At 72.1% G+C, this 56,052-nt stretch carries 53 protein-coding genes, 1 tRNA gene, 1 pseudogene and 1 riboswitch (1 of these 56 only partly in view); of the genes and pseudogenes, 28 read left to right on the top strand and 27 right to left on the bottom strand.

The window, feature by feature from the left end:
- Together QIS99_RS26200 and QIS99_RS26205 are read right to left on the bottom strand one after the other, a co-directional pair.
- Positions 1-304 (bottom strand): annotated as a pseudogene (locus tag QIS99_RS26200) (hypothetical protein); the annotation flags it as partial.
- 33 nt (positions 305-337) lie between these two features.
- Positions 338-988, bottom strand: coding sequence for a class I SAM-dependent methyltransferase (locus QIS99_RS26205; RefSeq protein WP_282516194.1), 651 nt, complete (start codon positions 986-988; stop codon positions 338-340).
- Positions 989-1,281: 293 nt separating this feature from the next.
- On the opposite strand from QIS99_RS26205, the gene QIS99_RS26210 reads away from it, so the two are divergent.
- Both QIS99_RS26210 and QIS99_RS26215 read left to right on the top strand, forming a co-directional pair.
- Positions 1,282-2,091, top strand: a complete 810-nt coding sequence (locus QIS99_RS26210; RefSeq protein WP_282516123.1) for a hypothetical protein — start codon at positions 1,282-1,284, stop codon at positions 2,089-2,091.
- A 137-nt stretch (positions 2,092-2,228) separates the two neighbouring features.
- Positions 2,229-3,239: an LLM class F420-dependent oxidoreductase gene (locus QIS99_RS26215; RefSeq protein WP_282516124.1), complete on the top strand. Its 1,011-nt coding sequence runs from the start codon at positions 2,229-2,231 to the stop codon at positions 3,237-3,239.
- Positions 3,240-3,407: 168 nt separating this feature from the next.
- On the opposite strand, the gene QIS99_RS26220 is transcribed toward QIS99_RS26215, so the two are convergent.
- The 3 genes from QIS99_RS26220 to QIS99_RS26230 all read right to left on the bottom strand — a co-directional run bounded on the left by QIS99_RS26220 (position 3,408) and on the right by QIS99_RS26230 (position 6,725).
- Positions 3,408-4,493, bottom strand: coding sequence for a prenyltransferase/squalene oxidase repeat-containing protein (locus QIS99_RS26220; RefSeq protein WP_282516125.1), 1,086 nt, complete (start codon positions 4,491-4,493; stop codon positions 3,408-3,410).
- Entirely contained in the window at positions 4,490-5,251 is a 762-nt protein-coding gene (locus QIS99_RS26225; protein WP_282516126.1) for a class I SAM-dependent methyltransferase, read from the bottom strand. The genes QIS99_RS26220 and QIS99_RS26225 overlap by 4 nt, the downstream gene beginning before the upstream one ends.
- 118 nt (positions 5,252-5,369) lie before the next feature.
- A complete protein-coding gene (locus tag QIS99_RS26230; protein WP_408909637.1) occupies positions 5,370-6,725 on the bottom strand; it encodes a glycosyltransferase family 4 protein in 1,356 nt (451 codons plus the stop codon).
- 262 nt (positions 6,726-6,987) lie between these two features.
- Between QIS99_RS26230 and QIS99_RS26235 the strand changes: the two genes are divergently transcribed.
- Positions 6,988-7,647: a TetR family transcriptional regulator gene (locus tag QIS99_RS26235; protein ID WP_282516127.1), complete on the top strand. Its 660-nt coding sequence runs from the start codon at positions 6,988-6,990 to the stop codon at positions 7,645-7,647.
- A gap of 77 nt (positions 7,648-7,724) precedes the next feature.
- Here the strand turns inward: QIS99_RS26235 and QIS99_RS26240 are convergent, their stop codons facing one another.
- Entirely contained in the window at positions 7,725-7,958 is a 234-nt protein-coding gene (locus QIS99_RS26240; protein WP_282516128.1) for a ferredoxin, read from the bottom strand.
- 12 nt (positions 7,959-7,970) lie between these two features.
- Complete coding sequence (locus QIS99_RS26245; protein ID WP_282516129.1) at positions 7,971-9,452, bottom strand: aldehyde dehydrogenase; 1,482 nt, start codon at positions 9,450-9,452, stop codon at positions 7,971-7,973.
- Positions 9,453-9,683: 231 nt separating this feature from the next.
- On the opposite strand from QIS99_RS26245, the gene QIS99_RS26250 reads away from it, so the two are divergent.
- From QIS99_RS26250 to QIS99_RS26285, 8 genes are all read left to right on the top strand, one after another.
- A complete protein-coding gene (locus tag QIS99_RS26250; protein WP_282516131.1) occupies positions 9,684-10,727 on the top strand; it encodes an MBL fold metallo-hydrolase in 1,044 nt (347 codons plus the stop codon).
- A 141-nt stretch (positions 10,728-10,868) separates the two neighbouring features.
- Positions 10,869-11,417 carry a DUF4232 domain-containing protein gene (locus QIS99_RS26255; RefSeq protein ID WP_282516132.1) on the top strand — a complete coding sequence of 183 codons (549 nt, stop codon included), beginning with the start codon at positions 10,869-10,871 and terminating at the stop codon, positions 11,415-11,417.
- A 110-nt stretch (positions 11,418-11,527) separates the two neighbouring features.
- Positions 11,528-11,603, top strand: a riboswitch (cobalamin riboswitch).
- 118 nt (positions 11,604-11,721) lie between these two features.
- Positions 11,722-12,939 (top strand): prenyltransferase/squalene oxidase repeat-containing protein, encoded by a 1,218-nt coding sequence (locus QIS99_RS26260; RefSeq protein ID WP_282516133.1) that lies wholly within the window; start codon positions 11,722-11,724, stop codon positions 12,937-12,939.
- Positions 12,936-13,595: an SCO2322 family protein gene (locus tag QIS99_RS26265; RefSeq protein WP_282516134.1), complete on the top strand. Its 660-nt coding sequence runs from the start codon at positions 12,936-12,938 to the stop codon at positions 13,593-13,595. The genes QIS99_RS26260 and QIS99_RS26265 overlap by 4 nt, the downstream gene beginning before the upstream one ends.
- An 8-nt stretch (positions 13,596-13,603) precedes the next feature.
- On the top strand, positions 13,604-14,767 hold the full coding sequence (locus QIS99_RS26270; RefSeq protein WP_408909638.1) for an energy-coupling factor transporter transmembrane component T: 1,164 nt from the start codon (positions 13,604-13,606) through the stop codon (positions 14,765-14,767).
- Positions 14,764-16,512 (top strand): ABC transporter ATP-binding protein, encoded by a 1,749-nt coding sequence (locus QIS99_RS26275; RefSeq protein WP_282516137.1) that lies wholly within the window; start codon positions 14,764-14,766, stop codon positions 16,510-16,512. Before QIS99_RS26270 ends, QIS99_RS26275 begins: the two co-directional genes overlap by 4 nt.
- Positions 16,509-17,375, top strand: a complete 867-nt coding sequence (locus tag QIS99_RS26280) for an ECF transporter S component (RefSeq protein ID WP_282516138.1) — start codon at positions 16,509-16,511, stop codon at positions 17,373-17,375. The genes QIS99_RS26275 and QIS99_RS26280 overlap by 4 nt, the downstream gene beginning before the upstream one ends.
- Positions 17,376-17,726: 351 nt before the next feature.
- A complete protein-coding gene (locus QIS99_RS26285) occupies positions 17,727-18,185 on the top strand; it encodes an aggregation-promoting factor C-terminal-like domain-containing protein (RefSeq protein ID WP_456316503.1) in 459 nt (152 codons plus the stop codon).
- Positions 18,186-18,247: 62 nt separating this feature from the next.
- Here QIS99_RS26285 and QIS99_RS26290 read toward each other — a convergent pair whose 3' ends face one another.
- Entirely contained in the window at positions 18,248-19,417 is a 1,170-nt protein-coding gene (locus QIS99_RS26290; RefSeq protein ID WP_282516140.1) for a steroid 3-ketoacyl-CoA thiolase, read from the bottom strand.
- 294 nt (positions 19,418-19,711) lie between these two features.
- On the opposite strand from QIS99_RS26290, the gene QIS99_RS26295 reads away from it, so the two are divergent.
- Positions 19,712-20,956: a cytochrome P450 gene (locus QIS99_RS26295; RefSeq protein WP_282516141.1), complete on the top strand. Its 1,245-nt coding sequence runs from the start codon at positions 19,712-19,714 to the stop codon at positions 20,954-20,956.
- Between the two features lie 391 nt (positions 20,957-21,347).
- Positions 21,348-22,751 carry a glycine betaine/L-proline transporter ProP gene (gene proP / locus QIS99_RS26300; RefSeq protein ID WP_282516142.1) on the top strand — a complete coding sequence of 468 codons (1,404 nt, stop codon included), beginning with the start codon at positions 21,348-21,350 and terminating at the stop codon, positions 22,749-22,751.
- Between the two features lie 6 nt (positions 22,752-22,757).
- Here proP and QIS99_RS26305 read toward each other — a convergent pair whose 3' ends face one another.
- Both QIS99_RS26305 and QIS99_RS26310 read right to left on the bottom strand, forming a co-directional pair.
- The gene (locus QIS99_RS26305) at positions 22,758-23,894 is read right to left on the bottom strand and encodes a serpin family protein (protein ID WP_282516143.1); all 1,137 of its coding nucleotides are present in this window, start codon (positions 23,892-23,894) and stop codon (positions 22,758-22,760) included.
- Positions 23,895-24,126: 232 nt separating this feature from the next.
- Positions 24,127-24,519 carry a hypothetical protein gene (locus QIS99_RS26310; RefSeq protein WP_282516144.1) on the bottom strand — a complete coding sequence of 131 codons (393 nt, stop codon included), beginning with the start codon at positions 24,517-24,519 and terminating at the stop codon, positions 24,127-24,129.
- Positions 24,520-24,788: 269 nt separating this feature from the next.
- Here QIS99_RS26310 and QIS99_RS26315 point away from each other — a divergent pair, with 269 nt between their 5' ends.
- Together QIS99_RS26315 and QIS99_RS26320 are read left to right on the top strand one after the other, a co-directional pair.
- The gene (locus QIS99_RS26315) at positions 24,789-25,118 is read left to right on the top strand and encodes an antibiotic biosynthesis monooxygenase family protein (RefSeq protein WP_282516145.1); all 330 of its coding nucleotides are present in this window, start codon (positions 24,789-24,791) and stop codon (positions 25,116-25,118) included.
- A 104-nt stretch (positions 25,119-25,222) separates the two neighbouring features.
- The gene (locus tag QIS99_RS26320) at positions 25,223-25,714 is read left to right on the top strand and encodes a GNAT family N-acetyltransferase (RefSeq protein ID WP_282516146.1); all 492 of its coding nucleotides are present in this window, start codon (positions 25,223-25,225) and stop codon (positions 25,712-25,714) included.
- A 122-nt stretch (positions 25,715-25,836) separates the two neighbouring features.
- On the opposite strand, the gene QIS99_RS26325 is transcribed toward QIS99_RS26320, so the two are convergent.
- Positions 25,837-27,897, bottom strand: a complete 2,061-nt coding sequence (locus QIS99_RS26325) for an MDR family MFS transporter (RefSeq protein WP_282516147.1) — start codon at positions 27,895-27,897, stop codon at positions 25,837-25,839.
- A 500-nt stretch (positions 27,898-28,397) separates the two neighbouring features.
- On the opposite strand from QIS99_RS26325, the gene QIS99_RS26330 reads away from it, so the two are divergent.
- The gene (locus QIS99_RS26330; protein WP_282516148.1) at positions 28,398-29,036 is read left to right on the top strand and encodes a peptidoglycan-binding domain-containing protein; all 639 of its coding nucleotides are present in this window, start codon (positions 28,398-28,400) and stop codon (positions 29,034-29,036) included.
- 201 nt (positions 29,037-29,237) lie between these two features.
- Here QIS99_RS26330 and QIS99_RS26335 read toward each other — a convergent pair whose 3' ends face one another.
- A complete protein-coding gene (locus QIS99_RS26335; protein WP_282516149.1) occupies positions 29,238-29,915 on the bottom strand; it encodes an HAD-IA family hydrolase in 678 nt (225 codons plus the stop codon).
- A gap of 337 nt (positions 29,916-30,252) precedes the next feature.
- Positions 30,253-30,843, bottom strand: coding sequence for a TMEM165/GDT1 family protein (locus tag QIS99_RS26340; RefSeq protein ID WP_282516150.1), 591 nt, complete (start codon positions 30,841-30,843; stop codon positions 30,253-30,255).
- Between the two features lie 347 nt (positions 30,844-31,190).
- Between QIS99_RS26340 and QIS99_RS26345 the strand changes: the two genes are divergently transcribed.
- The 4 genes from QIS99_RS26345 (at position 31,191) to QIS99_RS26360 (ending at position 36,842) form a co-directional block, all read left to right on the top strand.
- Positions 31,191-31,877: an HNH endonuclease family protein gene (locus tag QIS99_RS26345; RefSeq protein WP_282516151.1), complete on the top strand. Its 687-nt coding sequence runs from the start codon at positions 31,191-31,193 to the stop codon at positions 31,875-31,877.
- Between the two features lie 185 nt (positions 31,878-32,062).
- Positions 32,063-33,712 carry an alkaline phosphatase D family protein gene (locus QIS99_RS26350; protein ID WP_282516152.1) on the top strand — a complete coding sequence of 550 codons (1,650 nt, stop codon included), beginning with the start codon at positions 32,063-32,065 and terminating at the stop codon, positions 33,710-33,712.
- 504 nt (positions 33,713-34,216) lie between these two features.
- A complete protein-coding gene (locus tag QIS99_RS26355) occupies positions 34,217-36,340 on the top strand; it encodes an FAD/NAD(P)-binding protein (RefSeq protein WP_282516153.1) in 2,124 nt (707 codons plus the stop codon).
- A gap of 61 nt (positions 36,341-36,401) precedes the next feature.
- Entirely contained in the window at positions 36,402-36,842 is a 441-nt protein-coding gene (locus QIS99_RS26360) for a DoxX family protein (RefSeq protein ID WP_282516154.1), read from the top strand.
- Here the strand turns inward: QIS99_RS26360 and QIS99_RS26365 are convergent.
- Positions 36,829-37,380: a superoxide dismutase family protein gene (locus QIS99_RS26365; protein ID WP_282516155.1), complete on the bottom strand. Its 552-nt coding sequence runs from the start codon at positions 37,378-37,380 to the stop codon at positions 36,829-36,831. The genes QIS99_RS26360 and QIS99_RS26365 overlap by 14 nt on opposite strands.
- Positions 37,381-37,598: 218 nt before the next feature.
- Here QIS99_RS26365 and QIS99_RS26370 point away from each other — a divergent pair, with 218 nt between their 5' ends.
- Complete coding sequence (locus tag QIS99_RS26370; protein ID WP_282516156.1) at positions 37,599-38,222, top strand: DedA family protein; 624 nt, start codon at positions 37,599-37,601, stop codon at positions 38,220-38,222.
- A gap of 95 nt (positions 38,223-38,317) precedes the next feature.
- Here QIS99_RS26370 and QIS99_RS26375 read toward each other — a convergent pair whose 3' ends face one another.
- Entirely contained in the window at positions 38,318-38,542 is a 225-nt protein-coding gene (locus tag QIS99_RS26375) for a DUF2277 domain-containing protein (RefSeq protein WP_282516157.1), read from the bottom strand.
- Between the two features lie 126 nt (positions 38,543-38,668).
- Here QIS99_RS26375 and QIS99_RS26380 point away from each other — a divergent pair, with 126 nt between their 5' ends.
- On the top strand, positions 38,669-39,031 hold the full coding sequence (locus QIS99_RS26380) for a hypothetical protein (protein ID WP_282516158.1): 363 nt from the start codon (positions 38,669-38,671) through the stop codon (positions 39,029-39,031).
- 4 nt (positions 39,032-39,035) lie between these two features.
- On the opposite strand, the gene QIS99_RS26385 is transcribed toward QIS99_RS26380, so the two are convergent.
- The 3 genes from QIS99_RS26385 to QIS99_RS26395 form a co-directional block, all read right to left on the bottom strand.
- Entirely contained in the window at positions 39,036-39,662 is a 627-nt protein-coding gene (locus QIS99_RS26385) for a PadR family transcriptional regulator (protein ID WP_282516159.1), read from the bottom strand.
- A gap of 156 nt (positions 39,663-39,818) precedes the next feature.
- Positions 39,819-41,867 (bottom strand): NADPH-dependent 2,4-dienoyl-CoA reductase, encoded by a 2,049-nt coding sequence (locus tag QIS99_RS26390; RefSeq protein ID WP_282516160.1) that lies wholly within the window; start codon positions 41,865-41,867, stop codon positions 39,819-39,821.
- A 579-nt stretch (positions 41,868-42,446) separates the two neighbouring features.
- Positions 42,447-42,518, bottom strand: a tRNA-Val gene (locus QIS99_RS26395).
- Between the two features lie 201 nt (positions 42,519-42,719).
- On the opposite strand from QIS99_RS26395, the gene QIS99_RS26400 reads away from it, so the two are divergent.
- From QIS99_RS26400 to QIS99_RS26420, 5 genes are all read left to right on the top strand, one after another.
- Positions 42,720-44,135 carry a hypothetical protein gene (locus QIS99_RS26400; protein ID WP_282516161.1) on the top strand — a complete coding sequence of 472 codons (1,416 nt, stop codon included), beginning with the start codon at positions 42,720-42,722 and terminating at the stop codon, positions 44,133-44,135.
- Between the two features lie 179 nt (positions 44,136-44,314).
- Positions 44,315-44,896 (top strand): DUF4383 domain-containing protein, encoded by a 582-nt coding sequence (locus QIS99_RS26405; protein WP_282516162.1) that lies wholly within the window; start codon positions 44,315-44,317, stop codon positions 44,894-44,896.
- Between the two features lie 108 nt (positions 44,897-45,004).
- Complete coding sequence (locus QIS99_RS26410) at positions 45,005-45,157, top strand: hypothetical protein (protein WP_282516163.1); 153 nt, start codon at positions 45,005-45,007, stop codon at positions 45,155-45,157.
- A 9-nt stretch (positions 45,158-45,166) separates the two neighbouring features.
- A complete protein-coding gene (locus tag QIS99_RS26415) occupies positions 45,167-45,397 on the top strand; it encodes an FmdB family zinc ribbon protein (RefSeq protein ID WP_282516164.1) in 231 nt (76 codons plus the stop codon).
- 78 nt (positions 45,398-45,475) lie between these two features.
- Positions 45,476-46,159 carry a DedA family protein gene (locus tag QIS99_RS26420; protein ID WP_282516165.1) on the top strand — a complete coding sequence of 228 codons (684 nt, stop codon included), beginning with the start codon at positions 45,476-45,478 and terminating at the stop codon, positions 46,157-46,159.
- Here the strand turns inward: QIS99_RS26420 and QIS99_RS26425 are convergent.
- From QIS99_RS26425 to QIS99_RS26435, 3 genes are all read right to left on the bottom strand, one after another.
- Positions 46,071-46,892, bottom strand: a complete 822-nt coding sequence (locus QIS99_RS26425) for an HAD family hydrolase (RefSeq protein WP_282516166.1) — start codon at positions 46,890-46,892, stop codon at positions 46,071-46,073. The two genes, QIS99_RS26420 and QIS99_RS26425, sit on opposite strands and share 89 nt — an antisense overlap.
- Positions 46,889-49,411, bottom strand: a complete 2,523-nt coding sequence (locus QIS99_RS26430) for a phosphoribosyltransferase (protein WP_282516167.1) — start codon at positions 49,409-49,411, stop codon at positions 46,889-46,891. The genes QIS99_RS26425 and QIS99_RS26430 overlap by 4 nt, the downstream gene beginning before the upstream one ends.
- A 124-nt stretch (positions 49,412-49,535) precedes the next feature.
- Complete coding sequence (locus QIS99_RS26435) at positions 49,536-50,714, bottom strand: HpcH/HpaI aldolase/citrate lyase family protein (protein WP_282516168.1); 1,179 nt, start codon at positions 50,712-50,714, stop codon at positions 49,536-49,538.
- A 195-nt stretch (positions 50,715-50,909) separates the two neighbouring features.
- On the opposite strand from QIS99_RS26435, the gene QIS99_RS26440 reads away from it, so the two are divergent.
- Positions 50,910-51,797: a TerD family protein gene (locus QIS99_RS26440; protein WP_282516169.1), complete on the top strand. Its 888-nt coding sequence runs from the start codon at positions 50,910-50,912 to the stop codon at positions 51,795-51,797.
- Between the two features lie 41 nt (positions 51,798-51,838).
- On the opposite strand, the gene QIS99_RS26445 is transcribed toward QIS99_RS26440, so the two are convergent.
- The 6 genes from QIS99_RS26445 to QIS99_RS26470 form a co-directional block, all read right to left on the bottom strand.
- Positions 51,839-52,582 carry a TerD family protein gene (locus QIS99_RS26445; protein WP_282516170.1) on the bottom strand — a complete coding sequence of 248 codons (744 nt, stop codon included), beginning with the start codon at positions 52,580-52,582 and terminating at the stop codon, positions 51,839-51,841.
- Positions 52,583-52,687: 105 nt separating this feature from the next.
- A complete protein-coding gene (locus QIS99_RS26450) occupies positions 52,688-53,839 on the bottom strand; it encodes a DUF475 domain-containing protein (RefSeq protein WP_282516171.1) in 1,152 nt (383 codons plus the stop codon).
- Positions 53,840-53,915: 76 nt separating this feature from the next.
- Positions 53,916-54,491 carry a TerD family protein gene (locus QIS99_RS26455; RefSeq protein WP_282516172.1) on the bottom strand — a complete coding sequence of 192 codons (576 nt, stop codon included), beginning with the start codon at positions 54,489-54,491 and terminating at the stop codon, positions 53,916-53,918.
- 103 nt (positions 54,492-54,594) lie between these two features.
- Positions 54,595-55,170: a TerD family protein gene (locus QIS99_RS26460; RefSeq protein ID WP_282516173.1), complete on the bottom strand. Its 576-nt coding sequence runs from the start codon at positions 55,168-55,170 to the stop codon at positions 54,595-54,597.
- 130 nt (positions 55,171-55,300) lie between these two features.
- Entirely contained in the window at positions 55,301-55,768 is a 468-nt protein-coding gene (locus QIS99_RS26465) for a peroxiredoxin (protein WP_282516174.1), read from the bottom strand.
- Between the two features lie 109 nt (positions 55,769-55,877).
- Positions 55,878-56,052 carry the 3' end of a DUF3052 domain-containing protein gene (locus QIS99_RS26470; protein ID WP_282516175.1) on the bottom strand. 266 nt of this gene lie beyond the right edge of the window, so 175 of the gene's 441 nt are visible here — the last part of the coding sequence; its start codon lies off the right edge, out of view; the stop codon is at positions 55,878-55,880.

The following is a 56,052-nucleotide window of genomic DNA, read 5'->3' on the forward strand; positions in this document are numbered from 1 at the left end:
GGCCGGTTGCACCGGTTTCGGTGGTTGCACCGCTTTCACCGGTTCCGGCGGTTTCATCCGACCCGGCGGATCCGTCGCGGTCCGTCGATTCCGTCGGCGACGATGCGGGCGCCGACGGGTCCTGCCTCGCGGGCGCCGGTCCCTTCCCCGTCCCCCCGGACCCGCTCAGGCCCGACCACAGCAGCCACCCCGCAAGCCCCAGCGGGACGAGCGCGGCGACGGCGATCAGGCCGCGGCGGCGCCGGGGACGGTGCGCGGGGGTCGCGAAGGCGGGCGAGGGGTTGTCCGGATCGTCGTACGACACGCCTGCGAGCCTAACCGGGACGCCGGGGCGGAATCAGATCCCGGCCCCCGTCCGCCGCAGCACCCGCAGGGACCCGTGCGCCGAGACCTCCGTGAACGCGCCGGAGGCGAGCGCCCGCAGGTGGACGCGGTACGGGGCCTGGCCCGTGAACTCGTCCACCGGGTCCGGGAAGACGTCGTGGATGAGGAGCAGGCCGCCCTCGGCGAGGTGCGGCGCCCAGCCCTCGTAGTCCGCCGTGGCGTGCTCGTCGGTGTGGCCGCCGTCGATGAAGACGAGGCCCACCTTGCCGCCCCAGACCGACGCCACCTGCGGCGAACGCCCCACGACCGCGACCACGTGGCCCTCAAGACCCGCCCGGCGCAGGGTGCGGCGGAAGGTGGGCAGCGTGTCCATGACGCCGAGCTCGGGGTCGACCACCTCCGGGTCGTGGTACTCCCAGCCCGGCTGCTGCTCCTCGCTGCCGCGGTGATGGTCGACCGTGACAGCTGTCACACCGCACGCGCGCGCCGCGTCCGCGAGCAGCACGGTGGAACGCCCGCAGTACGTGCCGACCTCCAGGAGCGGCAGCCCCAGGGCACCGGCCTGCACGGCGGCCGCGTACAGCGCCAGCCCCTCGTCGACCGGCATGAAACCCTTCGCGGCCTGGAACGCGTCCATGATCCCGGGCTTGGGTTCCGCAGGCACGGAGACAAGGCCGGGGACGAGGTCGGGGGCGGGGTCGGGGACGGGGTCGGGGGCGGGGTCGGGGACGGTCACGGAGGCCTCCTGGGGTGCGTGAAACGGGCGGGTCCGGGTGCGTGAACTGGGCGGATCACAGTCGGGTGGCGGTCTTTATACCGGCCAGACACCCCGGCCCGCCGGGCGATATTGTCATCCGTACGATGGGGGGTCATCCAAACCCCCACGCTTCGCACCCCGCGTACCGGCGACAGCGACGCCTGACGACTCGACGATCGACGATCTACGAAGGACCTGAAGTGAACTTCCGCTCTCTCACTCGAGGCGACGCAGTGGTGATCGGAGCAGCGGTGTTGCTGTTCATCGCCTCCTTCCTCAACACCACCAGCGGCGACTCCGGTCTCTCCATCACCCCGTGGGAGTTCCTGGGCAACGCCATCGGCATGTACATGGTGGGCATCATCGGTGCCGCCCTGATCGTCGTGCACCGGGCGATGCCGCAGCCGCGCAAGATCGCGGGCCTGGAGCTGAACCAGGTCGGCATCGCCTTCACGGTGGCCGTCGCCTGGCAGTTCTTCTGGACGATCCTCGACGCCTCGGGCGCCGGCCCGGCCATCATCCTCGGCCTCATCGCCTCGCTCGCCCTCGCCGGCGGCGCCGTCGCCACCCCGCTCGTCCCGGCCCTGAGCGCCGACCTCATGGGCGCCCCGAAGCCGCAGCCGATGTACGGCGGCCAGCCGCAGCAGGGCGGGTACGGCTACCCGGGCGCCCAGCAGGGCCAGCAGGGCCAGCAGCCCTACCCCGGCCAGCAGCAGCCGTCCTACGGCGGCCAGCCGGTCCCGGGCCAGCAGGCCGCCCCGCAGGACCAGGGCGCGCAGGCGGCCCAGGCGCAGGCCCCGGCCGCCGGCGGCGACTTCGCCCCGTTCTGGTTCGCCGTGCCGGTGCAGCGCCCGCTGTACGCCGAGGACGGCAACCCCACCCCGATCGCCGAGCTGGCGCCGGGCACCTGGTACCTCGCGGTCGAGCAGCGCGGCCCCGGCCTGGTCGCCCAGACCCAGGACGGCCGTCGTGGCGTGCTCCAGGACACCACGGGCATCCAGCGCGGCTGACCCGGTCCGCTGTTCGCGGCCCCCTGTTCCGTACGCGGAGCGGGGGGCCGTTGCCATGTCGCGGCAACGCCCGTACAGTCGGCCCGCACAAGAGAACTGACGTACCGTCAGAAGGCGGTGTTCGGTCGGGAGGGCGCATGCGGCTCGGGCTCGCACTCGGTTACTGGGGGCGCGGCCCCGACGCGGAGCACATCGCCCTGGCGCAGGAGGCCGAGCGGCTCGGCTACTCCTCCGTGTGGACGGCGGAGGCCTGGGGCTCGGACGCGTTCACCGCGCTGACCTGGATCGCCGCGCACACCTCGACCATCGGACTCGGCACGGCCGTCGCGCAGATGGCGGCCCGTACGCCGACCGCCACCGCGATGCACGCCCTCACCCTCGACCACCTCTCCGGCGGCCGCATGGCCCTCGGCCTCGGGCTCTCCGGGCCGCAGGTGGTGGAGGGCTGGTACGGGCGGCCGTTCCCGCGCAGCCCGCTCACCGCGACCCGCGAGTACGTGGACGTGATCCGCCAGGTCCTGCGCCGCGAGGGCCCGGTCGCGCTCGACGGGCGCTTCCACCCGCACCCGTACGACGGCGCCGACGGCACCGGCCTCGGCAAGCCGCTCAAGCCGATCACCCACCCGCTCCGGGCCGGCCTGCCGGTCTTCCTCGGCGCGGAGGGCCCGAAGAACATCGCGCAGACGGTGCGGATCGCCGACGGCTGGCTGCCGCTGTACTGGTCGCCGCTGCGGACGGACGTGTACGAGGCGTCCCTCGACGGCCTCCGGGACGGGTTCCGGATCGCCCCGATGGCGCGGGCCAGGGTCTGCGAGGACGTGGCCGAAGGGCTGCTCCCGGTGAAGGCGATGCTCGGCTTCTACATCGGCGGCATGGGCCACGCGGCGAAGAACTTCCACGCCGACCTGATGGCCCGTATGGGGTACGAGGCCGAGGCCCGGCGGGTCCAGGAGCTGTTCGCCGAGGGGCGCCGGGAGGAGGCCGTGCTCGCCGTGCCGGACGCGTTCGCCGACGAGATCTCGCTGGTCGGGCCGCGCGAACGGATCGCGGAACGGCTTGAGCTGTGGCGCAAGGGCCCGGTGACCGACCTGCTGGTCCTCGCGCCGGACCGGGTGACGCTGCGGGTGCTGGCGGAGCTGAACGGGTAACGGGTCGTCCGCTGCTTGCCGTTGACCGGGGCTCGGTTTCGTCGGGGCTGCCGCCCCGAGCCCCGGGGTCGCCTCTCGTCTGCGGCTTTCGTCGTGGCTGGTCGCGCAGTTCCCCGCGCCCCTGTCGGGGCCCGGCCGGGACGCGAGCCGAGCGAGCCCGCCCCCCCCTCAGCAGCAGTCCGGCTCAAGCCCCGTCGGCAGGCGCCCCGCTCCGAAGACCGCGCACGTCGCCTCGTGTCCGCCGAGCGCCGCCACCGCGAGCAGCACCGCTCCCGCCGTCCAGGCGGTCTGCTCGTCGGGCCAGATCGCCGCGTCCTCGAACACGTACCCCGTCCAGTAGAGCCCCGTACGCTCGTCGCGCAGGTGCCCGATGGACTGGAGGATCTCCAGGGCGCGGTCGGACTCCCCCATCGCCCAGAGGGCGAGCGCGAGTTCGGCGGACTCGCCGCCGGTGACCCACGGGTTGGGCACGACGCAGCGGACGCCGAGGCCGGGGACGACGAAACGGTCCCAGCCCTCCTCGATCCGGGCCTTCGCCTCGACGCCCGTCAGCGTGCCGCCCAGGACCGGGTAGTACCAGTCCATGGAGTAGCGGTCCTTGTCGAGGAAGCGCTCGGGGTGCCGGCGGATCGCGTGGCCGAGTGCGCCGGCCGCCAACTCCCAGTCGGGCTGCGGCTCTTCGCGCGCCTCGGCGATGGCGAGGGCGCAGCGCAGCGCCTGGTGGATGGAGGAGCAGCCGGTGAGCAGCGCGTCGGGGACGACGGTGCCGCCACTGCCGTTCCCGTCGACGGGGTCACGCTTCCAGCCGATCTCGCCGCCGGGCTGCTGGAGCGCGAGCACGCACTCCACCGCCGCGGCGACCGTCGGCCACATCCGGTCCAGGAACGCGTCGTCCCCGGTGGCGAGGTAGTGGTGCCAGACACCTACGGCGACGTACGCGCAGAAGTTGGACTCCACGCTGCGATCGGTGGGCCGCTCGAAGTCCCCGTCGGCGTACGCCGCGTACCAGGAGCCGTCCGGATTCTGGTGCCGGGCCAGCCAGTCGTACGCGCGCGCGGCCGCCTCGTGTTCGCCGGCCGTGTCCAGGGCCATGGCGGCCTCGATGTGGTCCCACGGGTCGAGGTGGTGGCCGCGGAACCACGGTATGGCGCCGTCGTCGCGCTGCCCGGCGAGGATGCCGCGGACCGTGTGCGCGGCCTGTTCGGCGGTGAGGACCCCGGGCAGGACGAGGTGGTCGGTACGGGGCGTCGTCACGAAGCGTCCGCCACGGCCTCGTCGGGGAGCTTCGGCAGGTGCGGCTTGGTCGCGTACGCCACGAAGCTCTTGCCGATCAGCGGGTTGAGGGCCTGCTCGGCGACGCGGGTGGCGAGCGGCTTCTTCATGATGTCCCAGACGAGCAGCTTGTGGTACGCGCGCACCGGCAGCGCTGCGTCCTTACCGTCCCTGCCCACGCCGAAGGCGCACTTGAGCCACCAGTACGGGGAGTGCAGCGCGTGCGCGTGGTGCGTGCCGTACGGCTTGAGCCCGGCCTCCTTCATGCGGCCGAGCAGTTCCTCCGCCCGGTAGATGCGGATGTGGCCGCCCTCGACCTCGTGGTACGCGTCGGAGAGCGTCCAGCAGACCTTCTCCGGGCCGTAGCGCGGCACGGTCACGGCGATGCGGCCGCCGGGCTTCAGCACCCGCACCATCTCGGCGAGCACACCCTTGTCGTCGGGGATGTGCTCCATCACTTCGCTGATGATGACGACGTCGAACGACTCGTCGGGGAAGGGGAGTCGGAGCGCGTCGCCCTCCATGGCGGTGGCGGTCGCGCCCTCGGGGGCCTCCCCTGCCTCCTTCATGGCGGCGAACCACTTGGCGACCTCGCGGATCTCCTCGCCGTTCTGGTCGAGCGCCACGACGTGCGCGCCGCGCCGGTAGCACTCGAAGGCGTGCCGCCCGGCGCCGCACCCCAGATCGAGGACGCGGTCGCCCGCGGCGAGCGGGAAGCGGGTGAAGTCGACGGTCAGCAAAGGGTCCTGCCTCGGGAGTGTCGGGGGTGGTGGGGGTGATGGGGGTACTGCTGGGCTGGTCGGGTGCGGGACGCCCCGTCCGGCAGGACTTTCGGGAAGGGGCGGGTCAGGGGAAACGTCATCGCGTACCCACCACGGCCGACCGCTCCATCGCCGCCCGGTACCGCTCAGCCGTCCCCTCCGCCGCCCGCGCCCAGGTGAACTTCGCGAGCACCCGCTCGCGCCCGGCGGCCCCGAGGCGCAGCCTCAACTCCCGGTCCCCGAGCACCCGGCACAGCGCAGCGCTCAGCGCCCCCGCGTCGCCGGGCGGCACCGCGAGGCACGTACGGCCGTCCGCACCGGCGACTTCGGGGATGGCGCCACCCGTGGTCGCAACCAGCGGCGTCCCCGTCGCCATCGCCTCCGCGGCGGGCAGCGAGAAGCCCTCGTACAGCGACGGCACACAGGAGACCTGCGCGCTGCGTATCAGGTCGACCAGCTCCCGGTCGGAGATGCCCTTCACGAACTCGACGGCGCCTTCGAGGCCGTACCGCTCGATGGCCGCGGCGACCGGCCCGTCCTCGGCGCGCCTGCCGACGACGACGAGATGGGCGTCGGGCTGCTCGGCCCGCACCTTGGCGAGCGCCTCGACGAGATGGACGAGTCCCTTGAGCGGTACGTCGGCGCTGGACGTCGTCACGATCCGCCCCGGCACCTCCGGCACCGCCGGGTGGGGCGAGAAGAGGTCGGTGTCGGCCCCGATGTGCACGACGTGGATGCGGTCGGGGCGGACGCCGAGGTGGTCGACGATCTCCTGACGCGAGGTGCCGGAGACGGTGAGCACGGAGGGCAGCCGGCGGGCGACGCGCTTCTGCATGCGCGTGAAGCCGTACCAGCGGCGCTTGGAGAGGCGGCCCTTCCAGTCGGCGGCGGCGTCGATCTCCAGCTGCCGGTCGACGGTGATGGGGTGGTGGATGGTCGTCACCAGCGGCGCGCCGAGCGCGGCGGGGCCGCCCAACAGCCCGTACCCGAGGGTCTGGTTGTCGTGCACGACGTCGAACTCCCCGCGGCGGGCGGCGAGATGGCGGCGGGCGCGCAGCGAGAACGTGAGCGGTTCGGGGAAGCCGCCGGTGCGCATCGTGGCGAACTCGACCGCGTCCACCCAGTCCCGGAACTCCTCGCGTTTCGGCGTGCGGAACGGGTCGGGGCTGCGGTACAGGTCGAGGCTGGGCAGCTCGGTGAGCGGGACGCCCCCGTCGAGCACGGGGTAGGGCTGCGCGCCGATGACCTCGACGTGATGGCCGAGGCGGGCCAGCTCGCGGGAGAGGTGGCGGACGTACACGCCCTGGCCGCCGCAGAACGGGTTCCCCTTGTAGGTGAGCATCGCGATCCGCAGCGGGCGGTCGCCGCCCCGCGTCGCAATCACGCCGGGGCCCGTGAGGGTCCCCGCCGCACGGCCCGTTCCGGGGCCTGTCTCCATGGCCTCAGCGGTCACGCGCGGCCCCCTTCTCCCTGCGGCTCCCGCGACACTACGTCGGGACGCTAACCTAGAACAAGTTTCAGACTTGATCGCTTGAGGAGCATCGAATTTACCGGCAGGTAACCAGACCGGAAGACCCGGCTCGGGTGATTCGCGCCACGGCGGGGCCCCTGCCATGCTGTGCCCCTCGCGGTCTCGGACCGCCAGGCCGGTACATTCCGGCCACGGCCTGGGCCGGTCCCAGACCCTCCGGAATCGGCATCACGGAACGGGACATATGACTGCGGAAGTGGAAGCGAAGGGCCCCGGCGCGGCATCCCCTCCCCTGACCGAGCGTCAGGAAGCCCGGCGGCGCCGCATCCTGCACGCCAGTGCGCAACTGGCCAGCAGGGGCGGGTTCGACGCGGTGCAGATGCGCGAGGTCGCCGAGGCCGCCGGCGTCGCCCTCGGCACGCTCTACCGCTACTTCCCTTCCAAGGTGCACCTGCTGGTCGCGACGATGCAGGACCAGCTCCAGCACATGCACACGACGCTGCGCAAGCGCCCGCCCGCCGGGGACGACGCGGCCGAGCGGGTCGCCGAGACGCTGATGCGGGCCTTCCGCGCCCTGCAGCGCGAGCCGCACCTGGCCGACGCGATGGTGCGCGCGCTGACCTTCGCGGACCGCTCCGTCTCCCCCGAGGTCGACACCGTCTCGCGGCTCACCACGGCGATCATCCTGGACGCGATGGGCCTGGACGCCGAGCCGACCCCGCAGCAGCTCTCCGCGGTCCGCGTCATCGAGCACACCTGGCACTCGGCGCTCATCACCTGGCTGTCGGGGCGAGCCTCGATCGCCCAGGTGAAGATCGACATCGAGACGGTGTGCAGGCTGATCGACCTGACAGAGTCCAGCCCGTCCGGGGGCACCTCCCGGCCGAAGGCTGGGGGAGCTTGAGGACGAGGCCGCAAGGCCGATGGAGCGGGGTCTGGGGGCGCAGCGCCCAGGTAGCGGGCCCCGGACGGCCTCAGCCCCTACTCCTCCGGCGGAAACACGGGCTCTCCCGTCCCCAGGACCGTGATGGCGATCGCCTCCACCGGGCACCCCTCCGCAGCCGCGAGCACCTCCTCGTCGGCATCCGTCTCCTCAGAGACCGGGTGGGACTGCCGCGCCGCGTCCAGCCTGAACGCCTCAGCGGCAGCGTTCACGCACATCCCGGACCCGATGCACAGGCTCCGGTCCACCTCGACCTGCCAGCGGTCACCCATCGTCGCAGCACCTCATCCCTCACCCGCCGCGTCAGCGGCTGATGTATACGCGGACGGCAGATGGATCATCTTGTGCTCGAAGTACTCCCCGTACCCCTCGGGCCCGAACTCCCGCCCCAGGCCGGAGTTCTTGTAGCCGCCGAAGGGGCCGAGCATGTCGAGGCTGAAGGTGTTGACGCTGTACGTGCCGGTGCGGACCTGCCGGGCGATGTCGATGCCGCGCTCGACATCGGCGGTCCACACGCTGCCGCTCAGCCCGTACTCGGAGTCGTTCGCGATCTTCACGGCCTCGGCCTCGTCGCCGTACGGGATGAGGCAGATGACCGGGCCGAAGATCTCCTCGCGGGCGATCCGCATGGAGTTCCCGACGTCGCCGAAGAGGGTCGGTTCGACGTACCAGCCCTTCTCCAGGCCCGCCGGACGCCCGCCGCCCGCGAGGATCTTGGCGCCCTCCTCCTGGCCGATCCGGATGTAGTCGAGGGAGCGCTGCTGCTGGCGCCGCGCGACGAGCGGGCCGAGTTCGGTGGCCGGGTCGAGCGGGTCGCCGACCTTCAGCCCTGAGGCCGCCGCCGCGAAGGCCTCGGCGAACTCGTCGTAGCGGCTGCGCGGCACGAGGATGCGGGTCTGGGCCACGCAGGCCTGGCCGTTGATCATCCAGGCGAAGGGCGCGATGCCCTGCACGGCGGTCGCGGCGTCCGCGTCCGGGAGTACGACCGCGGCCGACTTTCCGCCCAACTCCAGGGTGACGCGGGTGAGATGGCGCGAGCAGACCTCCATCACACGCTTGCCCGCCGCGACCGACCCGGTGAAGGAGACCTTGTCGACACCGGGGTGCCCGACGAGATATTCGCTGACCTCGCGGTCGGCGGGTATCACGGACAGCACCCCCTCGGGCAGCCCCGCCTCGGCGGCGATCCCGGCGAGCAGATAGCCGTCGAGCGGCGTCTCCGGCGAGACCTTGAGGACCACGGGGCAGCCGGCGAGCAGCGCGGGCGCGAGCTTCGCTGCGGCGGTGAACTGCGGGACGTTCCACGGCACCACGGCCGCGACCACCCCGACGGGCTCGCGCCGCACGAGCAGCTTGCCGAGGACACCATCGCGCTTCTCCTCGTACGGGAAGTCGCGGGCGGTGGCGATCGCGGCGTCCCAGACCATCATCGCGGCGAGCGCCTGCACCATGATGCTCGACGTGTACGGGGTGCCGTTCTGCGCGCTGATGACGCGGGCGATCTCCTCGTGCCGCACGGCGAAGGCGTCCTTGATGCGGGCGACGACCTCGATCCGCTCGTCGAGCGACATCCGCGGCCAGGGACCGTCGTCGAAGGCGCGGCGGGCGGCGGCTACGGCCCGGTCCACATCGGCGGGCGCGGCGTGCGGCACCCGCCCGACGACCTCCTCGGTGTGCGGGGAGACCACCTCGATCACGTCCCGGCCGTGGGGGTCCGCCCACTTCCCGCCGATGAACAGCTTCTGATGCTCCACGAGCTCGGTCATGGCCGGTTTCCTCCCGGGGGATGTACCGTATCTGACGCGCTATCAGAACTGATACCAGTTCTAGTTCCACTAGTCCACGTCCACGGACTCAACAACCTTGCGGACTCAACAAGCCTGCGGGAGAGGCGCATTGGGCAACCATTGGAACTGGTTCTAGTTATAGTGGCCGGACGAGGTGGCCGGACGCGCGAGCGGCGGCCGAGAGCGCCCAAACCGGAGCGGGGGAGTCCGATGACGCAGGTGATCGACCACCGCGGCGGCGTGTGGAGCATCAAGGTGCCCATCCCGGACAACCCGCTCGGCCACACCCTCGTCCACCTCCTCGACACCGACCGCGGGCCCGTCCTCGTCGACGCCGGCTGGGACGACCCGGACGCCTGGGACACGCTCGTCGCCGGGCTCGCCGCGTGCGGGACTGAGGTCAAGGAGCTGCACGGCGTCCTCGTCACGCACCACCACCCCGACCACCACGGCCTCTCCGGGCGCGTGCGCGAGGCCTCCGGCGCGTGGATCGCGATGCACGCCGCCGACGCCCATGTCGTACGCCGCACCCGCGCGCAGGAACCCGCCCGCTGGCTCGACTACCTCGCCGGGAAGCTGGCCGCCGCCGGGGCGCCCGACGCCCACCTCGCGCCGCTGCGCGCAGCCCGCGCCTCCGGCCGGATGCGCACGCTGCCCGGCCTGAACGCCGCCCTACCCGACCGCGAGATCGCCCCCGGCGAACTCCTCGACCTCGCGGGCCGCCGCCTGCGCGCCATCTGGACGCCGGGCCACACCCCCGGCCACGTCTGCCTGCACCTCGACGAGCAGCACCCCGCCGGACTGCCCGGCCGCGGCCGGCTCTTCTCCGGCGACCACCTGCTGCCCGGCATCACCCCGCACATCGGCCTGTACGAGGACCCGGACGACGCGGGCGCCACCGAGATCGACCCGCTCGGCGACTATCTGGACTCCCTGGAGCGGATCGGCCGGCTGGGCGTCGCGGAGGTGCTGCCCGCGCACCAGCACGCGTTCACCGGCTCCCGGGCCCGCGTCGACGAACTCCTCGACCACCACGAGGCCCGCCTGCGCGACCTGCGCGCACTCCTCGCCGCACCGCTCTCGCCCTGGCAGATCGCCGAGCGGATGGAGTGGAACCGGCCCTGGGACCAGATCCCGCACGGCTCCCGCACCATCGCCGTCTCCGAGGCGGAGGCCCACCTGCGCCGCCTGGTCAAGCTGGGGCTCGCGGAGGCGGTGCCGGGGAGCGAGCCGGTTTCCTACGTGGCGGTGTGAGCGGCGACCGGGCCGTGCAACCGTTCGCGCAGGCGGCGCGTCCTAAAATATGTCTGCATATCACCCTCTCCCCCCTCGCCCCCTCGCCCCCTCACCCCCTTCGCCCCCTTCACCCCTTCGCCCGATGAAGGTGGATGCGTCATGTTTATTCGTTCGCGTCACTTCTCCCGGCGGGCCACCGCCGTCTCACTGACCGCCGCCCTCGCGGGGCTTGCCGGACTCACGGCCGCCGGCTCGGCGGGCGGCACCACAGCGGCCCCGGAGGCCACCTCGGCCCCCTCCACCTCCCGCACCTGCACCGTGAGCGACCTGTACCTGTCCATGGGCCGCAAGGAAGGCGCGGCGGGTTCGTTGTACTGGCCGATCCGGTTCACCAACACCAGCACCACGAGCTGCACCCTGCGCGGCTTCCCCGGCGTCAGCGTCCTCGACACCACCCACCACCAGATCGGCCCCGCCGCCGACCGGAACGGCAAGCCCTACGACACCGTCACCATCGCCCCGGCACGCACCGTCACCGCGACCGTCCGCACCGCCACCGGCCCCGTCGACGGCCCGTGCCTGCGCACCGGCACCTACCTGAGGGTCTATCCGCCCGCCTCGTACACCGCGGTCCTCGTCCCGGCCGAGTGGAAGATCTGCTCCGACATCTTCCAGGTCGGCCCGGTGAATACGGAAGGCACGTTCTGAGCCCCCTCCCGCTGAGCCCCCTCCCGGCGCCCCGGCCCGGTGGCCCCGGGGCCCGGTGGTCCCGGGTGACCGACCGGTAGAGTGGGCGGGTCATCACACGCCCGTACGGGGGGAAGCCGGTGGAAGCCCGGCGCTGACCCGCAGCCGTGAGCCGACCGCGACCGCGCATCGGCGAGCCGGAATGCCCCGCCCGGGCGTGCGCTCCCGTCGCCGTACGGCGATCCGTCGAGGTATACGGAGCCGGAGCTCGGTCCCCGCGCGGGTCCGCGCCCCTGCTCCCCGCAGGAGAGGCCCCGCCCCGATCATGAACGTTCGCCGCAGCGCGGCCGCCGCCGCTGCCACCGCCCTGCTCCTCGGCGCCGCCGTACCCGCCGCCCACGCCGCGGACACGCCCTCGCCCGACTCCTCGGCGGACCTGCCCTCCGGCCTGTACGGCGACAAGGACCCGAAGTTCGACGGCGTCTTCCGGCAGTCGTACGCGCTGCTCGCGCAGGACACCGTCGGGGTGAAGCCCGCGCGCAAGGCCGTGGACTGGCTGACCCGTCAGCAGTGCAACAGCGGCGGCTTCGCGGCCTTCCGCGCCGACCCGAGCGAGCCCTGCGACGCGAAGACGCAGGTCGACTCCAACTCCACGGCCGCCGCGGTGCAGGCCCTGAGCGCGCTCGGCGGGCAGGACACCACCGTCAAGAAGGCCGTCGGCTGGCTGAAGTCCGTGCAGAACCAGGACGGCGGCTGGGGCTACAACCCGGGCCTGCCCAGCGACGCCAACTCCACCGGCATCGTCGTCGGCGCCCTCGTCGCCGCCGGGGAGAAGCCGGCCGAGGTGAAGTCGCAGCAGGGCAAGTCCGCGCACGACGCCCTGCCGAAGCTCGCGCTCGGCTGCGGCAAGGGCGAGGACGGCGCGTTCGGCCTGGCCGACATGAAGACCGGCAAGCTCGCCGCCAACGCCGACGCCACCGCCGCGGGCGTCCTCGGCTCCCTCGACCAGGGCCTCGTGGTGAAGCCCGCGGAAAAGCCCGCCGAGCCCGCGAAGTGCGCCGACCCCAAGGACGTGGCGCAGGCCGCGCGCAACGGCGCCGCGTACCTGGCCGCCGAGCTCGCCGAGAACGACCACCTCACGTCCGCGCTGCCGGGCTCCGAGAACCAGCCGGACTACGGCAACACGGCCGACGCGGTCGTCGCGCTGGCCGCGGCCGGCCTCGGCGACCAGGCGAAGCAGTCCACGGACTGGCTGCAGAAGCACGCCGCGAAGTGGGCCAAGGACAACGGCCCCGCCGCCTACGCGCAGCTGATCTTCGCCGCCCACGCGACCGGCACGAACCCCGCGGACTTCGGCGCGACCGACCTGGTCCGCTCCCTCAACGCCACCGGCCCCGCCCCGCAGCAGGAGGACGCGGCGGCCGAGGAGAAGAAGGACGAGGACGGCGGCCTGAGCCCGTGGTGGGTCATCGGCGTGTTCTTCATCGCGAGCGTCGGCTTCGGGTTCCTGCTGAGCGGCCGCAACAAGAAGAACCAGCTGTGAGCGCCCGCCGCCGGGCGGGCTGGCTCGTCCTCCTCGTCCTGCTCATCGCGGGCGCCTCCCCCGCCCACGCCGCCGGATACCGGTACTGGTCCTTCTGGTACCACCAGGACGGCGCCTGGCAGTACGCGACCCAGGGGCCGTCGTCCGCCAAGCCCGCCGACGGGGACGTCGAGGGCTTCCGGTTCTCCGTGAGCGCCGACTCGAAGGACGCCGCCAAGCCGCGCGGCGCGGCCGACTTCGGACGGATCTGCGCGGACACCCCGGCCGAGGACGGCACGAAGCGGGTGGCGCTCGTCCTCGACTTCGGCACGGCCGAGGACGCACCCAAGGGCGAGACCCCGCCGAAGGCGCGTACCGCCTGTGCGCAGATCCCCGAGGACGGCACGTCGGCGGAGGCGCTCGCCGCCGTAGCGAAGCCGCTGCGCTACGGCAGTGACGCGCTGCTCTGCGCCGTCGCCGGCTACCCGGAGTCGGGCTGCGGCGAGCAGGTCTCCGCAGGCGACGAGGGAAAGACCGGGCCCGACGAGGGGAAGACCGCGCCCGACGCCCGGCAGCGGGACGAGGACGGGCCGTCCGTCGGTCTGATCGCCGGGATCGCCGCGGTACTGGTACTCGGCGGCGCCGCCCTGTGGCAGGCCCGCCGGCGCCGCGGCTGAGGCGTGTGATGCTGATGTCGAGCGCGCGTGCCGGCCTGCGCGCCCCCGAGGCGAACCGGAGCAACGCCCTGCACCCCGGCGCCTGGTGGGTATGGGCGCTCGGCCTCGGCACGGCCGCGTCCCGCACCACCAACCCGCTGCTGCTCGGGCTGCTCGTGGGCGTCGCCGGGTACGTGGTGGCGGCGCGGCGCAGCGAGGCTCCCTGGGCGCGCAGTTACGGCGCGTTCGTGAAGCTCGGCCTGTTCGTGCTCGGCATCCGGCTCGTCTTCGCCGTGTTCCTCGGCTCGCCCATCCCCGGCTCACACACCCTGTTCACGCTTCCCGACGTCGATCTGCCCGAGTGGGCGCAGGGCGTCCGGATCGGCGGCCGCGTCACCGCCGAGACACTGGTCTTCGCGCTCTACGACGGGCTGAAGCTGGCCACGCTGCTGATCTGCATGGGCGCCGCGAACGCCCTCGCCAACCCGGCCCGGCTCCTCAAGTCCCTGCCCGGCGCCCTGTACGAGGCGGGCGTCGCCGTCGTCGTCGCCCTCACGTTCGCGCCGCAGCTGATCGCCGACCTGCAGCGGCTGCGCGCCGCCCGCCGCCTGCGCGGCCGCCCGGACCGCGGCATACGCGGGCTGCTCCAGGTCGGACTGCCGGTCCTGGAGGGCGCGTTGGAGCGTTCGGTGGCGCTCGCGGCGGCGATGGACGCGCGCGGCTACGGCCGTACCGCCGCCGTACCGCCCCTCGTCCGGCACACCACATCCGCCCTCACGCTCGGCGGCCTGATCGGCGTGTGCGCCGGTACGTACGGGCTGCTCGCCGCCGAGGGGGCGGGCTTCGGACTGCCGGTGCTGCTCGTCGGGGTCGGTGCCGCCCTCGGCGGGCTCTGGCTCGGCGGCCGGCGCAGCGTGCGCACCCGCTACCGGCCGGACGTGTGGGGCGTGCGCGCCTGGCTCGTGTCCGGTTCGGGCGCGGCCGTGGCGGCCCTGATGATCCGGTTCGCCTCGACGGACCCGGCCGGGCTGCATCCCGGTGTGGTGCCGCTCGTCGCGCCGACGCTGCCGCTGTGGCCGGCGGCCTGTGTCCTGCTCGGCCTGCTCCCGGCGTTCGTGGCCCCGTCGCCGGCCGCTGCCCTCAGCCCTCGTGGTCCTCGTAGTCCTCGTAGTCCTCGAAAGGAAGCCCGTTGATCCGTTTCGAGGACGTCTCCGTCACGTACGACGACGCCGCGGCGCCGACCGTCGCCGGGGTCGATCTCACCGTCCCCGAGGGCGAGTTGGTGCTCCTGGTCGGCCCGTCGGGAGTCGGCAAGTCGACCCTGCTCGGCACCGTCAGCGGTCTCGTACCGCACTTCACGGGCGGCACCCTGCGCGGCCGCGTCACCGTCGCGGGCCGGGACACCCGTACGCACAAGCCGCGCGAGCTGGCCGACGTGGTGGGCACGGTCGGCCAGGACCCGCTGTCGCACTTCGTCACGGACACCGTCGAGGACGAACTCGCCTACGGCATGGAGTCGTTGGGCCTCGCCCCGGACGTGATGCGGCGCCGCGTCGAGGAGACCCTGGACCTGCTCGGCCTGGCCGACCTGCGCGAGAGGCCCATCGCCACGCTCTCCGGCGGCCAGCAGCAGCGCGTCGCCATCGGCTCGGTCCTCACGCCGCACCCGGAGGTCCTGGTCCTGGACGAGCCGACCTCGGCCCTCGACCCGGCGGCGGCGGAGGAGGTCCTGGCGGTTCTCCAGCGCCTGGTCCACGACCTCGGCACGACGGTCCTCCTCGCCGAACACCGCCTGGAACGGGTCGTCCAGTACGCGGACCAGGTCCTGCTCCTGCCGTCCCCGGGAGCCGCACCGGTCCTCGGCACCCCGGCCGACGTCATGGCGGTCGCGCCGGTGTACCCGCCGGTGGTGGGCCTGGGACGCCTGGCGGGCTGGGAGCCACTGCCGCTCACGGTGCGCGATGCGCGGCGACGGGCGGGGGATCTGCGCAGCCAACTTGCCGTTGCGGGCAGTTGTTCCGCTGGGGCGATGGGGGTTCCCCCTGTTCGAGCGGAGCCGGGAGCTTCGGGGAGCGTGGGCACAACCTCCGTTGCCCGGCCCCTTGAAAGCCGTGCCTCCAGGTGGCCCACCTGGCTCCGCCGCAGGCACAGCGCACAGGAACGACAAGCCGAGGGCACCTCCGTAGCCGTAACGGAGAACCTCGCCGTACGCCGGGCCCGCGTAGAAGCCCTCCGCAGGGTCGACCTCCAGGTCACCGCAGGAGAGACCCTCGCCCTCATGGGCCGCAACGGCGCCGGAAAGTCCACCCTCCTCAACACTCTCGTAGGCATGCTCGAACCCTCCACGGGTTCGGTACGCCTCGGCCGCGCCACCCCGCACCGGACCGCGCCCCGCGAACTCATCCGCCACGTGGGCCTCGTACCGCAGGAACCCCGTGACCTGCTGCACGCCGACACCGTCGCCGCCGAGTGCGCCTCCGCCGACCACGACGCGGGCGCCGCACCCGGCACCTGCCGCGCCCTGGTCGGCGAGCTGCTGCCCGGCATCGCGGACGACATCCACCCCCGCGACCTCTCCGAGGGCCAGCGCCTCACCCTCGCCCTGGCCGTGGTCCTCACCGCGAAGCCGCCGCTGCTGCTGCTCGACGAACCGACGCGCGGCCTCGACTACGCGGCCAAGGCCCGCCTGGTCCAGCACCTGCGGGGTCTCGCCGACGCCGGGCACGCCATCGTCCTCGCCACGCACGACGTGGAGCTCGCCGCCGAACTCGCCCACCGCGTGGTGATCCTGGCCGACGGCGAGGTCGTCGCGGACGGCCCGACCGCCGACGTGGTCGTGTCGTCCCCCTCGTTCGCCCCGCAGGTCACGAAGATCCTGGCGCCGCAGAAGTGGCTGACGGTCGCGCAGGTGCGGGCCGCACTGGACGGTGCGGCGTGACCGGTTCCCCGCAGAGCTTCACGGGCCGGGCGCGGGCCGTCCGGCTCGGCCCCAAGTCGGTGTGCGCGCTGCTCCTGGTGAGCGCGATCGGCGTCGCCGCGTTCGGCTGGCCGCTGCTCGCCGACAGCGCCTCGGGCGTGACCGCGCACGCGCAGGACGCACCCTGGCTCTTCGCCGCGCTGCTCCCGCTGCTCGTCGGCGTGGTCGCCGCGACCATCGCGGAGTCGGGGCTCGGCGCGAAGGCCGTCGCGATGCTCGGCGTACTCGCCGCGGTGGGCGCCGCGCTGCGCCCGCTCGGCGCGGGCACGGCCGGGCTTGAGCCGATGTTCTTCCTGATGATCCTGGCCGGGCGCGTCCTCGGCCCCGGCTTCGGCTTCGTGCTCGGCGCGGTCACGATGTTCGCGTCCGCGCTCCTGACCGGCGGGGTCGGCCCCTGGATGCCGTTCCAGATGCTGACGATGGGCTGGGTCTCGATGGGCGCGGGCCTGGCTCGGGGGATGCTGCGCGGCCGCGCCGAGTTGGCGCTGCTCGCGCTGTACGGGGCGGTGGCGGCGTTCGGCTACGGGTTCGTGATGAACCTGTACGGCTGGACCATCGTGCCCGGCCTCGCCTCCGGCATCTCCTTCACGCCCGGCGACCCGCTGCACGAGAACCTGGCCCGCTACCTCGCGTACTGCGTGGCCACCTCGCTCGGCTGGGACCTGGGCCGGGCCGTGATGACGGTCGTCCTGACTCTTGCCGTCGGCCCGACCGTCCTGAAGGCGCTGCGCCGGGCCACCCGCCGGGCCGCTTTCGAGGCACCCGTCACATTCTCGGGCCCCGGCAGCGAGACACAGGTCACCGTGCACGAACCGCGACCGTAGACGCGCCCTTGCGGTACGTAACGGAATCCGCTCGACGAGGGTGAGCCCCCGCACAGGACCTTGGTCCTCCACTACGTGCGCTAGTAGGGCCTGAACCATGATCCACCACCGTTCTGAAACCGCGCCCGACCTGCACTGATACACCCCTATCAGAGCGAGGGACTTTTCGCCCCACATGCGACCACAACTAGTAAAAGGGGGGCATTGCGGCGACGTAACCGCCCTGGTTCTCTGGAGGACGTCGCAGGGCGCCACGGCCGCATCGGTCGCGGCGCCTGTGCATGGCCCCCGCCGCTCCCGTACGGCACCGGCATGCCTTGCGGCCTCCCCGTCCCCACTGGAAGGCTCTCCGTGACCGTCTCCGTTCTCCGCCGCATCGCCACCCCGAAGAAGACCGTCGCCGGTGCCGCCGTGGCACTCGCCGCCGCCGGTATGGCCCTCTCCTCGGTCCCGGCCCACGCTGCCGCCCCCGCGGCCGCCCCGGCCGCCGTGGCCCCGGCCGCCGTGGCCCCGGCCGCCGCCGGGTCCCCGCAGGCGATCGCGAAGAAGATGATCCCGAACGCGGCCCAGTACGCCGCGTTCAGCAAGATCGTCTCGCACGAGAGCGGCTGGAACCACACCGCCACCAACTCCTCGTCCGGCGCGTACGGCCTGGTCCAGGCCCTGCCCGGCAACAAGATGGCCTCCGCGGGCTCCGACTGGAAGACCAACCCGGCCACCCAGATCGAATGGGGCCTGGACTACATGAACGACCGCTACGGCAGCCCGGTCGAGGCCTGGAACTTCTGGCAGGCGAACGGCTGGTACTGAGCCGCCGGCCGCTTCGACTGGAGACCGGGCGCACCCCGGACGGGGTGCGGCCGAGTGCGAATTCACAGCCGCTGCACAATGGTCGCGGTGGCCAGCGCCCCGCCCGCGCACATCGTGACCAGGGCGAACTCCTTGTCCCTGCGCTCCAGTTCATGCAACGCAGTGGTGATCATGCGGGCCCCGGTCGCGCCCACCGGGTGACCGAGGGCGATCGCACCGCCGTTGACGTTGACCTTCTCCAGGTCCTGCTCGAAGACCTGTGCCCAGCTCAACACCACCGACGCGAACGCCTCGTTGATCTCGACCACGTCGATGTCCTTCAGCGACATGCCCGCCTTGCCGAGCACCGCCCGCGTCGCGTCGATCGGACCGTCGAGGTGGAAGTGCGGGTCCGAGCCGACCAGGGCCTGCGCCACGATCCGCGCCCGCGGCTTCAGCTTCAGGGCACGCGCCATCCGCTTGGACGCCCACATGATCGCCGCCGCGCCGTCGGATATCTGCGAGGAGTTGCCCGCCGTGTGCACGGCGGTCGGCATCACCGGTTTGAGCCCGGCGAGCCCGTCCATCGTCGTGTCCCGCAGACCTTCGTCGCGGTCGACGAGCCGCCACATGCCCTGGCCCGCCGCCTGCTCCTCCTCCGTCGTCGGCACCTGCACGGCGAAGGTCTCGCGTTTGAAGCGCTCCTCCGCCCAGGCGCTCGCGGCCCGCTCCTGCGAGATCAGACCGAGCGAGTCGACGTTCTCGCGGGTCAACCCCCGGTTGCGCGCGATGCGTTCGGCCGCTTCGAACTGGTTCGGCAGATCCACGTTCCACTCGTCCGGGAACGGCTTGCCCGGCCCGTGCTTGGACGCCGCCCCCAACGGCACCCGCGACATCGCCTCCACGCCACAGCTGATCCCGACGTCCATCACCCCGGACGAGATCATGTTCGCGACCATGTGACTCGCCTGCTGCGACGACCCGCACTGACAGTTGACCGTCGTCGCGGCCGTCTCGTACGGCAGGCCCATGGTGAGCCACGCCGTGCGCGTCGGGTTGGCGGACTGCTCCCCCGCCTGCGTGACCGCACCGCCGACGATCTGCTCCACGCAGTCGGGCTGAATGCCGGTGCGGGCGAGGAGTTCGCGGTACGTCTCACCGAGCAGATAGGCCGGATGGAGGTTGGCGAGCGCCCCTGAGCGCTTGCCGATGGGGGTGCGTACGGCTTCGACGATGACGGGTTCCGCGGCCATGAGCCAGTCCTCTCCTCGCGCATCTCGCCCGTCCCGGGGGCGATCCCGGCACCCCGCCATGCACGGACAGACAGAACTAGTACGCGTTCTAGTTCTGAGAGCAGTCTTATGAGTGCCCCCCGCCCACCGCAAGGGTCTTGCACCGACCGCGTGCACCGCGCGTGCGCAACCGATGGCGCCGAAGGCCTTGCCACTTGTAGAACCCGTTACTACCTTTCGGGCAGTTCCTGATGGGCCGTCAGACATTCGCCGCCGACACGTTTCACCCCGCGTCGTACGACACTGGAGTTGCCGATGCCCTGTCCCGCGCTGCCCGACGGGTTCGACGCCACCGACCCCGACCTTCTGCAGAGCCGCGTTCCGCACCCCGAGTTCGCCGAGCTGCGGCAGACCGCACCGGTGTGGTGGTGCCCCCAGCCGCGAGGCATCACGGGCTTTGACGACGAGGGCTACTGGGCCGTGACACGGCACGCCGACGTCAAGTACGTTTCCACGCACCCCGAGTTGTTCTCCTCCAGCACCAACACGGCCGTCATCCGCTTCAACGAGCACATCAACCGCGACCAGATAGACGTCCAGAAGCTGATCATGCTCAACATGGACCCGCCCGAGCACACCCGGGTCCGCCAGATCGTCCAGCGCGGCTTCACGCCCCGTGCCGTCCGTACCCTCTCCGACGCCCTGCGTGTGCGCGCCCGCGCCATCGCCGACGAGGCCAGGCAGTCCCTGGACTCCGACGGCTCCTTCGACTTCGTCACCCGCGTCGCCGTGGAGCTCCCCCTCCAGGCGATAGCCGAACTCATCGGCGTCCCGCAGGAGGACCGGGCCCGCATCTTCGACTGGTCGAACAAGATGATCGCGTACGACGACCCCGAGTACGCCATCACCGAAGAGGTCGGCGCCGAGGCCGCCATGGAACTCATCGGGTACGCGATGAACATGGCCGCCGACCGCAAGCAGTGCCCCGCCAAGGACATCGTGTCCCAGCTGGTCGCCGCCGAGGACCAGGGCAACCTGTCGACCGACGAGTTCGGCTTCTTCGTCCTCCTGCTCGCCGTCGCGGGCAACGAGACCACCCGCAACGCCATCAGCCACGGCATGCACGCCTTCCTCACCCACCCCGAGCAGTGGGAGCTCTACAAGCGGGAACGGCCCACGACCACCGCGGAGGAGATCGTCCGCTGGGCCACCCCCGTCACCGCCTTCCAGCGCACCGCCACCCAGGACACCGAGATCGGCGGCACACCCGTCAAGGCGGGCGACCGCGTCGGCCTCTTCTACTCCTCCGCCAACAACGACGCCGAGGTCTTCGACCGGCCCGAGCGGTTCGACATCACCCGCGACCCCAACCCGCACCTCGGCTTCGGCGGTGGCGGACCGCACTTCTGCCTCGGCAAGTCCCTCGCCATCCAGGAGATCGACCTGATCTTCAACGCCCTCGCGGACGCACTCCCCGACCTGCGCCTGGCCGGCGACCCGCGCCGCCTGCGGGCCGCGTGGCTCAACGGCATCAAGGAGCTCCCGGTGACGACTGGTTGACCGGCCGACCCGCACGCGGCCATCGCCCCACCCCTGCTCCACATGCTCCATGGCTGTCCCCCACCGCCCCGTTTCCGCATCCGTGCCCGGATCCCGTGTCCGGATCCCGTGTCCGGATCCCGTGCCCGGATCCCGTGTCCGGATCTTATGAGCCCCTGGGCCAACCCCGCTCGGCCTGTGGATAACCTCCCCGGCACTCCCCCGCACCCGCTCGACAGACGGGAGTCACCCCGCCCAGTTGCCCGTATCAAGCGCGACAAAGATCACAAGAGGGACATGCCGCACGGCCCTTGCCGGGCGCCGACAACACTGGTGAGACGGGGTTTCCGCAGGTCGCGCAACGAACCGCACACCGTACGTAATGCGACAAGTGCGCCTATCTTCGGAACACATGTCATCAGCCACTCTCGGTCCGGCCGCGACCGATTCCGCGAGCCCCTCCGAGGTCACCGTCACCGACCCCGCGATGGTCAAGCGCGCAGTGAAGGCCGCAGCACTCGGCAACGCCATGGAGTGGTTCGACTTCGGCGTCTACAGCTACATCGCCGTCACCCTCGGCAAGGTCTTCTTCCCGTCCGGCAGCGCCACGGCGCAACTCCTCTCCACGTTCGGCGCGTTCGCCGCTGCCTTCCTCGTCCGGCCCCTCGGCGGGCTCGTGTTCGGCCCGCTCGGCGACCGCATCGGCCGGCAGAAGGTGCTCGCCCTCACCATGATCATGATGGCGGCGGGCACGTTCGCGATCGGCCTGATCCCCTCGCACGCCTCGATCGGCCTCTGGGCCCCCGCGCTGCTGCTCCTGGCGCGACTGGTGCAGGGCTTCTCCACCGGCGGCGAGTACGCGGGCGCCTCCACCTTCATCGCCGAGTACGCCCCCGACAGGAAGCGTGGATTCCTCGGCAGCTGGCTGGAGTTCGGCACGCTCGCCGGCTACATCGGCGGCGCCGGTCTCGTGACCCTGATGACCGCGCTGCTGTCCACCGACGACCTGCTCTCCTGGGGCTGGCGCATCCCGTTCCTGATCGCCGGTCCGATGGGTCTCATCGGCCTGTATCTGCGGATGCGCCTTGAGGAGACGCCGGCGTTCGCCGCCGAGCTGGACAAGGCGGAGGAAGCGCGTCCGAAGGTGCGGCTGCGCGAGATGGTCGTCGGACAGTGGCGGGCGCTGCTGCTCTGCGTCGGTCTGGTCCTGGTCTTCAACGTCACGGACTACATGCTCCTTTCGTACATGCCGAGCTATCTGACGAGCGAGCTGAAGTACGACTCCGCGCACGGCCTGCTCGTCGTGCTCGGGGTGATGGCGCTGATGATGCTGGTCCAGCCGTTCGCGGGCCGGCTCACCGACCGCGTCGGCCGCCGCCCCGTCATCGCCTTCGGCTGCGCGGGCTTCCTGCTCCTGTCCCTTCCGGCGCTGCTGCTCATCCGCCAGGGCTCGCTGCTCGCGATCGCCCTCGGCATGGGCGCGCTCGGCCTGCTCCTGGTCTGCTTCACGGCCACGATGCCGTCGACGCTGCCCGCGCTGTTCCCGACCCGGGTGCGCTACGGGTCCCTGTCCATCGGGTTCAACATCTCCGTCTCGATCTTCGGCGGTACGACCCCGCTGGTCGTGACCGCGCTGATCGGCGCCACCGGCGACGTGATGATGCCCGCCTACTACATGATGGCCGCGGCCGTCGTCGGCGGTGTCGCCGTCTGGTTCATGACGGAGAGCGCCCGCCGCCCGCTGCCGGGCTCACCGCCCGCGGTGGAGACGGAGGCGGAGGCCCGGGAGCTCAGGGCGGCCGGGGCCCGGGGCTGACGTCGGTCAGCTCTCCGGGTCCGTCGGGACCTGTGCCTGCCAGGCGGTGAACAGCGGGACCGTGCCGCTGCCGTCGAGGACGACTATGCCGAAGGGCCGGTCGTACGCGATGAGTTCGGTGGGCTCGGACGGGCGGTGGGCACCGGCCCCGCGCATCGCGACGACCGTCGCCGCGGCCGCCTCCACGCCCTGCTCGGCGACCTTGACCACCGTCTCCTGCACGACCTGCGAGACGGCGATCTCCTCCGGCGAGAGCCCGGAGAAGTCGGCAGAGGCGAGGAACGCCTGCCGTATGCCCAGCTCCTCCAGGTGCCGCACAGCCTCGACAGTGGTGCGCAGCGACAGCTTCGGCAGGGCGACGCGGACCGCGCCCGCGTCGATCCGGCGGCGCTGCTCGGCGGGCGCCCAGGCCAGGGGCAGCACCTGGGCGGGCTCCGCTCCGGGCGCCCCGAGCACGAACCGCACCTTGGCGGCGGCCGACGGGACCGCTGCGGGACCGGCCGACTCGGGCGGTGCGCAGGCCAGCTCCACGACGCGCGCGTCACCACCCGTGGACGTCACGTCCCAGGCCTGGCCCGGCGGCACCGGGCCGTGCATCGTCGCGACCTCGTGCTGCCGCCCGGACGCGTCGGCGAACGGCTTCGGCCGGGTCGTCGGCGCTTCGAACGGAAGGGCCCAACGCGCCTTGAGCGCCAGGGCGTTGACGAGGACCAGCTGCATGGCCTCGGTGATCCGCACCGGGAGCCGGGGCACGAGCCCGCCGGTCGCACGGTCCACCCACGCGTCGATCTCGTCCGGGTCCATCGGTCCGAAGCCGATGTCGGGCAGCGCCTCGCGGTAGGCGCGGTAGACCGGAAGTCGGCTCCACACGCCCGTGGCCACCGCCAGGGCCTCCGTGCCGGCCAGGGCCCGGGCGCCCTCGGTCACCGCGGCGGACGCCTCCTCGCCGGCGGCCCCGAGCAGCACGCGCAATTCCTCCGCCGTGCGGCCCCGCGCGCCCGCGGCGACGGACGCGAGGGCCAGCCACAGGCCCGTGGGTGAACACGCGAAGTCCGCGTCGCCGCCGCCCAGGTGCGGCAGCCAGCGCTCGGCGAGGCGACGCACCTCTGCTGCCGGCAGCGCCTTCTCGATCTGCTCGGTCATGACTCATCCCCCGTTCGTCGTCGATGACTTGGTCGGTCTGGTCGAAGACTTGCCGCCAAGTATGCAGGGACCCACTGACAATCGGCCGGGCCGCAGGTCAGACGGGTCAGCAGGGGTTCAGGAGGCCGTGGGAGGAGGCGGGCGGTGGCGGGTGGTGGTGGGTGGTGGTGGGTGGTGGTGGTAGGTGGCAGTGGGTGGTGGTGGGCCGCCCGTCCGGACTGCCTCGGCGGAGTCAGGCCTCGTGGTGGAATCCCACGTTCACGCTCCGAGGCCCGGTCCGGTCCTCGATGATCACTTCGCCGGAGCCCCCCGCGGGCAGCGGCGCGCTTCCGCCGTACGGCAGGTCCTGGGTGACGCCGCCGCTCGCGAGGCGGACCCGCGAGGACGGGTCCGGGTGCGAGCCCTTCAGCCACGTCACGCTCCACGTCAGGTCCGCGGCGCAGCGGAACTCCAGGTGGGCGCGGGACACGAACAGCCAGTCCTCGGGCGGTACGAGACGGCAGACGGCACTGTCGCGGCCCACACGCAGTACGGCGCCCGGCGCGCTGTCCTCGTCGGCCATGAGCATGCCCGCCGTCGCGCCGGCGTCCGCCGCCGAGACCGAGGCCATGGTGAGTTCGAGCACGTACGACTCCTTCAAGTCGCGGTGTCCTCCCGGGAGTCGGGAGGCTCGACCGGATCGGGACGCGGTGGGGCGCGCCGCCGCATGATAGGTCGCGGCCAGACCCCGCGTACGTGACCCGGGACACACGAACGACCGGCCGCACGCGCGGAGACGACCGGCCGCACGCGCGGAAGCGGGCGGCGCGGTGCGTGTGGCGGCGGGCGGGCGCGTGCGGCAGGCGGGTGGACGGGGTGCGGGGGCGCGCGAGGCTCGTGCGAGAGGATGGGCCCATGAGCATCGTGAAGATCAACGCCCTGACCGTGCCGCAGGAGCAGCGCGAGGTCCTGGAGAAGCGCTTCGCCTCCCGCGCGGGCGCCGTGGAGAGCGCCGACGGCTTCGAGTGGTTCGAGCTCCTCAAGCCGCTGGAGGGCACCGACCAGTACCTGGTGTACACGCGCTGGCGCGACGAGGCCGCGTTCCAGGCCTGGATGGAGGGTCCGATGAAGGCCGCTCACCAGGGTGGCGGCGGAGAGGGCGGCGAACGCCCGAAGCCCGCGGCGACCGGTTCGACGGTGTGGACGTTCGAGGTCGTCCAGCAGGCCCCGCCGAAGCGGGCCTGAGCCGTCCGAGCCGCCCGTACCTCCTGAGCGCCCTCAGGACTCCGTTATCCCGTTATCCCGTAATCCCGTTGCACGCGCGCGTGCAACGGGCCGAGCATCGGGCCATGCCTTCCTGGACCGTCAGGCCCGAGCCGTACGACTCCGCCACCGCGGCCGCGCTCTGGCGCGCGTACTACACCGAGGTGAGCGACCGCTGGTACGTACGCGAGACCGGGCGCCGCACCCCGCCCGACGAGCTGGAGCGCGGTGTCACGGTGGAGACCGGCGCCGATCTCGCGCCGCCCGCCGGCACGCTCCTCGTCGGCCGGTACGGGGGGCTGCCGGGCGCGAGTGCGGGGCTGCGGCTCCTCGGCGCCGGGCGGGCGGAGCTGACCCGGGTGTACGTGGACGACGCGTTGCGCGCCACCGGCGGCGGCGCGGCCCTGATGGCGGCCGTCGAGCGCTCCGCGCGGGGTCTCGGGGCGCGTGAGCTGGTGCTCGACACCCGCCTCGACCTGGTGGAGGCCCGCGCCCTCTACACCCGGCACGGCTTCCGGGAGATCCCGGCGTACGCCACCGGCCCGTACAGCGAGATCTGGTACGGCAAACACCTCTGACAGGGCCGCGCCGCTGGCCGACCGAGCGCACGAACACCCGCAGTACGCGCGTGTGAAGACGGCCCCGCGTGAGCGAAAACCCGCACCACGCGCGTGTGCGGGCGGCCGCGCGCCGGCCGTTCTCATCGCCGCCCCGCCCGCTGTTTCTCGATCGCCGTCATCACCCCGTCGTGCGGGCGTTCGCTGTCGGAGCCGCACAGTTCCGTGTTCAGCTCCTCCACGAGCTGTGCCAGGTCCGTGGGGCGGTCCGGGCCCCACCAGTCGCCGAGGAGTTCGGCCAGGGACTCCTCGCGGGCCCTGGCGAGGCGGCCGGCGACCTCGCGCCCGGTGTCCGTGAGGACGAGGACCAGGCCTTCGCGCAGGGCCAGATGCCGCTCCTCCACCTGCCGGGCGGCGGCCTGGACCACGGGCAGGGGCACGGCGCTGTGCTCGGCGAGCCGGGCCGGTTCCACGACCCCGTACCGCTGGATGCGCAGCACCAGCCAGCTCGCGGCCGGGAGCAGGTCGTACCCCGCGCGTGCGGTGATTTTCTTGTAGATCTCCTTGCGGCCCTCGCGCGTGCCGAGAACCGACAGGGCGCGCATCACCTCGTCGTGCGAAGACCGCTCGACGGGGTTGCTGGCCAGGGTCTCGGTGATCTCCGGCGCGGTGACCGAGCCGCGCAGCCGGTCCTCCTTGAGCAGCCAGGACAGCGCGAACGCGACGAGGGCGACCGGCGCGGCGTACAGGAAGACATCGGTGATCGCCGAGGAATAGGCCTGCAGCGCCAACGGGCGGACTTCGGGCGGGAGTTGGGTCATGGCCCGCGGGTCGGCCTCCAGACCGGCGACCGTGCCGGGCGGCAGAGCCTGGCCGGTGAGGGCGGCGGTGAGCTTGTCGTCGAGGCGATTCGCGAAGATCGTGCCGAAGATCGCCACACCGAACGAGGCGCCGATGGAGCGGAAGAAGGTGGCGCCGGAGGTGGCGACGCCCAGGTCCTCGTACGAGACGGCGTTCTGCACGATCAGGACGAGGACCTGCATGACCAGGCCGAGGCCGAGTCCGAAGACGAAGAAGTAGCCGCTCATCTCCACAGTGGAGCTGGTCTCCCTGAGCTGGTGCAGGAGCAGCAGGCCGAGCGTGGTGACGGCGGTGCCGAGGACCGGGAAGACCTTCCAGCGGCCGGTGCGGCTGACGATCTGGCCGGAGACGGTGGACGAGAGCAGCAGGCCGAGCACCATGGGCAGCATGTGGACGCCCGACATGGTCGGCGACACACCGTGCACGACCTGCAGGAACGTCGGCAGGTAGGTCATCGCGCCGAACATCGCGAAGCCGACGACGAAGCTGATCACCGCGGACAGGGTGAACGTACGGATCCGGAACAGCTTCAGCGGAAGCACCGGCTCCGCAGCTCTGCGCTCCACCGCGACGAACGCCACGAGCAGTACTACGGCGAGCACCGCGAGGCCGATGATCTGCGCCGAGCTCCAGGCCCAGGTGGTGCCGCCGAGGGAGGCGACGAGCACCAGGCAGGTGGCGACGGAGGCGATCAGGACCGTGCCCAGGTAATCGATGACGTGCCGCTGCGAGCGGACCGGGATGTGCAGCGCGGCGGCGATGACGAGGAGCGCGACGACGCCGATGGGCAGATTGACGTAGAACACCCAGCGCCAGGAGAGGTGGTCGACGAAGAGCCCGCCGAGCAGCGGCCCGAGCACGCTCGTCGCGCCGAAGACGGCGCCGAACAGGCCCTGGTACTTGCCGCGTTCGCGGGGCGGCACGAGGTCGCCGACGATCGCCATCGACAGCACCATCAGGCCACCGCCACCGAGGCCCTGCAGCGCGCGGAAGCCGATGAGCTGCGGCATGTTCTGCGCCATCCCGCAGAGCGCGGAGCCGATCAGGAAGATCACGATGGCGGTCTGGAAGAGCTTCTTCCGGCCGAACTGGTCACCGAGCTTGCCCCAGAGCGGGGTGGCTGCGGTCGCGGCCAGCATGTACGCGGTGACCACCCAGGACAGGTGCTTCATACCGCCCAGTTCGCTGACGATCGTCGGCAGCGCCGTGGACACGATGGTCTGGTCGAGCGCGGCGAGCAGCATGCCGAGCAGCAGCGCTCCGATGGACACGAGCACGCTCCCGTGGCCGTGCTTGCCGGGTGTCGCCGGGAGCGCGCCGCCCCCCTGGTCCGTCGTCGTCATCGGCGCCTCCTCAGGCCGCTACGGCGCAGCCGCCGCCGGCGGGTCCCCCGTACGGGGCCCGCCGCACCTTCCATCGTGGTCGGTTCGGCCGGTTATGGCCTGTCGAGGGGGTGCGGCGGCCGCTGTGGCTGAGGAACGCCCTGGGCGGCGCGGCCGGGGCGCTGCATAATCGCCCCCGGACCGCCTTGGCGCAGGAGCGCCGGGGAACTGGGGAGGGGGACCCTACGGTGAGCGCACTCACCTGCCCGCAGTGCGGTACGCCCAGGACCGCGGGCGGCGGCCCGGCCTGCGGCTGCGGACGGCGCGCGGCGGACGCGCTCCGCGAGACCCGCACGGCGGAGGCGGCCGCCGCCGAGGACTTCGACCTGCTGCGGCTGCGGCCCTATGTGTCGTTAGCGGAACCGACGGGTCCAACGGCCGCTATGGAAGCGGAAGTTCCGGCCCACGTATCGCTACCGTCGGCCACGCCGCCTCCGCCGAAGGCACCGGGGCCACCGAAAATGCCCGAGACGACGGAGACGCCGAAGCCCCCGGAGTCCCCGAAGCCCCCGGAGTTCCCGGAGTTCCCGGACCACGCCCATGTGACCCGACCGGCGCGCCCGACCCGCCGCACCCGCGGCTCTCGTCCGAGCCGCACCACCCTCCTGACCACCGCGGCCGCAGCCCTGGCCGTGGTCGCCGTGACGGTCACGGCGAGCGGGCTGTTCTCCGCCGGGCCCGACCAGGAACACGCGCTCCCGGACCACCGCACGACGCCCCCGGCCCCGCCTCGTACGACGACGCAGGCCCCGGCCCGTACGCACACGCCGCCCGAGTCGCCGAAGGCCGCCGCCACCGCCTCGCGTTCCGGAGCGGAGCGGCCCTCCCGCTCCGGGCCCCCGACGCGTACCGCGCCTGCGGTGCTGCGGGCGGGCGACGAGGGCCCGGAGGTGCGGGAGCTGCAGGACCGGCTCAGGCAGCGGTACTTCTACGCGGGCCCGACGCACGGGAGTTACGACGTCCTGGTCGAGGACGCGGTCGCGCGCTACCAGTACGCGGAGGGGGTTGAGGGCGACCCGCAGGGCGTGTACGGCCCGGCTACGCGCAGGGCGCTGGAGGCCGAGACGACGGAACCGAGCGGGGCGGGCCAGTCCCGTTGACGGACGTCCGGACTGATGGACCTACGGGCTGACGGGCGTACGGACTGACGGGCGTACGGACTGACGGGCGTACGAACTGACGGACGTACGGACTGACGGACGTACGGAAAGCGCCACACGCGCGGGGTTCGGCCCGAGCCTTCACCAGGCATCACGCGCTGCACGTTCAGCTCGCGGAAACGCGCACATGTACGGGCGGATTCAGCCCTCGAAAACGCGCACCTGAAGCGTCCCCGACCCGTCCCCCGTCGCCTGGACGGTGATCTGGTTCAGGTCCATGACGTGGGCGTCGGGTGTGAACGCCGCCGCGCGGGGGCCCACGCCCACGACGCGCATGCCGGCCGCGCGCCCGGCGGTGATGCCGGCTTCGGAGTCCTCGAAGACGATGCAGTCGGCGGGGTCGACACCGAGTTCGGCGGCGCCCTTCAGGAAGCCCTCGGGATCCGGCTTGCTCGCGCCCACGGACTCGGCGGTCACCTGGACGAGGGGCAGGTCGAGCCCGGCAGCGCCCATGCGGGCCTTGGCGAGTTCGGTGTCGGCCGAGGTGACCAGGGCGTGCGGCAGGGAGGCGAGGGAGGACATGAAGGCGGCGGCCCCGCCGATCGGGACGACGCCTTCGACGTCGGCGGTCTCCTGGGCGAGCATCTCGCGGTTCTCCGCGTAGTTCTCGGCCATGGGGCGGCCGGGCAGCAGGACGGCCATGGAGGCGTAGCCCTGGCGGCCGTGGACGACCTTGATGACCTCGTCGAAGTCGAGGCCGTGCCGCTCGGACCAGCGGCGCCAGCAGCGCTCCACCACGGCGTCGGAGTTGACCAGCGTGCCGTCCATGTCGAGCAGGAGCGCGCGGGCGGTCAGAACGGTGGTGGGCGTGGCCGTCATCGGCAGGCTCCTGGGCGGGGCGGGGAAAGAATCAAAGGGCCCCGCCCGCCGGTCAGGGAGAACAGGCGGGAACCACTTTGTTCCTGCACGATACAAAACGAGACGGTCCCGCGCCACCGCCCTGCCCGATTCCGGCACCGCCCACCTCGCGAACGCACCGAAATCCACCGCAGCGCGGCACCGGGAACCACCGCACGCGCGGCGCCAGGGAACCGCCCCACGCGCGGTGCCGAAACCCACCCCACGCGCGGCGCCGAAACCCACCCCACGCGCGGCGCCGAAAACCACCCCACGCGCGGCGCCGCCCACACACCCCCACCAGCGGCCCAAAAGACCGTCACTCACCTCGCGGCGCCACGGCCTCGTACAGGCTGAATCCCGCGAGGGCGAGCATCACCATCGCGGCGACCTTGGTGACGAGCCGCAGTGGTACGCGCCGCATGAGCGCCTGACCCCCGACGATCCCGATCCCGGCGACCGTCCACAGCGCGAGCACCGCGCCCAGGCCGACCGAGAGCGGATCCTCGTACCGGGCCGCGAGGTTGGCCGTCATGATCTGCGTGAGATCGCCGAACTCGGCGACCAGGATCAGCATGAAGCCTGCGCCGGAGACCTTCCAGAAGCCCTGGTTCTCGGGCTGCCTGATGCGCTCCTCGTCCTCGTCCTTCTTCATCAGCAGGATCAGCGCGCCGCCGAGGAAGAGCACACCGGTGAGCGCCTGGAGGAGCCGGTGGGGCAGCAGCGTGAGGACGCTGCCCGCCGCGATGGCGAGCGCGACGTGCACCAGAAAGGCGGCGGCGACCCCGGCGAAGACGTACGAGGCACGGTAGCGCGTGCCGAGTACGAGTCCGGCGAGCGCCGTCTTGTCGGGGAGCTCGGCGAGGAAGACGACGCCGAAGACGAGCGCCGTGACGCTGAAGCTGATCAAGGTTCCTCAATCGGTCGGGCCGCCCGCCGAGACGTGGCCGCACGCGACGGCACCTCGGCACGACAGCGGTCCCTCCAGCCTACGGGACCCCCTCGTCAGTACCTCCTCAGCACCTCGTCGGCAGCCGTTACACCTGATATCCGCGTATTTATCCGGCCAAGCATCAACTCCCGTACCGCCACACCCTCGTGACGATCCGGCACGTTCCGACACGATCCGGCAGACCTCTTGATGTGCACGTGCCATTGACGCGACCCTGTCACTCGGCGCTCACCCCACGGAAACCCCGGAGCGCCAGCATGGCTTGGCCCGAATCGGCCAACACCCCCCACCTCAAGGGAGTTCGCATGTCAGGTGTCTACGCGCGTCGACGCACCGCCGCGCACCGCAGCCCCCTCCTCGGCCGCCGCCGGATCGCCCTCCTCGCCTCCGCCGCGGGTCTGGTCACGGCCACGGCGCTGCTGACCGGCACACCCGCACAGGCCGCCCCGCCCACCCCGGTCGACGCGGCCACCGCCCGTGCATACCTGGGCGAGCTGACCGAGCAGGCCGAGGGTTCCTCGGACGGCTACAGCCGCGACAAGTTCCCGCACTGGAGCACCCAGGAGGGCGCCTGCAACACCCGCGAGGTGGTCCTCAAGCGCGACGGCGAGGACGTCGAGCAGGACTCCAGCTGCGCGGCCACCTCCGGCAGCTGGTTCTCCGAGTACGACGGCGAGACCTGGACGGCGTCCGGCGACGTCGACATCGACCACGTCGTCCCGCTCTCCGAGGGCTGGAAGTCCGGCGCGTCCTCCTGGACCACGGCCGAGCGCGAGAGCTTCGCCAACGACCTGACCCGGCCGCAGCTGATAGCCGTCACCGACAACGTCAACCAGTCCAAGGGCGACCGGGACCCCGCGGAGTGGCTGCCGCCGGAGTCCTCGTACAACTGCATGTACGCGCGGATGTGGGTGGACGTGAAGCACCACTACGACATGACCGTCGACTCCGCCGAGAAGCAGGCCCTGGAGGGCATCCTCAACGGCTGCTGAACCAGGTCCTTTGAACCAGGTCCTGAAACCAGGTCCTGAACCAAGTCGTGGCCCGAATCATGAACCAAGTCCTGCATCGGTTCCTGATTCGGTTCCCGCAACGGTTGCTGACCTGCAACAGAGGGAACCTCCCCACTTCCCTCCGTCGTTCCGTACCGTACGGGGCGACGGAGGAGAGTGATCGCATGGCCGGGCTGCGTCTGGGGCCGCTGCTGCGCTACGTGGACGGGGAGACGGCGACCGTCTGGGTCGAGTCGGACCGGCCCTGCACGGCCGAGGTGCGCTGCGCCGACGGCGCGAAGGGCTCGACGCACACGTTCCGGATCGCCGGGCACCACTACGCGCTGATCCCGGTCGAGGGTCTTGCGCCGGGCACGGAGACGGCGTACGAGGTGCTGCTCGACGGCGACCGCGTGTGGCCGCTCGACGACTCGCCCTTCCCGCCGTCCACGATCCGCACGCCCGCGCGTCCGACGGAGGACCTGCGGGTCTCGTTCGGCTCCTGCCGCTGGGCGATCTCCCCGACCGGCGAGAAGGACCCGATGGGCCCGGACGCCCTGGACACCCTGGCCGTGCGGCTCGCCGCCGACCCGGAGGCGCGGCGGCCGGACGTCCTGGTGCTGCTCGGCGACCAGGTGTACGCGGACATGACGTCCCAGGCGACCCGACGCTGGCTCGCCGAGCGCCGCGACCTGAGCGAACCCCCGGGCAATCAGGTCGCCGACTACGAGGAGTACGCCCACCTCTACGACGAGTCCTGGCTCGACCCGGAGGTGCGCTGGCTGCTCTCCACGGTGCCCAGCTGCATGATCTTCGACGACCACGACGTGATCGACGACTGGAACACCAGTGCCGCCTGGGTCGCCGAGATGCGGGCGACGCCGTGGTGGAACGAACGCATCCGCAGTGGGCTGATGTCGTACTGGGTCTACCAGCACCTGGGCAATCTCCCGCCCTCCGAGCTCGACTCCGACCCGGTCTACGCGGCGGTCCGCGCGAGCGCCGACGGCACGGACGCGCTGCGCGCCTTCGCCGCACGCGCGGACGAGAATCCCGCGAGCACCCGCTGGAGCTACCGGCGCGACTTCGGCCGCGTACGCCTGCTGATGATCGACACCCGGGCGGCGCGGGTCCTGGACGAGTCGGGGCGGGCGATGCTCGACGCGGACGAGGCGCGCTGGCTGCGCGACCAGGCCCTGGACGCGCCCGGCTCCTACGACCACCTGCTGATCGGCACCTCGCTGCCCTGGCTGCTTCCGCACCTCGTGCACGACGTGGAGGGCTGGAACGCGGCCCTCGCGCGCGGTGAACGCGGCCCGCGCTGGGCGAGGTTCGCGGAGGACTTGCGCCGCCGCAGCGACTTGGAGCACTGGCCCGCGTTCCCGGAGTCGTTCGCCGCGCTGACCGAGCTGATCGCGGAGGCGGGCAGCGGGCCCGACGCCCCGGCCTCGGTCTGCGTCCTCTCCGGCGACGTGCACCACGCGTACGTGGCGGAGCCGAGCTGGCCGCGTGGCGAGGGGCCGCGGTCGGACGTGCGGGTGCTCCAGCTGACCTGTTCGCCGATGCACAACTCCATCCACGTGGCGATACGGCTCGGCTTCCGCTTCGGCTGGAGCCGGGCCGGGCGGGCCCTCGGCCGTCGCTTCGCCCGGCACGGCCGCACGGCCCGTACGAAGGTCGACTGGCGCAGGACGGACGGCCCGTGGTTCGGCAACCACCTCATGACGCTGACGCTGCGCGGACGTTCGGGGAAGCTGGCCCTGGACCGGGCACGCGCGGTGCGGGACGGGTCGGCGCGGCTGGAGCGGGTGCGGGACTCGGTCATCTCGGAGTGACAGGTTCCGCGTGCGGACGCCGTGGTCCCGGGCGCGACGCCGGTTCCGGGTGCGGAGCTCGCGGTTGCAGGTGCAGAGGCCGCGGTTCCGAGGGCGGAACCCGCAGTTCCGGGCGCGGAGCCCGCGGTTCCGGGCGCGGAGCCCGCAGTTCCGGGCGCGGAGCCCGCGGTTCCGGGCGCGGAGCCCGCGGTTCCGGGCGCGGAGCCCGCAGTTCCGGGCGCGGAGCCCGCGGTTCCGGGCGCGGAGCCCGCGGTTCCGCGTACGTCCGCGAACGGAGTCCACGAACGGAGTCCGCGTACAGCGTCCACGTACAGAGCGTGCCCAGGGCTGGCGTGATCCGGCCCACACCGGCGGGGGTTGGCTCGTCCAGGGGTTCGACAGAGCCTGATCCGGCGGCATGATGAGCCGGACGATCCGCTTCCAGCACACCGGTCACGCCGGTGGCAGCGGGCAGCGGTGGTCGCAGGAGCCTCATTTCGCCCATCCGCCCCGGGAGTTACACCTTTGTCCGCGACTGCACATCTCTCCGTCGCCGTCGTCGGCGCGGGGCCGCGTGGCACCAGCGTCCTGGAACGGCTGTGCGCGTCGGCCCCGGAACTCCTGCCTCCGGGCGCCCTGCTCACGGTGCACATGGTCGACCCGGCGCCGCCGGGCGCGGGCCAGGTGTGGCGGACCGGGCAGTCGGACGAGCTTCTGATGAACACCGTCGCCCCCCAGGTCACCCTGTTCACCGACCCGAGCGTGACCTGCGAAGGACCGATACGCCGGGGGCCGAGCCTGTACGAGTGGGCGTCCGCGCACCCCGAGGCGCTGGACGGCCCCCTGGGCCCGGACGCGTACCCGACCCGCGCGCAGTACGGCCGCTACCTGGAGTGGGTCTTCGCCGAGGTGCTGCGCCGGGCCCCGGAGCAGGTCCGAGTCAAGGTCCACCGGGCCCGCGCGATCCGCCTCACGGAAGAGCCCGCCCACCCCACGGAAGAGCCCGCCGACCTCACGAGGGAACCCGTCCCCCTCAAGAACGAGGCCCCCCACCCCACAGAAGAGCCCGCCGACCTCAAGCACGAGCCCGCCGACCTCACGGAAGAGCCCGTTCCCCTCACGGACCACGCCGGCCACCTGCCCCGTACGACCGCCACCGCCCACGTCCCCCGCCAGCGCCACGGCGACACCCCGCCGCCCCGCCCTCCCGGCCAGCGCCTCGTCCTCTCCGACGGCACCGAACTCACCGGCCTGGACGCCGTCGTCCTCGCCCAGGGGCACCTTCCGGCCACCGGCGGCGCGGCGCAGCGGCGGCTCGCGGACCATGCGCTCCGCCACGGCCTGCGGTACGTCCAGCCCGCCAACCCGGCCGACCTGGACCTGTCGTCCGTGGAGCCCGGGGCCCCGGTGCTGCTGCGCGGGCTCGGCCTCAACTTCTTCGACCACATGGCCCTGTTGACCTCGGGCCGCGGCGGCCGCTTCGTCGCCGGCCCGGACGGTCTCGGCTACCTGCCGTCGGGCCGGGAGCCCCAGCTGTACGCGGGCTCGCGGCGCGGAGTCCCGTACCAGGCGCGTGGCGACAACGAGAAGGGCGCGTACGGCAGGCACGAGCCGCTGGTGCTCACCGGCACCGTGATCGAGGGCTTCCGCAAGCGTGCCGCCGACGGCGATCCGCCGGACTTCCTCGCCGAGATCTGGCCCCTGGTCGCGAAGGAGGTCGAGACGGTCCACTACGAGGCCCGGCTGCGCGCCGAAGGCCGGTCCACGGAGGTGTTCCGGGAGCGCTTCCTCGGCTCGGCGCACGGCTCGGAGCAGGAGGCGGCCGTACTCGACGCCTTCGGCTTCGGGCCGGCCGGACGCTGGTCCTGGGAGCGCGTCGCCCGCCCGTACGACGGGGTGGAGTTCGCCGGTCCGGAGGAATTCCGCGGCCGGCTGCTCGGGCAGCTGCGCGCGGACGCCGCCGAGGCCGCGCTCGGCAATGTGTCAGGTCCGGTCAAGGCGGCGCTCGACGTGCTGCGGGACCTGCGCAACGAGCTGCGCCTGGTCGTGGACCACCGGGGCATCGGCGGCCGTTCGCGGCGCGAGCACCTGGACCGCTGGTACACGCCCCTGAACGCGTTCCTGTCCATCGGGCCGCCGCGCCGCCGCATCGAGGAGATGACGGCGCTCGTGGCGGCGGGGGTGCTCCACGTGGTCGGCCCGCGCATGGAGGTGCGCGCCGAGGCGGACGGGTTTGTGGCGCACTCCCCCGATGTGCCGGGTTCCACGGTGCGCGCGACCACGATGATCGAGGCGCGCCTTCCGGAAGCGGATCTTCGGCGTACGGGCGACGCACTGCTCGCGGAGCTGCTCGCCTCGGGTGGGTGCAGGCCCCATGTGGTCGACGACTATGAGACGGGTGGTCTCGATGTGACGCCGCGCCCCTACCGGGTCGTGGACCGCCTCGGCAGGCCGCACCCCGGGCGGTTCGCGGTGGGCGTCCCCACGGAGGGTGTGCACTGGGTGACGGCGGCGGGAGCGCGGCCGGGCGTCGACTCGGTGACGCTGTCGGACGCGGACGCGGTGGCGCGTGCGGCGCTGCGGACCGCCTCGGGAGCGGAAGCGGAACGCGGAGAACGGCCAGATGTTGAACTTGCAAGTATTGATTAGGTCTGCCTAACGTAGAGCCTCCGATCGGTTGCCGTCCCCGACCGAACGAAGGAGTCCCCCAATGAACGACCGCCTCGACAGGGCACAGCCATACGCCCTGGGGCTGTTCCGCATCGTGATCGGCCTGCTCTACACCTGCCACGGCGTCTCGAAGCTCTTCGGCGTCCTCGGCGGCCAGACGACGGACCCCGTCAGCTGGCCCGGCGGAATCTCGGCGCTGATCGAGGTCGTCTGCGGCACGCTGGTGATGATCGGCCTCGGCACCCGCGCGGCCGCGTTCCTCGCCTCCGGCGCGATGGCGTACGCGTACTTCACGGTGCACCAGCCGATGGGCCTGTGGCCACTGGAGAACACCGGTGAGAGCGCCGCCCTGTTCTGCTGGGCGTTCCTGCTGATCGTCTTCACCGGCTCCGGGGCCTTCGGCCTCGACCGGCTCATCGGCCGCGGTGCCGGCGCGGCCGACAAGTCCGCCAGGACCGAGGCCGACCTCACGCCCGTGTAGGCGCGAACGGCACGCTGAAGCACGCCAACCGGTCTCCTGCACCGCCCTGTTCGCGGTGCAGGACGACCGAGGCGGCCTCCCCGGGGCGGAAGTTCCAGCCGTGCCGGGCGGCCGCCGCCCCGTGCCCCCGGACGTCCGTGGTGAAGTCCAGCCACACCTCGTTGTACGGATTCACATACGCCGGGTCCGTGGACGGCTGCACCGGATCCTTGCGGTGCTGGTAGTGACCGCCCGCGTCCTCGGGCCGCGCGCCGCACGGCTTCTGGTGCACATGCACGCCGTACGCGCGGTTCGGTTTCAGGCCGTCGACCGTCAGCGTCACCGCGTTGCCCGGGTCCTCCGCGACCTGCACCACCTGGATGTGCGCCCCCGCGGGCACCAGTTCCATGTCGTACGTCTTCGCGTCCGACGGCACGAACGCGTTCGGCGGCGCGAAGTCCGCCTCCGCGCGCACCACCTCGACGTCGCCCGCGACCGGGCCGCCGCCCGTCATCAACACCGCCGCCGCAGTCGCCGCGGCGACCATCCCTGCCACCATCACCCTGCTCCTCTCGGTTCGCTACCTCTCGTTCGTACGGGAACGCGGCGCCGCGTGTCGCTCCGGAAGCGGCACGCGGGTGAACGCTCGCCGAGGCGTACGAGAAGTGCGCCCCGGGGGCGAGGAGCACCCGCCGGAATCCTCCCGAAGTGCCAGGCGTACGCTGTACAGCTGTCCGACGGGAAAGGGCCGTCCGACGGGACTCGCGGGAGCAATGGGTGCTGGAGAGTGTGGGGTCGCTGACCGGCAGCCCGTGGATCTACGCCGTCATCGCCGCCTCCATCGTTCTGGACGTCTTCCTGCCGCTGCTGCCCAGCGGGCTCCTGGTGGTCACGGCCGCCACCGCCGCGGCCGCCGGCTCCGGCGCCGCGGGCGCCGCCGCCGACCGGATGGCGCACCAGGTCCCGGACCTGCTGCTGCTCGGCACCTGCGCGGCGCTCGCCTCGGTCCTCGGCGACCTGGTCGCGTACCGCGTGGCCTGGCGCGGCGGCGCGCGCTTGGACCGCGTGATCGCCCGCTCCCGCCGCCTCAGCAGCGCACAGGAACGCCTCGGCGCCGCGCTCGCCAAGGGCGGTGGCGCGCTGGTCGTCGTCGCCCGCTTCGCGCCCGCGGGCCGTTCCGTGGTCTCGCTCGGCGCGGGCGCCGCACACCGCGCGATCGGCGAGTTCCTGCCCTGGTCCCTGACGGCCGGGGTGGCCTGGGCCGCGTACAGCGTCGGGCTCGGCTGGTTCGGCGGGCAGTGGCTCGGCGCGGGCTGGCTCGCCACGGGCGTCTCGCTGGCCGCACTCTTCGCGGCGGGCACGGGCGCGGCGTGCCTGGTGCGCCGTCCGCGCACGCACTGACCTGCTCCGGCCTCGCACGCACTGACGCGCTCCGGCCTCGCACGCACTGACCCGCACGGGACGGCTGATCCGATCCGCGCGGACGGGCTGCTCGGTTACGGGGCCTGTCTCTGGCCGCGTACAACCAGTCCGTCGAGGAGTTCCCGGGTCGCGAGGGCGACCGCGTCCACGGCCTGGTCGAACACCTCGCGGTTGTGGGCCGCGGGCGCGTGGAACCCGGACACCTTGCGGACGTACTGCAAGGCGGCGGCGCGCATGTCGTCCTCGGTGGCCTCCTCGGGCATGGCCGGCGGGCGGAGGGTCTTGATGCTTCGGCACATACGCACAGTCTGGTCCGCGGCGCCTCCCGGGACCAGTGCCCCGGCGAAAGTGAGGAACACACGTTCGGGTGGTCTTGCGGCGAGGAACCTCGCTTCCGAAATTCGAACAGGCGTAGCATTGCGGTCGTGGCTGAGACCTTTGAATTCCCCGAAGACCTCCTCGCAGGTCAGGAGGAGCTGCATCAGGTCCGGGCCGAGCTTCTGGCTCTGCTCAAGCGGCTCCCCTGGTCGGTCACGCCCCTCGACGGCTTCATTGACATAGCCGGCTGGCGCAAGGTGGAGCGTCCCGCCTCCCCGGGCTGGAGCGCCGACGAGCAGGCGGAGGTGGAGAAACTCCGGCAGCGGGAGCGGGAGTTGGCGGTGTTCGTCACCTGCCATCGGCACTGGGGCGCGTTCTCCGGCCCCGAGCTCGTCGACGGCCGGATGCGCCTCAAGCACATACGGGACGCGGCGGCCGGGGCGGGGGCAGGCGCGGGCGCGGGCGCCTGAGCGTTCAGCCCTCCGCGGGGCCTTCCGGACGGCGGTCCGGAAGCTGATCCAGCTGATCCAGCTGATCCAGCTGGACCGGCTGGACCGGCGCCTGCTCCGGCAGCCGCTCCATGGCGTCGAGGGCCTCGGTGATCCAGCCGATCCAGAACGTCTCCAGCTCGATGCCGCCGCGCAGCACCAGATGGCGCAGCCGGTCCTGCGCACCGTCCCGCCCGGCCGGGAAGTCCCGCTCCTCGATCTGCTCGTACTCCTTCAACTGTTCCTGATGCAGGGCGAGATGGCGGTGCAGCTCGGCCTCAAGCCCCTGCGGGCCGACCACGGCGGCGGCGCGCATCCGCAGCAGCAGCGCGGAGCGGATCGGCTTCGGGTCCTCCTCCCTGGCGACCCAGGCGGTGAGTTCCGCACGCCCCGCGGGCAGCACCTCGTACGCCTTGCGCTGCCCGCGGGTCGGCTGCGGTGACGGCAGGACACGGATCAGTCCGGCGTCCTCCAGCTTGCCGAGCTCGCGATAGATCTGCTGATGCGTGGCGGACCAGAAGTACCCGATGGACTTGTCGAAACGGCGAGTCAGTTCGAGGCCTGACGAGGGCTTCTCCAGAAGGGCGGTGAGGATGGCGTGCGGCAGGGACATGTCCGCATCCTATGGAGGGTCAGGGCGCTGATATCAGCCCGTCCGGCGTTCGCGGACGAGCCCGCAGGGCGATCGACGGCAACCGGGTCGACGGTGCGGGACCTCGTCCGGAAGTACCGCCGGCTACGCCTGCGCCGCCAGCTCCGTACCCTTCGGCTACACCCGCGCCGCCAGCTCCGTGCCCTGCTTGATCGCCCGCTTCGCGTCCAGCTCGGCGGCCACGTCGGCACCCCCGATGACGTGCACGGACTGGCCCGCGGCGCGCAGCGCGTCGTACAGCTCGCGGCGCGGCTCCTGGCCGGCGCAGAGGACCACGGTGTCCACGTCGAGCACCTGGGTGTCGCCGTCGACGGTGACGTGCAGGCCCGCGTCGTCGATCCGCTCGTAGGACACCCCGGCGACCATCGTCACGCCGCGGTGGCGCAGTTCGGTGCGGTGGATCCAGCCGGTGGTCTTGCCGAGCCCGGCGCCGACCTTGCTGGCCTTGCGCTGCAACAGGTGCACCTGGCGCGGCGGCTCGGACCGCTCGGGTGCGCGCAGCCCGCCGCGGTCGCGGTAGTCCATGTCGACGCCCCACTGCGCGAAGTACGTCGCCGGGTCCAGGCTCGCCTGCTCACCGCCGTCGGTCAGGAACTCGGCGACGTCGAAGCCGATGCCGCCCGCGCCGACGATCGCGACGCGCTCGCCCACCTTGGCCCCGTCCCGCAGCACGTCCAGATAGCTGAGCACGCGCGGGTGGTCGACGCCCGGGATCTCCGGGGTGCGCGGGCTGACGCCGGTGGCGATCACGATCTCGTCGTACGTGGTGCCATACGCGCCGGAGGTCAGCTCGTCGGCGGTGACGCGGGTGTTCAACCGGACGTCCACGCCCCGGAGTTCGAGCTGGGTGCGGAAGTAGCGGATCGTCTCGTCGAACTCCTCCTTGCCCGGGACCTTGCGGGCCAGGTTGAGCTGGCCGCCGATCCGGTCCGCGGCGTCGAAGAGGGTGACCTCGTGCCCGCGCTCGGCGGCCGACACGGCGAAGGCGAGCCCGGCGGGCCCGGCACCGACCACGCCGACGCGCTTGCGGCGCGGGATCTCGGTGATCGGTTCGAGGACCAGCTCGGTCTCGTGGCAGGCCCGCGGGTTCACCAGGCAGGAGGTGATCTGCAGGCTGAAAGTGTGGTCCAGGCAGGCCTGGTTGCAGCCGATGCAGGTGTTGATGGCCTCGGCGCGGTCCGCGCGCGCCTTCGCCACGAACTCCGGGTCGGCGAGGAACGGCCGGGCGAGCGAGACCAGGTCGGCGTGCCCGTCGGCCAGCAACTGCTCGGCCACCTCAGGGGTGTTGATGCGGTTGCTGGTGACCAGCGGCACCGACACCGCACCCATGACCTTCTTCGTCACCCAGGCGTACGCGCCGCGCGGCACGGACGTCGCGATGGTGGGGATGCGCGCCTCGTGCCAGCCGATGCCGGTGTTGATGATGGTGGCGCCCGCCGCCTCGATCTCCTTGGCGAGGGCGACGACCTCGTCGAAGGTCGAGCCGCCCGGCATCAGGTCGAGCATGGAGAGCCGGTAGATCAGGATGAAGTCCGGCCCGACCCGCTCCCTGGTCCGCCGCACGATCTCGACGGGGAACCGGATCCGGTTCTCGTACGAGCCGCCCCAGCGGTCGGTGCGGTGGTTGGTGGCGGCGACGATGAACTCGTTGAGGAGATAGCCCTCGGAGCCCATGATCTCGACACCGTCGTACCCGGCCTCCTTGGCGAGCCCGGCGGCCCGCACGAAGTCCTCGACGGTCTGCTCGACCTCGGTCTCCGTCAGCTCGTTCGGTACGAAGGGGCTGATCGGCGCCTGGAGCGGGCTGGGTGCGACCAGGTCCTCGTGGTAGGCGTACCGCCCGAAGTGCAGGATCTGCATGGCGATCCGGCCGCCCGCCGCGTGCACGGCCTCGGTGACGACGGCGTGCTGCGCGACCTCGTCGGCGGTGGTCAGCTTGGCCCCGCCCGCCCACGGCCGGCCCGCCTCGTTCGGGGCGATCCCGCCGGTCACGATGAGCCCGGCGCCGCCGCGCGCCCGCTCCGCGTAGAAGGCCGCCATCCGCTCGAAGCCGCGCTCGGCCTCTTCGAGCCCGACGTGCATCGAGCCCATGATCACGCGGTTGGGCAGGGTGGTGAACCCGAGGTCGAGGGGCCGCAGCAGGTGCGGGTACGGGCTCTGGCTCATCGGGGCCTCCTGATGGGGTGCGGTCGAGCTTGTTGTAACCCATCGGAAGACTGTTCTGCAACAAGTTGCATAAGACTGTGGCGCACCCGTCAGAGCCGCTCGGCCGGTGATGCGGGGTACGCACGAAGTCGCGCCACAGCCGCACGCTCGACCCGGTCACCCCGGGGAACAGATAGTTCCGGCGCTGCTCGATCCTGGCGATCTCGGCCAGCGCCCCGGGAGACACCCCCCGCGTTCTCCGACCGCGCCACCCGCCTCAGCGCTCCTGGCGTCCGAACCCCCTGCTCGACGCGGACCTTCCCCGGCCGCCTACGCGGCACGGCCCTTTCCGTCGGCCGCCTTGCGGCTCTCGGTCGTCATGAGGCGAGCCGGCCACGTCAACGGCCTTACGGGCACCGGGATTTCGGGCCCCGTGAGCGGTACGCCCGCGCGGATGCGCACAGCAGTAATGCGGCAGTAAGGCGGCAGTAATACGGCAGTAGGGCACCAGCAGGACAGAGCCGCGGGAGCAGTAAGGCCCTCCGGAGATCTCCGGAGGGCCTTGCCGAGTGACCGGGCTGGTCCGTCGTACGGACCCGGTGGGCGCGGACGGTTTCGAACCGCCGACATTCGCCTTGTAAGGGCGACGCTCTACCCCTGAGCTACGCGCCCTGGACACAAGTCGACAGCCTACCTTGCCGAACGCACTGCCCTGCAAACGCCCAGAGGCCCGACCTGCCCTGCACAGCAGGAACGGCAGTGTGCGGGTGAACTGAACGGCCCGTGTCATCGTCTTCATCGGGTGGGAGAATGGCTGCCCGGCCACCGCCGGGAACTGTCCCTGGCCGGCGGACGACAGCACGGGAGTGAGAAGTGACGGCGACACCACCGCAGCCGTACGCGCAGCAGGTCGCCCCTCGCCCCTCACGACGCCCGGGTCCACGCCGGGCCGGAGCGCTGCGGGACGTGGCCGGACTCGTCCTGCTGCCGTTGCCGTTGCTCGCGGCGTGCGCGGCCGTGCTGCCCGCCGCCTTCGCCGGGGGCGGGACGCGGCGCTGGTTCGGCGGGCGGGGCGAGAGCGCGCGGGCCGAGGCGCAGGCCGCCAAGGACGCGGCGGCGGAGGCGTTCTACGAACTCGACACCGCCCAGCGGGACCTGCGGATCTCGATCGAGACCATCACGGCCGTCGACAGCTCCCCCGCCGCCCGCCGGGTCGCCGCCGACTTCGACGCGCTCGGCCGCCGGATCGACGAGGTCAGCCACCGCTACATCACGGCGGTCGACGCCCACGACCTGGACCGGGACGACCTGGAGGCCTCGGCCGCGAGCCGGGCGAGGGCCGAACTGACCGGCGCCAGGGACGAGTTGGTGCGGGTGAAGCAGGAGCTCGACCGGTTCGGGCAGAGCCTCGGCGCGCTGCTCGACAAGGCGGAGACACAGCTGGCCCGGCTTGCCCCGGCGGTCGAGCGGGCCCGGCAGGCGCTGCTCGCGGCGAGCACCGCACTGGACGCGGTACGGGGCTCGGGGCTGCGCGCCGACGACCTGGCGGCGCGGCTCGCCGCGCTCGGCCCGGAGCTGACCAAGCTCAACCAGGGCGCGGGGCAGCACGGCGTGCCCGAGACGCTGCAGCGCGCCGACCGGGTACTGCGGGACGCGGAGGCCGTACGCGCGGAGGCGGATCGGCTGCCGGAGCGGGCCGCGGAGACGGACCGGCGCCTGGTGTCGCTGCGGACCCGCGCGCAGGCGCTGACCACGCGGTCGGCGCAGGTCGAGCCGGTCCTGAGCGAGCTGCGGCGGCGGTTCACGGCGGCCTGCTGGCAGGACCTGCAGTCGGTGCCGGAGCAGGCGGCGGACGCGGTCAAGCAGGCCGAGCTGAAGCTGGCCGAGGCCCGCAAGGCGCGCGACGAGCAGCGCTGGCCGGACGCCACGGCCCTGCTGAGCACGGTGCGGGCCCTGCTGAACTCCACCGACGAGGCGGTCTCGGCGGCGGGCGAGCGGCTGCGGCAGCTGAACGCCGTGGCGAAGGACCCGCAGCAGGAGATCGAGCGGACCCGTTTCGCGATCCGGGACGCGCAGCGCCTCGCGATGGCCGGCCGCAGCACCCCCGACCCGCGGCACGCCCGCCCGCTCGACGGCGCGGTCGCCCGCCTGGAGCGTGCCGTCGGCACCCTGGAGGAGGGCCGGCACCCGGACTACTGGCACTTCCTCACGGAGACGGAGGCGGTGCGGAGCACGGTGGCCGGGGTGGTCACGCAGATCCGGCAGGACCGGGGCGGCGCGGGGGCGTGACCCGGCGCCCGGTACGGCGTACTGCACCCGCGTACCCGGCGCGATGTGGCATGAGCGGCCGAGGAGGCGGATCCTGGTAGCACGCGGGTGCTGATCGGCGCCCGCGTGCCGCAGGTCTCCGGAACGGAGCGGAGCCTCCGTACGGAGTGATGTCCTCCGGGCACCCCAGGGAGGCGGACATGGCCACGCACGCAACGCTCCACCCCACCAGGCGGCGGATCACGCTGGACGAACACCTTCCCGTCGACCACCGGCTGAGCAAGGTCTACCGCGTCGGCGCGGGCCTTACCGGGCTCGTCCTGCTCGCGTTCGGCATCCTCGGCCTGATCGACCAGGTCGGCTTCTTCGACACCCGGGGCGACACGGTCGCGGGTCTGAACACCAACGGCGCGCTGAGCGTGCTGTCGATCTGCGTGGGGCTGCTGCTCTTCGTGGGCATGGTGATCGGCGGCAACTTCGCCTCGACGCTCAACATGATCGTGGGCGTCGCGTTCATCCTCAGCGGATTCGCGAACCTCGCGCTCCTCGACACGGACCTGAATTTCCTGGCGTTCCGGATCCAGAACGTCCTGTTCAGCTTCGTGGTGGGCGTTCTGCTGATGATGTTCGGCATGTACGGGCGGGTGGGCAGTGCGCTGCCGCACGACAACCCGTACTGGAAGGCCCGCCACCCCGGCCAGGCCGAACGCGAGGAGCGGGCCGTCACTCAAACGCAACTGGGCACGCGTACCGGAACCCGTGGCGAGGACACCAAGACCTGAGCAGCCCTCCCTCAGGCGCCCCCGAGCCCCGACGCCTCCGGGCCCGGCGCCGGGCATGCGGCGCCACCCCGGACTCCCCGCGGCCGCAGCCTCCGCGGGGAGTCCGGCGTGCCCGCACCGTCGCAGCGTGCCCGCACCCTCGGCGCACCCGGACCCGGACCCGCACCCGCACCCGCACCCGCACCCAAGGGCAAGAGGCGGCCCGCACCCAAGGGCAAGAAGCGGCCCGAGCCGGTACTCACCCGCTGTACGCGCCGTTAACCTGACCCCATGCCTCGCTATGAATTCCGCTGCCGGACCTGCGGCGACACCTTCGAGCTCAGTCGGCCCATGGCCGAGTCCTCCGACCCCGCCGCCTGCCCCGCCGGGCACGGCGACACCGTGAAGCTGCTGTCGACGGTGGCCGTCGGCGGAACGGCAGGCGCCGGGCCCGCGCCCGCGCCCGCCCCCGGAGGCGGCGGAGGCGGAGGCGGTTGCTGCGGCGGAGGCTGCTGCGGCTGACGCCTCAGGCCGCCCGCCGCCCGCCGCCAGGCGGCTGACTTCAGGTCCGCTTCAGGAAGTACTCCCTAGCCTGGCCGCATGATCGAGAGCACCGCACCGGGCTGGATCACCGGCCTCATGGACACCCTCGGGGCGCCCGGCGCCGGACTCGCCGTCGCCCTGGAGAACCTGTTCCCGCCGATCCCGAGCGAGGTGATCCTGCCCCTCGCGGGCTTCGCGTCGAGCACCGGGCAGATGAACCTCGTGGCCGCCCTGGTGTGGACGACCGCGGGTTCCGTGCTCGGGGCGCTCGCGCTGTACGGCGTCGGGGCGCTGCTCGGCCGGGACCGTACGCTCGCGATCGCCGCGCGGCTGCCGCTGGTCAAGGCGTCCGACATCGAGCGAACCGAGCGGTGGTTCGCGCGGCACGGCACGAAGGCCGTGTTCTTCGGCCGGATGATCCCGGTCTTCCGCAGCCTGATCTCCGTGCCCGCGGGCGTGGAGCGCATGCCGCTGCCCACGTTCCTGGGGCTCACCGCGCTCGGCAGCGCCATCTGGAACACCCTGTTCGTCCTCGCCGGCTATGCGCTCGGCGAGAACTGGGCGCAGGTCACGGCGTACGTCTCCACGTACTCGACGGTCGTCCTCGGTGCCGCCGCCGCGGCCGCGGTGGCCTTCCTCGCCGCCAGGGTCCTCAGGCGGACCGGCCCGGACCGGCGGCATAGAGGAACTCCCGCAGTATCCGCTCTCCCGCCTCGATCCCGCGCTGAGGCAGAACGGTGAGGTGCGGCGCGGCCAGGCCGGAGTCGGCCAGCTCGCCGTGGCCCGGGCGCCAGGCCCGGTCGGCGGCGAGCAGCAGGTCCGCGTCGAGGAGGGAGTCGCCCGCGGCGAGGGTGAGGTCGGCGCCGGTGCGGCGGGCGACCTCGCGCATGGCGGCGCTCTTGGTCAGCGGCTTCGGCACCGCGTAGATCTTCCGGCCCTGCAAGGAGACGGTCCAGCCGCGCTCCTCCGCCCAGGCGGACAGCTCCTTGACCCAGCCCTCGGGCAGCAGCGCCCGCTCGACCACCAGATACGCGAACAGGTCCTCGGCGACCCGCTCCTTGAGCAGCCACGACTCGTCGGCACTGGCCACGAGATGGGCGCGGACCTCCTCCAGCGAGGCGCACTCCTCGGCCAGGCGGGCGGCGACCTGCCGCTGCCAGTCCCGGTCGGATTCGCCGTCGACGAGCAGGTGGCCGCCGTTGGCGCAGATCGCGAACCGCGGGGTGCGGCCGGGCAGGTTGATGCGCTGGTACTGCGCGCGGGTGCGGGTCGTCGTCGGCACGAAGACGGTGCGCCGGGACAGCTCGGCGAGGAGTTCGGCGGCGTCCTCGGTCACGTACGACAGCGGCTTGCCCTCGTACAGCTCGACGCAGAGCAGCCGGGGGGCCTCCGCGTCCGGCATCGGGAGCTGGAGGGCGGCCGCGGAGTAGATCAGCGTGCGGTCGAGGTCGCTGGCGACGAGTGTGGTGCTCACTTGCCGGTCACCGCCTTGCCGTCGGCGCCGGTCGCGCCCCGGGTGTACTGGGGGTGGATCAACCCGACGCAGCTGTACGGGAGTCCGTCCACCTCCTCGACGTCCACGCCGCGCTGCTCGGCGAGCAGGCGCACATGGTCGAGGTCGGCGCCCGCGCCGCGCTGGGCGAGGATCTTCCACGGGACGCGGCGCAGCAGCACCCGGGTGGTCTCGCCGACGCCCGGCTTGACCAGGTTCACGTCGTTGATGCCGTACGCGGTGCTGATCCGCTCGACGGCGGCCCAGCCCTCCCAGGTCGGCGCGCGGTCCGCCGAAAGGACCTCCTTGACCTGGGCGTCCACGGCGTCGCCGACCTCGTCGAAGCGGGCGGCGACGGTGTCGAGGAAGTGGCCGGAGACGTCCGTTCCGGCGAGTTCGCGGTAGAACTTCGCGCCGTGGAAGTCGTCCGGGCCGACCAGGTCGGCGCGGAGCACGGTGCGCGATATCAGCCCGGAGACCGTGGAGTTGAGGCAGGCGGACGGGATCAGGAAGTCCTCGCGGGTGCCGTAGGTCCGTACGCAGGAGCCCGGGTCGGCGAGCACCGCGATCTCCGGGTCGAAGCCCTTGGCGCCGCCCGCGTCCTCGAAGTCCCGTACGGCCTGGGCGAGTTCGCGGGTGATGGCGCCCTTGCCGGTCCAGCCGTCGACGAAGACGACGTCGGCGGGGTCGTGGTGGGCGGCGAGCCAGCGCAGGGCGTTGGCGTCGATGCCGCGGCCGCGCACGATCGACACGGCGTAGTGCGGCAGGTCGAGGCCGTGCCGGTGCTGCGCCCAGCGGCGCATGAGCACACCGACCGGGGTTCCCGCGCGCGCGAGCGACACCAGAACGGGCCGCTCGGACCGCCCGGTCCCCTCGGACCGCTCGGCGAGGACGGTCTCGGTGACGACGCCGACGGCCTGCGCGATGCGCGCGGCGGACGTCTCCAGGGCCGCCTTGAACAGCTCCTGGTACTGCTCGCTCGGCTGGTACTCGACCGGGAGCGACTCGGCGTAGTGCGCGCCGCCGCTCTGGATCGCCTCCTCGCGCTCCTCGGTCGGCGCTTCGAGCTCGACCTCGGACAGGTCCTGGAGCAGCCAGCCGACCTCGTCCGGTGCGTACGAGGAGAAGGCGGGGCCGCGCAGGGGTTCGGGCAGCATGCTGGGGGTTTCCTGCCGTTCGGGGGCGCCCTCGACGGCTTGCGCGCCGGGGACGTGGGACGGGACGACCGCGAGCAGGACGTGCTCGGCGTGCCGGGCGAGCTGCGCAAGGAGGCCGTCGGGGGCGTGCAGTTCGGGGGTGTCGGCGACGGAGTCGACGACGGCGACGACGGTGTCGAAGCCGCCGCCCGCGACGTTGTACGCGTACCGGTCGCCGGGCCCGTCCGCCGGGTCGTCGTGGGCGGGGAAGACGAGGCGGCTGCGGATCGCGTAGCCGGGGTCGTCCACGGCGAGGACGGGCGAGCGGGTGGTGGTGGAGTAGCGGACCTCGGCCTCGACCTCGGCTTCCAGCCCGACGGCGAGCCGCAGCGGCGCGTACATCAGCTCCTCGAAGCCGAGGACGAGCACGCGGCGCGCGTCCGCGGGCAGCGCCGCGGCGATCTGCCCGACCAGGCCCGGCGCCGCCGCCTCCAGGCGGTCCCGGTGCGCGGCCGTGAAGCCGTGCCTTCCGCCGTCGGGCACCCCGGCGGGCCAGCCGAGGTCGACGCGGACGAGCCGGCGCGCGTCCCGCTGGACCGGAACGCTGACCGGACTCACCGGACTCACCGGGCTCACCGGGCTCACCGGGCCGGGAACACCGTCCGCGGCCCGCTCGTGCTCGGCGACCAGCTCCCGCCCCCGCTCAAGGACCCCCTCGGGCAGCCGCACCGTCCCGGAGGCCAGCGCAACGAGGTCCACGCGGGCGTCGATCTCGCGGGCGAACTCGGCGAGCCTGCCCCGGTCGGCGGTCGAGCGCATGTCGACCAGGGCGACGATGACGTACCGGCCGCGCGGGTAGCGCTCGTGCAGGTCGCGGATGGTGTTGAGGACGGTGTTGCCGGTGGAGAACTCGTCGTCCACCAGGACCAACGGGCCGTCCCCGGCGAGGAGTTCCGGGTCCTCGGGCAGCAGCAGGTGCGAGGTGGCGTGCGAGTGCGACTCCTCGAAGCCGCCGGCCCGCGCGACGCCGGGCACGGGGCGCCGGGTGGAGTGCAGATACGGGGCCAGGGCCAGGCCGTCGGCGACGGAGTGGCCGAGTCCGGTCGCTGTCTCCGCGTAGCCGAGGACGACGGAGCGCCGCGCCTCGTCGTCGCCGAGCAGCCGGCGGACCCGTACGCCGAGGTCGTACCCGGAGCGCCAGACAAGGCTCGGCGACTGCGGGACGTGCTTGCCGAGGACGTGGGAGACGAGCAGATGGGCCCGTTTCGGGTTGCGGCGCAGGGCGAGGCCGAGGAGTTCCCGCAGCCGCTCGTCGCCGTCCAGTTCGACCCCGAGCCGCTCGGCGACCCAATCACCCGACCACACCACGTTGTTCGTATCCCTCTGGTTGCTTGCGCGCTTGCTTGCGTACGTCACGTTCGTCCCTGCCGGGCACTCGTCCCTGCCGGGCACTCGTCCCTGTCCGCACTCGTCCCTGTCCGCACTCGTCTCAACTGCCTTCGGGCAGCCCCGCGGTGAGCAGTTCCACGAAGCTCACGTCCTCGTTCGCCACGCCGAAGGCCTTGGCGCGCTGCAGGGTCCGCTCGGCCCAGGCGCGGTGCGGCTTCACCTCGTTCATCTTGTTCGTGTAGGCGGAGCGCAGGACTCCGCCGCCGCCGCGCTCGGGCCGCAGGATGTCCTGGGCGTCGCTGAACTCCTCGTGGCTGACCACGGAGAGGGCGTGCACGGGCAGGACGTGCGAGGGGTGGATGCAGGTCTTGCCGAGCAGTCCGTTGGCCCGGTCGAGGGCGATCTCGCGGAGCAGCCCGTCGATGTCGTGCTCGATCAGGGTGGTACGCAGCTCCTCGGCGCGGCCGAGGAAGGGGCTGTTGCGCAGCTGCGGCTTGAACATCCGCTCCTGGGCGCGGAAGTACTCCCAGACGGGCCCGGTCACCGTGAACCCGGTGCCGTCGGCGCGGCCGAGGACGTTGACGACGTCGGCGATGACGGAGGCTACGAGGTGCACGTCGTACGCGGTCATGTCGGGCTGGCGGCGCAGTCCGTACGCGGAGCAGAAGTCGGTGACGCCGAGGCGCAGGGCGAGGACGCGGTCGCGGTACTTGTCGACGGTGCGGGCGATACCGGCGAGGGTGTCGGCGCGGGTCTCCAGGTGGAGCAGCTCGGGCGACTCCAGGACGGGCATGGCGAAGAGCCGCCGTCCGCTGGCGGCCTCGGCGGCGGTGAGCGCCTCCAGGAAGGGCACGCCGCGCTCCTCGGTGAACTTCGGCACGACGAAGCCGGAGAGGACGCGGGCGGCGGGGCCGAGGCGGCGGACCAGGTCGGATATCTGGGCGGCGTGCCGGACGCGGATGAAGAGCAGCGGCAGCTGTCCGTCGTCCTCCTGTTCCCGGGCCGCGAGCAGGGACAGTTGGGCGACGAGGTTCTCCTCGCCGGTGACGACGTCCGCGTCGTCGATGGAGTCCTCCAGGCACAGCACCATCGAGGCCACGCCGCGCTGCGTCTGCTTGACGACGTCGTCGGCGAGGCGGGGGCGGGTCGCCGGCGAGTACAGCGTGGCGCCGAGGGCGACCGACAGGAGCGACGCCGGAGAGTCCGCGGTGAACTCGCAGGGTTCCGTGTGGAACAAGCGGTTCCGGATCTCAGGCGCAATGTGCCCGAAATGACGCATGAGACTCCCTGTTGTAGATGTCGACTGACAGGATGTGGCCGGTAATAGTACGTAAACGAGCATGTCAGGGGTTCCCTGCTCGCATGAAATTCAGGTAACCCCCTCATGTCTCCCGCGAGCGGACCCGGCCCCGCCGACGCCCCGGCCACGCCCCCCGCGTTGTCCCGGCCTGGGCCGGGAAGGCAGGATGACGGCATGACGCACGCGATGTTGAAGGGGTCCAACGTCCCGCTCGAAGCCACGGCCGTACGGGCCGTGCTGCGCTGGACCCCCGGTCCGGCCGGGTCGGGAGCCCCGGACATCGACGTCTCGGCGCTGCTGCTCTCTGGCGAGGGCCGGGTCCGCTCCGACGAGGACTTCGTCTTCTACAACCAGCCCCGGCACCCCTCCGGCAAGGTCTGGTGCCTCGGCAAGACGCGCGTCGCCGACGGACTGAGCGATTCCGTCCAGGCCGACCTCGCCGGTCTGGAGGCGGAGGTCGACCGCATCCTGGTCGTGGCATCGGCGGACGGCGTCCCCTTCGAGCACGTACGCGGACTGCGCATCTCGGTGTACGACGCGACGGCCGCGGCGGAGGGCGACCCGTACGCGTACTTCGACGTGAAGCCCGAGACGGGCGCCGAGACCGCGCTGATCTGCGGCGAGCTGTACCGCCGCGGCGACACCTGGAAGTTCCGCGCGCTCGGCGAGGGCTACTCGAACGGTCTGGTCGGCCTGGCCACGGACTTCGGGATCTCCGTCGACGAGTCGGAGTCGGAGCCGGAGCCGGAGTCGGAGGCGCAGGCCCAGGCGGAGGCGCAGGCCCAGGAGGCGGGCCACGACCCCGAGGCCGCGACCCAGCACACCGCGCTGCCGCCGGCCGTCGCCGCCCCGCCCGCGCCGGCCCGGGCCCCCGCGCCGGGCTACGGCTACCCGCAGCCGCCCGCCCAGCCCCCGGCCGCGGCCCCGCCCGGGTACGGCTACCCGCAGCCCGTCTCGGCGCCGCCGGGCGGGTACGGCTACCCGCAGCCGGCCGCGGCGCCCATGGGACCCGACCCGCACTTCACGCTGCCGCCGCAGGGCCCGCAGTTCCTGGGCCGCTGACCCCGCGCCGCACACCGGTACCCCGCCCGGCGCCGGCCTGACTACCGCTCCGCCTTCGCCTTGTAGCCCCGGCCCCACTGCAGGCCCCAGCCGTACAGCCGGTCCAGCTCGGCCTGGAAGCCGTACACGAACTTCACCTCGCGGCGCACGATCAGCTCGTCCTTGACGTTCTCGACGGAGATCACCGCGCAGGAGCGCGCCTGCGGGGCCTGCTCGTCCAGCTCGATCTCGATCCGCGGGCCGTTGCTCGGGTAGAGCGTGAGCTTCGCGTGCGTACGGTCGAAGGCCGGGGTCTGGTCGTAGATGTAGACGAAGAACAGCAGACGCTTGATGGACTCGCGGTAGTCGAGGTTGACGTACAGCGTCTCGCCGGAGGCCGAGCCGAAGCGGTCGTCCCCGCTGAGCTTCACGTACGGCGGCGCGTTCAGGTCGCCGAAGAACTTCCCGAGGGGCTGTACGACACCCTTGGCGCCGTCGGTCATCTCGTAGAGGCAGCCCAGGTCCAGGTCCACATTGACCATGCCCTGGGTGTGGGCCTGGACCACATCGGGCTGGAACATCTTCAGCGGATGCCGCAGCAGCCCGCCGCCCCGCTTGGACCGGCCCTCGATGTCCGACGTACGCATCCGCCAGGACAGGTTGACGCGCAGGTTGCCGGTGGCCGCGCCCTGCTTGGTCAGGGACACCGACGGGCGGCGCTTGGTGAGCTCGATGGAGTTCGTCGCCGCGTTCCCCGATGAGAACTGGGCCTCACGGCCTCGCCACAGCCCTTCCCAGAAGGACATCCCGCCCCCAACTCGTGAAATGCACATCTACATGACAGCGGGGCGGTCCGAGGCACAGCACCTCGTGACCGCCCCGCTCAGAGCGTTCCCTCAACTACCTGCGGATCACACCCCGGACGAGACCTCGGTCTTCTCACCCGAGGCCGGGCCTTTTCCCCCTTCGGCCGCGGCCAGGCGCCGGTTGCGCTGCACCGAGGACCAGAACGACCAGGCGATCAGGACGACACCGATGCCGCCGGTGATGACCTCGGGGATCTCGTGCTGGATGGTGACGAGCAGGATCAGGGCGAGGGCGCCGATCGCGTAGTGCGCGCCGTGCTCCAGGTAGACGTAGTCGTCGAGGGTGCCCTCGCGGACCAGGTAGACCGTCAGCGAACGGACGTACATGGCGCCGATGCCGAGGCCGAGGGCCATCAGGACGATGTCGTTGGTGACCGCGAAGGCGCCGATGACGCCGTCGAAGGAGAAGGACGCGTCCAGGACCTCAAGGTAGAGGAACATGAAGAACGCGGCCTTGCCGGCGAGGACGACGGCCGACTTCGGCTTGCCCTCGCGCGCGGCGCGCTCCTCCTCCTCGTGCTCGCGCTCCTCCTCTTCCTCCAGCTTGTTCTCGAAGAAGCCGGAGAGACCGCCGACCACGAGGTACGTGATCAGACCGGCGACGCCGGAGAGCAGCACCGTCTGCGACTTGTCGACGTGGGCACCGCCGTGCTGGTGGGCCTGGGTCGCGAAGGTCATCGCGGTGATCATCAGAATGATGAGCGCGATGCAGACCGACAGCATGTCGACCTTGCCCAGCTTGGCGAGCGGGCGCTCCAGCCAGCCGAGCCACTTGATGTCGCGGTCCTCGAAGATGAAGTCCAGGAAGATCATCAGCAGGAACATGCCACCGAACGCGGCGATCGACGGGTGAGCGTCGGTCACCAGCTGCTGGTACATGTCCTTGTCCGTCATCGCCAGGTCGACGGCCTCGATGGGCCCGATCTTGGCGCTGACGGCGACGATGACGACGGGGAACACCAGCCGCATGCCGAAGACGGCGATCAGAATGCCGACCGTGAGGAAGATCTTCTGCCAGAAGGCGTTCATCTTCTTCAGGATTCCGGCGTTGACCACCGCGTTGTCGAAGGACAGCGAGATCTCAAGGATCGACAGGATCGCCACGATCCCGAACGCCTGCCACCCCCCGATGAACACCGCTGCGACCAGGCCGAGCGCGGTGACCGCGAACGACCAGCCGAAGGTTTTCAGTACCACTGGCTACCCAATCGTTGTGTACGGGGCGTCCCCGCGCCCGCGACGAGTACGGGGCTCCCCCGAGCCGTGCGCGGCTTTACGAAACATTGACCCCGAAGTCTAGAGCGATGCCGCGCAGCCCCGACGCGTACCCCTGCCCTACGGCGCGGAACTTCCATTCCTCGCCGTAGCGGTACACCTCGCCGAAGATCATCGCCGTCTCCGTGGAGGCGTCCTCGGAGAGGTCGTACCGCGCGAGTTCCTGGCCGTCGGCCTGGTTGACGACGCGGATGAACGCGTTGCTCACCTGCCCGAAGGTCTGGCCCCGATTATCCGCCTCGTGGATGGAGACGGGAAAGACGATCTTGTCCACCTCGGCCGGGACCTTGGAGAGGTCCACGAGCAGGGACTCGTCGTCGCCGTCGCCCTCGCCGGTGAGGTTGTCGCCGGTGTGCTCGACGGAGCCCTCGGGGCTCGTGAGCTGGTTGTAGAAGATGAACCACTCGTCGCCGAGCACGCGGCCGGACTTGCAGAGCAGCGCGCTCGCGTCCAGGTCGAAGGGGGCTCCGGTGGTGGAGCGCGCGTCCCAGCCGAGTCCGACCAGGACCTGCGTCAGGTTCGGTGCGGCTTTGGAGAGGGAGACATTGCCTCCCTTGGCGAGCGTGACGCCCATGTTCGTGGTCCTCCCCAAGGTGGTGATGCGGTTGTCCAGCGCGACCGGCGCCGCACTCAGAGTGCGGCGCCGGTCTGCTGGGTCATGCGTGGCCTTGCGTGGCTCAGACGTTCACGCCGAAGTCCTGCGCGATGCCGCGCAGGCCCGAGGCGTAACCCTGGCCGATGGCGCGGAACTTCCACTCCGCGCCGTGGCGGTACAGCTCGCCGAAGACCATCGCGGTCTCCGTCGAGGCGTCCTCGGAGAGGTCGTACCGCGCGATCTCGGCGCCGCCGGCCTGGTTCACGACGCGGATGAACGCGTTGCGGACCTGGCCGAAGGACTGCTGGCGGTTCTCGGCGTCGTAGATCGAGACCGGGAACACGATCTTGGAGACCTCGGCCGGGACACCGGCCAGGTTCACCTTGATCTGCTCGTCGTCGCCCTCGCCCTCACCGGTGATGTTGTCACCGGTGTGCTCGACCGAGCCGTCGGGGCTCTTGAGGTTGTTGAAGAAGACGAAGCTGGCGTCGCTGGCGACCTTGCCGTCCTCCTGCGTGAGGATGGCGCTGGCGTCCAGGTCGAAGTCCGTACCCGTGGTGGTACGGATGTCCCAGCCCAGGCCGATCGTGACATCCGTCAGGCCAGGGGCTTCCTTGGTCAGCGAGACGTTGCCGCCCTTGCTGAGGCTGACTCCCACGAGTCCTCCCAATTGGTGTCCAGGGGCAGCGCCCCCGTCGTGCGTTGGCATCGGATCAACGACTGGATCCTAGTGACCGGTTCCCGCATCAACAGGCTATTCGTCCCAGGACCACTGGTCGTCGGGCTGTTCAGAGGCTGCCGAGGGCCGTGACGTACTCATTCAGGTCACGGGCGTCGGGCAGCGCGTTGACGACGGTCCAGCGGACCACGCCCTCCTTGTCGATGATGAAGGTGCCGCGCACCGCGCAGCCCTTCTCCTCGTCGAAGACGCCGTACGCGCGCGAGGCCTCGCCGTGCGGCCAGAAGTCCGAGAGCAGCGGGTACTCCAGGCCCTCCTGCTCGGCGAAGACGCGCAGGCTGAACGGCGAGTCGTTGGAGACGGCGAGCAGCTGCACGTCGTCGTTGACGAACTTCGGCAGCTCGTCCCGCAGGGCGCACAGCTCGCCGGTGCAGACGCCCGTGAAGGCGAAGGGGTAGAAGAGCAGCACGACGTTCTTCTCGCCGCGGAAGTCCGAGAGCCGCACGGTCTCGCCGTGCTGGTTCTTGAGCTCAAAGTCCGGGGCCTTGGTGCCGGTCGCGAGGCCAGCGAGTGCCATGAGGACGCATCCCTCCGTAGAGCTGTTCAGGTGGTGCCACCCTACCGAGACACAAGCGAGCCCCCGCCGACCCAGGGTCGGCGGGGGCTCGAAGGCCGTGTGAAGGAGCTCAGCGCTTGCCGGACTTCGCCGCCTTCGGCGTGGCCAGGCGGCTGCCCGACCAGTCCTTGCCCACGCTGACGCTCTTGCTCGCGGTCAGGCCGGCCGTGGTGGCCGCGTCGCTGATCTCGCTCGGCTCGACATATCCGTCGCGGCCGGTCTTCGGGGTCAGCAGCAGGATCGGG

The organism is Streptomyces solicavernae (assembly GCF_029968095.1).
GTDB lineage: Bacteria > Actinomycetota > Actinomycetes > Streptomycetales > Streptomycetaceae > Streptomyces > Streptomyces solicavernae.

What these genes read in the sequence shown, in the direction of transcription:
- QIS99_RS26215 (WP_282516124.1), top strand. Translation starts at nt 2,229, where the DNA reads ATGCGGCTCGGGCTCGCACTCGGTTACTGGGGGCGCGGCCCCGACGCG.
- QIS99_RS26235 (WP_282516127.1), top strand. Translation starts at nt 6,988, where the DNA reads ATGACTGCGGAAGTGGAAGCGAAGGGCCCCGGCGCGGCATCCCCTCCC.
- QIS99_RS26240 (WP_282516128.1), bottom strand. Translation starts at nt 7,958, where the DNA reads ATGGGTGACCGCTGGCAGGTCGAGGTGGACCGGAGCCTGTGCATCGGG.
- QIS99_RS26245 (WP_282516129.1), bottom strand. Translation starts at nt 9,452, where the DNA reads ATGACCGAGCTCGTGGAGCATCAGAAGCTGTTCATCGGCGGGAAGTGG.
- QIS99_RS26250 (WP_282516131.1), top strand. Translation starts at nt 9,684, where the DNA reads ATGACGCAGGTGATCGACCACCGCGGCGGCGTGTGGAGCATCAAGGTG.
- QIS99_RS26255 (WP_282516132.1), top strand. Translation starts at nt 10,869, where the DNA reads ATGTTTATTCGTTCGCGTCACTTCTCCCGGCGGGCCACCGCCGTCTCA.
- QIS99_RS26260 (WP_282516133.1), top strand. Translation starts at nt 11,722, where the DNA reads ATGAACGTTCGCCGCAGCGCGGCCGCCGCCGCTGCCACCGCCCTGCTC.
- QIS99_RS26270 (WP_408909638.1), top strand. Translation starts at nt 13,604, where the DNA reads ATGCTGATGTCGAGCGCGCGTGCCGGCCTGCGCGCCCCCGAGGCGAAC.
- QIS99_RS26290 (WP_282516140.1), bottom strand. Translation starts at nt 19,417, where the DNA reads ATGGCCGCGGAACCCGTCATCGTCGAAGCCGTACGCACCCCCATCGGC.
- QIS99_RS26295 (WP_282516141.1), top strand. Translation starts at nt 19,712, where the DNA reads ATGCCCTGTCCCGCGCTGCCCGACGGGTTCGACGCCACCGACCCCGAC.
- proP (WP_282516142.1), top strand. Translation starts at nt 21,348, where the DNA reads ATGTCATCAGCCACTCTCGGTCCGGCCGCGACCGATTCCGCGAGCCCC.
- QIS99_RS26305 (WP_282516143.1), bottom strand. Translation starts at nt 23,894, where the DNA reads ATGACCGAGCAGATCGAGAAGGCGCTGCCGGCAGCAGAGGTGCGTCGC.
- QIS99_RS26315 (WP_282516145.1), top strand. Translation starts at nt 24,789, where the DNA reads ATGAGCATCGTGAAGATCAACGCCCTGACCGTGCCGCAGGAGCAGCGC.
- QIS99_RS26320 (WP_282516146.1), top strand. Translation starts at nt 25,223, where the DNA reads ATGCCTTCCTGGACCGTCAGGCCCGAGCCGTACGACTCCGCCACCGCG.
- QIS99_RS26325 (WP_282516147.1), bottom strand. Translation starts at nt 27,897, where the DNA reads ATGACGACGACGGACCAGGGGGGCGGCGCGCTCCCGGCGACACCCGGC.
- QIS99_RS26330 (WP_282516148.1), top strand. Translation starts at nt 28,398, where the DNA reads ATGCCCGAGACGACGGAGACGCCGAAGCCCCCGGAGTCCCCGAAGCCC.
- QIS99_RS26335 (WP_282516149.1), bottom strand. Translation starts at nt 29,915, where the DNA reads ATGACGGCCACGCCCACCACCGTTCTGACCGCCCGCGCGCTCCTGCTC.
- QIS99_RS26345 (WP_282516151.1), top strand. Translation starts at nt 31,191, where the DNA reads ATGTCAGGTGTCTACGCGCGTCGACGCACCGCCGCGCACCGCAGCCCC.
- QIS99_RS26350 (WP_282516152.1), top strand. Translation starts at nt 32,063, where the DNA reads ATGGCCGGGCTGCGTCTGGGGCCGCTGCTGCGCTACGTGGACGGGGAG.
- QIS99_RS26360 (WP_282516154.1), top strand. Translation starts at nt 36,402, where the DNA reads ATGAACGACCGCCTCGACAGGGCACAGCCATACGCCCTGGGGCTGTTC.
- QIS99_RS26365 (WP_282516155.1), bottom strand. Translation starts at nt 37,380, where the DNA reads ATGGTGGCAGGGATGGTCGCCGCGGCGACTGCGGCGGCGGTGTTGATG.
- QIS99_RS26375 (WP_282516157.1), bottom strand. Translation starts at nt 38,542, where the DNA reads ATGTGCCGAAGCATCAAGACCCTCCGCCCGCCGGCCATGCCCGAGGAG.
- QIS99_RS26385 (WP_282516159.1), bottom strand. Translation starts at nt 39,662, where the DNA reads ATGTCCCTGCCGCACGCCATCCTCACCGCCCTTCTGGAGAAGCCCTCG.
- QIS99_RS26390 (WP_282516160.1), bottom strand. Translation starts at nt 41,867, where the DNA reads ATGAGCCAGAGCCCGTACCCGCACCTGCTGCGGCCCCTCGACCTCGGG.
- QIS99_RS26405 (WP_282516162.1), top strand. Translation starts at nt 44,315, where the DNA reads ATGGCCACGCACGCAACGCTCCACCCCACCAGGCGGCGGATCACGCTG.
- QIS99_RS26415 (WP_282516164.1), top strand. Translation starts at nt 45,167, where the DNA reads ATGCCTCGCTATGAATTCCGCTGCCGGACCTGCGGCGACACCTTCGAG.
- QIS99_RS26420 (WP_282516165.1), top strand. Translation starts at nt 45,476, where the DNA reads ATGATCGAGAGCACCGCACCGGGCTGGATCACCGGCCTCATGGACACC.
- QIS99_RS26435 (WP_282516168.1), bottom strand. Translation starts at nt 50,714, where the DNA reads ATGCGTCATTTCGGGCACATTGCGCCTGAGATCCGGAACCGCTTGTTC.
- QIS99_RS26440 (WP_282516169.1), top strand. Translation starts at nt 50,910, where the DNA reads ATGACGCACGCGATGTTGAAGGGGTCCAACGTCCCGCTCGAAGCCACG.
- QIS99_RS26445 (WP_282516170.1), bottom strand. Translation starts at nt 52,582, where the DNA reads ATGTCCTTCTGGGAAGGGCTGTGGCGAGGCCGTGAGGCCCAGTTCTCA.
- QIS99_RS26455 (WP_282516172.1), bottom strand. Translation starts at nt 54,491, where the DNA reads ATGGGCGTCACGCTCGCCAAGGGAGGCAATGTCTCCCTCTCCAAAGCC.
- QIS99_RS26465 (WP_282516174.1), bottom strand. Translation starts at nt 55,768, where the DNA reads ATGGCACTCGCTGGCCTCGCGACCGGCACCAAGGCCCCGGACTTTGAG.